General features: G+C 65.7%; 41 protein-coding genes, 1 tRNA gene and 1 pseudogene (1 of these 43 running past the window's edge). 19 read left to right on the top strand and 24 right to left on the bottom strand.

Annotation, left to right across the window (positions count from 1 at the left end; all coding sequences use genetic code 11):
* From A5766_RS17080 to A5766_RS17060, 5 genes are all read right to left on the bottom strand, one after another.
* Positions 1 to 1,207 carry the 5' portion of a tyrosine-type recombinase/integrase gene (locus A5766_RS17080; RefSeq protein WP_082965555.1) on the bottom strand. 65 nt of this gene lie to the left of the window's left edge, so the window shows 1,207 of its 1,272 coding nt (coding positions 1–1,207); it begins with the start codon at positions 1,205 to 1,207; its stop codon lies off the left edge, out of view.
* Between the two features lie 92 nt (positions 1,208 to 1,299).
* A tRNA-Ser gene (locus A5766_RS17075) sits at positions 1,300 to 1,384 on the bottom strand.
* Positions 1,385 to 1,474: 90 nt separating this feature from the next.
* The gene (locus tag A5766_RS17070; RefSeq protein WP_005208160.1) at positions 1,475 to 2,449 is read right to left on the bottom strand and encodes an NAD(P)H-quinone oxidoreductase; all 975 of its coding nucleotides are present in this window, start codon (positions 2,447 to 2,449) and stop codon (positions 1,475 to 1,477) included.
* Positions 2,450 to 2,492: 43 nt separating this feature from the next.
* Entirely contained in the window at positions 2,493 to 2,963 is a 471-nt protein-coding gene (locus tag A5766_RS17065) for a MarR family winged helix-turn-helix transcriptional regulator (RefSeq protein ID WP_005208162.1), read from the bottom strand.
* A gap of 83 nt (positions 2,964 to 3,046) precedes the next feature.
* A complete protein-coding gene (locus A5766_RS17060; RefSeq protein WP_005208164.1) occupies positions 3,047 to 4,243 on the bottom strand; it encodes a cysteine desulfurase-like protein in 1,197 nt (398 codons plus the stop codon).
* 170 nt (positions 4,244 to 4,413) lie between these two features.
* Here A5766_RS17060 and A5766_RS17055 point away from each other — a divergent pair, with 170 nt between their 5' ends.
* The 5 genes from A5766_RS17055 to A5766_RS17035 all read left to right on the top strand — a co-directional run bounded on the left by A5766_RS17055 (position 4,414) and on the right by A5766_RS17035 (position 8,759).
* Positions 4,414 to 4,980, top strand: a complete 567-nt coding sequence (locus A5766_RS17055) for a bacterial proteasome activator family protein (protein WP_039856711.1) — start codon at positions 4,414 to 4,416, stop codon at positions 4,978 to 4,980.
* Between the two features lie 76 nt (positions 4,981 to 5,056).
* On the top strand, positions 5,057 to 5,926 hold the full coding sequence (gene wzm / locus A5766_RS17050; RefSeq protein ID WP_039856694.1) for a galactan export ABC transporter permease subunit Wzm/RfbD: 870 nt from the start codon (positions 5,057 to 5,059) through the stop codon (positions 5,924 to 5,926).
* Between the two features lie 3 nt (positions 5,927 to 5,929).
* Complete coding sequence (gene wzt / locus A5766_RS17045; RefSeq protein WP_005208170.1) at positions 5,930 to 6,769, top strand: galactan export ABC transporter ATP-binding subunit Wzt/RfbE; 840 nt, start codon at positions 5,930 to 5,932, stop codon at positions 6,767 to 6,769.
* On the top strand, positions 6,766 to 7,728 hold the full coding sequence (glfT1, locus tag A5766_RS17040; protein ID WP_005208173.1) for a galactofuranosyltransferase GlfT1: 963 nt from the start codon (positions 6,766 to 6,768) through the stop codon (positions 7,726 to 7,728). The genes wzt and glfT1 overlap by 4 nt, the downstream gene beginning before the upstream one ends.
* Before the next feature lie 152 nt (positions 7,729 to 7,880).
* Positions 7,881 to 8,759: a TIGR03619 family F420-dependent LLM class oxidoreductase gene (locus A5766_RS17035; protein WP_005208174.1), complete on the top strand. Its 879-nt coding sequence runs from the start codon at positions 7,881 to 7,883 to the stop codon at positions 8,757 to 8,759.
* 76 nt (positions 8,760 to 8,835) lie between these two features.
* Here A5766_RS17035 and A5766_RS17030 read toward each other — a convergent pair whose 3' ends face one another.
* From A5766_RS17030 to A5766_RS17010, 5 genes are all read right to left on the bottom strand, one after another.
* Entirely contained in the window at positions 8,836 to 10,389 is a 1,554-nt protein-coding gene (locus A5766_RS17030; RefSeq protein WP_197501520.1) for a glycosyltransferase family 39 protein, read from the bottom strand.
* Positions 10,376 to 12,280: a glycosyltransferase gene (locus tag A5766_RS17025; protein WP_005208176.1), complete on the bottom strand. Its 1,905-nt coding sequence runs from the start codon at positions 12,278 to 12,280 to the stop codon at positions 10,376 to 10,378. Before A5766_RS17025 ends, A5766_RS17030 begins: the two co-directional genes overlap by 14 nt.
* A gap of 248 nt (positions 12,281 to 12,528) precedes the next feature.
* On the bottom strand, positions 12,529 to 13,956 hold the full coding sequence (locus A5766_RS17020) for a phytoene desaturase family protein (protein WP_005208177.1): 1,428 nt from the start codon (positions 13,954 to 13,956) through the stop codon (positions 12,529 to 12,531).
* A 2-nt stretch (positions 13,957 to 13,958) separates the two neighbouring features.
* The gene (locus A5766_RS17015; protein WP_005208178.1) at positions 13,959 to 14,465 is read right to left on the bottom strand and encodes a GtrA family protein; all 507 of its coding nucleotides are present in this window, start codon (positions 14,463 to 14,465) and stop codon (positions 13,959 to 13,961) included.
* 35 nt (positions 14,466 to 14,500) lie between these two features.
* The gene (locus A5766_RS17010; protein WP_005208179.1) at positions 14,501 to 15,331 is read right to left on the bottom strand and encodes an aldo/keto reductase; all 831 of its coding nucleotides are present in this window, start codon (positions 15,329 to 15,331) and stop codon (positions 14,501 to 14,503) included.
* 167 nt (positions 15,332 to 15,498) lie between these two features.
* On the opposite strand from A5766_RS17010, the gene A5766_RS17005 reads away from it, so the two are divergent.
* The 3 genes from A5766_RS17005 (at position 15,499) to A5766_RS16995 (ending at position 19,572) form a co-directional block, all read left to right on the top strand.
* Positions 15,499 to 17,220: a phytoene desaturase family protein gene (locus A5766_RS17005; protein WP_064905640.1), complete on the top strand. Its 1,722-nt coding sequence runs from the start codon at positions 15,499 to 15,501 to the stop codon at positions 17,218 to 17,220.
* A 45-nt stretch (positions 17,221 to 17,265) separates the two neighbouring features.
* Positions 17,266 to 18,711 (top strand): FAD-binding oxidoreductase, encoded by a 1,446-nt coding sequence (locus A5766_RS17000; RefSeq protein ID WP_005208183.1) that lies wholly within the window; start codon positions 17,266 to 17,268, stop codon positions 18,709 to 18,711.
* Between the two features lie 99 nt (positions 18,712 to 18,810).
* Positions 18,811 to 19,572 (top strand): decaprenylphospho-beta-D-erythro-pentofuranosid-2-ulose 2-reductase, encoded by a 762-nt coding sequence (locus A5766_RS16995; RefSeq protein ID WP_005208185.1) that lies wholly within the window; start codon positions 18,811 to 18,813, stop codon positions 19,570 to 19,572.
* Positions 19,573 to 19,599: 27 nt separating this feature from the next.
* On the opposite strand, the gene A5766_RS16990 is transcribed toward A5766_RS16995, so the two are convergent.
* The 4 genes and pseudogenes from A5766_RS16990 to A5766_RS16975 all read right to left on the bottom strand — a co-directional run bounded on the left by A5766_RS16990 (position 19,600) and on the right by A5766_RS16975 (position 22,733).
* A complete protein-coding gene (locus tag A5766_RS16990) occupies positions 19,600 to 20,016 on the bottom strand; it encodes a VOC family protein (protein WP_005208187.1) in 417 nt (138 codons plus the stop codon).
* Positions 20,017 to 20,046: 30 nt separating this feature from the next.
* Positions 20,047 to 20,502, bottom strand: coding sequence for a helix-turn-helix domain-containing protein (locus A5766_RS16985; protein WP_231894692.1), 456 nt, complete (start codon positions 20,500 to 20,502; stop codon positions 20,047 to 20,049).
* Positions 20,499 to 21,735, bottom strand: a pseudogene (locus A5766_RS16980) (glutaminase). The gene A5766_RS16985 and the pseudogene A5766_RS16980 overlap by 4 nt, the downstream one beginning before the upstream one ends.
* A 302-nt stretch (positions 21,736 to 22,037) precedes the next feature.
* On the bottom strand, positions 22,038 to 22,733 hold the full coding sequence (locus A5766_RS16975; protein WP_064862513.1) for a lysophospholipid acyltransferase family protein: 696 nt from the start codon (positions 22,731 to 22,733) through the stop codon (positions 22,038 to 22,040).
* Positions 22,734 to 22,769: 36 nt separating this feature from the next.
* Between A5766_RS16975 and A5766_RS16970 the strand changes: the two genes are divergently transcribed.
* Positions 22,770 to 23,318 carry a TetR/AcrR family transcriptional regulator gene (locus tag A5766_RS16970; RefSeq protein ID WP_064862514.1) on the top strand — a complete coding sequence of 183 codons (549 nt, stop codon included), beginning with the start codon at positions 22,770 to 22,772 and terminating at the stop codon, positions 23,316 to 23,318.
* Between the two features lie 51 nt (positions 23,319 to 23,369).
* Here A5766_RS16970 and A5766_RS16965 read toward each other — a convergent pair whose 3' ends face one another.
* On the bottom strand, positions 23,370 to 23,846 hold the full coding sequence (locus tag A5766_RS16965; RefSeq protein ID WP_064905638.1) for a GNAT family N-acetyltransferase: 477 nt from the start codon (positions 23,844 to 23,846) through the stop codon (positions 23,370 to 23,372).
* Positions 23,847 to 23,965: 119 nt separating this feature from the next.
* Between A5766_RS16965 and A5766_RS16960 the strand changes: the two genes are divergently transcribed.
* From A5766_RS16960 to A5766_RS16950, 3 genes are all read left to right on the top strand, one after another.
* Positions 23,966 to 25,585 carry an HNH endonuclease signature motif containing protein gene (locus tag A5766_RS16960; RefSeq protein ID WP_231894691.1) on the top strand — a complete coding sequence of 540 codons (1,620 nt, stop codon included), beginning with the start codon at positions 23,966 to 23,968 and terminating at the stop codon, positions 25,583 to 25,585.
* Between the two features lie 108 nt (positions 25,586 to 25,693).
* Positions 25,694 to 27,691: a galactan 5-O-arabinofuranosyltransferase gene (locus A5766_RS16955; protein WP_064905634.1), complete on the top strand. Its 1,998-nt coding sequence runs from the start codon at positions 25,694 to 25,696 to the stop codon at positions 27,689 to 27,691.
* Positions 27,688 to 28,440: an MBL fold metallo-hydrolase gene (locus A5766_RS16950; protein ID WP_064905632.1), complete on the top strand. Its 753-nt coding sequence runs from the start codon at positions 27,688 to 27,690 to the stop codon at positions 28,438 to 28,440. The genes A5766_RS16955 and A5766_RS16950 overlap by 4 nt, the downstream gene beginning before the upstream one ends.
* A gap of 51 nt (positions 28,441 to 28,491) precedes the next feature.
* Here the strand turns inward: A5766_RS16950 and A5766_RS16945 are convergent, their stop codons facing one another.
* Positions 28,492 to 29,364, bottom strand: a complete 873-nt coding sequence (locus A5766_RS16945; RefSeq protein ID WP_064905630.1) for an SAM-dependent methyltransferase — start codon at positions 29,362 to 29,364, stop codon at positions 28,492 to 28,494.
* Positions 29,364 to 29,825, bottom strand: a complete 462-nt coding sequence (gene aroQ / locus A5766_RS16940; RefSeq protein WP_064905628.1) for a type II 3-dehydroquinate dehydratase — start codon at positions 29,823 to 29,825, stop codon at positions 29,364 to 29,366. The genes A5766_RS16945 and aroQ overlap by 1 nt, the downstream gene beginning before the upstream one ends.
* Positions 29,826 to 29,970: 145 nt before the next feature.
* On the opposite strand from aroQ, the gene A5766_RS16935 reads away from it, so the two are divergent.
* The 6 genes from A5766_RS16935 (at position 29,971) to A5766_RS16910 (ending at position 43,321) form a co-directional block, all read left to right on the top strand.
* Positions 29,971 to 33,366: an arabinosyltransferase domain-containing protein gene (locus A5766_RS16935; protein WP_064905653.1), complete on the top strand. Its 3,396-nt coding sequence runs from the start codon at positions 29,971 to 29,973 to the stop codon at positions 33,364 to 33,366.
* 63 nt (positions 33,367 to 33,429) lie between these two features.
* Positions 33,430 to 36,795 (top strand): arabinosyltransferase domain-containing protein, encoded by a 3,366-nt coding sequence (locus A5766_RS16930; RefSeq protein ID WP_082965556.1) that lies wholly within the window; start codon positions 33,430 to 33,432, stop codon positions 36,793 to 36,795.
* Positions 36,785 to 40,153: an arabinosyltransferase domain-containing protein gene (locus tag A5766_RS16925; RefSeq protein ID WP_082965554.1), complete on the top strand. Its 3,369-nt coding sequence runs from the start codon at positions 36,785 to 36,787 to the stop codon at positions 40,151 to 40,153. The genes A5766_RS16930 and A5766_RS16925 overlap by 11 nt, the downstream gene beginning before the upstream one ends.
* Positions 40,154 to 40,347: 194 nt before the next feature.
* Positions 40,348 to 41,220, top strand: coding sequence for a VIT1/CCC1 transporter family protein (locus A5766_RS16920; protein ID WP_005208208.1), 873 nt, complete (start codon positions 40,348 to 40,350; stop codon positions 41,218 to 41,220).
* Between the two features lie 314 nt (positions 41,221 to 41,534).
* A complete protein-coding gene (locus A5766_RS16915; protein ID WP_005208209.1) occupies positions 41,535 to 42,035 on the top strand; it encodes a hypothetical protein in 501 nt (166 codons plus the stop codon).
* 62 nt (positions 42,036 to 42,097) lie between these two features.
* A complete protein-coding gene (locus A5766_RS16910; RefSeq protein ID WP_082965553.1) occupies positions 42,098 to 43,321 on the top strand; it encodes an EAL domain-containing protein in 1,224 nt (407 codons plus the stop codon).
* Between the two features lie 25 nt (positions 43,322 to 43,346).
* Here A5766_RS16910 and A5766_RS16905 read toward each other — a convergent pair whose 3' ends face one another.
* Positions 43,347 to 44,897, bottom strand: a complete 1,551-nt coding sequence (locus A5766_RS16905) for an acyl-CoA carboxylase subunit beta (protein WP_005208211.1) — start codon at positions 44,895 to 44,897, stop codon at positions 43,347 to 43,349.
* Positions 44,898 to 44,981: 84 nt separating this feature from the next.
* Positions 44,982 to 50,378 carry a polyketide synthase Pks13 gene (gene pks13, locus A5766_RS16900; protein ID WP_064905626.1) on the bottom strand — a complete coding sequence of 1,799 codons (5,397 nt, stop codon included), beginning with the start codon at positions 50,376 to 50,378 and terminating at the stop codon, positions 44,982 to 44,984.
* 157 nt (positions 50,379 to 50,535) lie between these two features.
* Between pks13 and A5766_RS24475 the strand changes: the two genes are divergently transcribed.
* The gene (locus A5766_RS24475; protein ID WP_156527500.1) at positions 50,536 to 50,685 is read left to right on the top strand and encodes a hypothetical protein; all 150 of its coding nucleotides are present in this window, start codon (positions 50,536 to 50,538) and stop codon (positions 50,683 to 50,685) included.
* Between the two features lie 24 nt (positions 50,686 to 50,709).
* Here the strand turns inward: A5766_RS24475 and fadD32 are convergent, their stop codons facing one another.
* The 5 genes from fadD32 to A5766_RS16875 all read right to left on the bottom strand — a co-directional run bounded on the left by fadD32 (position 50,710) and on the right by A5766_RS16875 (position 57,221).
* Positions 50,710 to 52,629, bottom strand: coding sequence for a long-chain-fatty-acid--AMP ligase FadD32 (gene fadD32, locus A5766_RS16895; protein WP_005208220.1), 1,920 nt, complete (start codon positions 52,627 to 52,629; stop codon positions 50,710 to 50,712).
* A gap of 272 nt (positions 52,630 to 52,901) precedes the next feature.
* The gene (locus A5766_RS16890) at positions 52,902 to 53,888 is read right to left on the bottom strand and encodes an LLM class F420-dependent oxidoreductase (RefSeq protein ID WP_005208221.1); all 987 of its coding nucleotides are present in this window, start codon (positions 53,886 to 53,888) and stop codon (positions 52,902 to 52,904) included.
* Positions 53,889 to 54,108: 220 nt separating this feature from the next.
* The gene (locus A5766_RS16885) at positions 54,109 to 55,122 is read right to left on the bottom strand and encodes a cutinase family protein (protein WP_064905624.1); all 1,014 of its coding nucleotides are present in this window, start codon (positions 55,120 to 55,122) and stop codon (positions 54,109 to 54,111) included.
* 2 nt (positions 55,123 to 55,124) lie between these two features.
* Positions 55,125 to 55,673 carry a DUF732 domain-containing protein gene (locus tag A5766_RS16880; protein ID WP_156527503.1) on the bottom strand — a complete coding sequence of 183 codons (549 nt, stop codon included), beginning with the start codon at positions 55,671 to 55,673 and terminating at the stop codon, positions 55,125 to 55,127.
* A 201-nt stretch (positions 55,674 to 55,874) separates the two neighbouring features.
* Entirely contained in the window at positions 55,875 to 57,221 is a 1,347-nt protein-coding gene (locus A5766_RS16875) for an alpha/beta hydrolase-fold protein (protein ID WP_064905648.1), read from the bottom strand.
* Positions 57,222 to 57,671: the final 450 nt, after the last annotated feature.

Here is a 57,671-nt window from a genome sequence, read left to right as displayed (position 1 = left end):
CGACGTGTGTGTAGGTGCGCAGAGCCAACACCCCACCATCAGAGTGCCCCAGCCATTCCGCGACCTGCGCCGCCGACAGGCCCGCGGCGAACAGTCGACTAGCCGCAGTATGTCGTGAAGCATGCAGCCGCCGGTGGGTCACACCCGCATACGACAAGGCTTCTACCCACCAGTCGTCCAGCGTCCGCGGTGCCACCGGCCTGCCGTCCACGGCGTGCACCAGCACGTGACCATCCCGGCCACTACCCCACGGCTTGCCCTCGTGCGTCGCATCCCGACGCCACCGTCGCTGACGCTCCTTCGTTGCCCGCAGCACCGCTAGCGTTGACGCCGGCAGGGGCAGCACCCTCGTCGACGACCGACTCTTGCCACGTTTCCGGTCGATGATCGGCGCGCTCACACCATCGACCTGACGCCCACTCACCACCACTCGTGTCCGCTCGGCCACGCGGATCGTCCCCGCGTCCAGATCGACGCTGCTCCACCGCAACCCGGCGATCTCACCGCGACGCAGACCCAACAGAGCAAGCTCGACAAACGGTGCCCGAGCCACCGCCATCACTGCGTCTGACCGGGGTCCACCCACAGCCGCGGCCAGTTCGAGCTCCTTAGTCAGCGTGTGCGCGTCGAGCAGCTTCGTCACCTCGGGATCGGACAGCCGATCGCTGACATCCATCGCGCCCTCGACCACTTCTTCGTCGTCACGCTTGCGCAGCGGTTCGATCCACTGGATGACGTCGTGCTCGATCACACCCCTGCGTTCTAAGTCGTGCCACACAGCCTTGAGCTTGCTGAGCATGGGATTGATCGACGTCCTCGCCCACTTCCGGCCGCCTGGCCCCTTCGCCTGCTGCAGATCACCGATCAGCTTCTCGATGTCAGCCGCTTCCAACGTCTGCACTCGCGTCTCCCCGAACCGCGCAACCACCGGCGCCAGGGCGGCCCCGTAAGCAGCTTTCGTGGTCTCGTTGATCCGGCGGCTGGCCAACCAACTCTCGACAGCGTCCTTCACCGTCATCGAACTCCTCGGTGTCCGCTTCGCCTTCAGCCGCGCCAGCTCACCCTGCCGCCACTCGTTGGCCTCGGCCGCGGTGGGAAACCTCTGCTTCAGGTAGTCGCGTTTGCCGCCGACCATCACCGCGACCCGCGCCTCGAACGACACACCCTTTCTCAGCTCAACTTTTCGTACTCCGGGGTACTTGGCCATGGGCTTAGCCTACTTTTGTGTGCCATTTGTGTGCCACCTGTACCAGAAAGGGGCGGCTCCCGGATTACCCGGAAACCGCCCCTTACCTGCTGCGGAAGCGGAGGGATTTGAACCCCCGGTGGTTTTACCCACGCTCGCTTTCAAGGCGAGTGCATTCGGCCGCTCTGCCACGCTTCCCTGCCGAAAAGGGTACGTGACCCGCAGCGTGAGACCAGCATCAGCCCACGGACCCGCCCGGCCGGTGGACTTCGTCAGCCTGTTCCCTCATCAGCCCACGCGCAGCAGCACCTTGCCGATCGCGTCGCCGCTGTTGAGTCGTTCGTGGGCGGCCTGGGCGTCGGCGAGCTCGAACACGGAGTCGGTCACCGGCACCACCGAGCCCGCCTCGATCAACGGCCAGGTACGCGCGTGGGTCTTCTCGACGATCGCCGCTTTGCCGTCTGCTCCGGTCACCGGCCTCGAGCGCAACGCGGTGCCGTAGACCGAGAGTCGTTTGGAAATCATTGCGCCGATGGGCAATTCACCCTTGACGCCACCCTGCATACCGATGATGACCAGGCGTCCCCCGGTCGCGAGAGCTTTCACGTTGCGCGGCAGGTAAGCCGCGCCGATGATGTCGAGGATCACGTCGGCGCCACCGTGCCCGGAGATCACCTCGACGAAGTCCTCCGACGAGTAGTCGATGAGGATCTCGGCCCCGTACTCCGCCGAGCGCGCCAGCTTCTCCCTCGTTCGCGCCGTCACCGCGACCCTGGCCCCCAACGCGCGACACAACTGCGTCGCATGGGTGCCTATTCCGCTCGAGCCACCGTGAATGAGGACCAGCTCGTCCAGCTGTAGATGCGCCGTGAGCAGCAGGTTCGAGACCACCGTGCACGCAACCTCGGGTAGCCCCGCAGCCTCGATCAGGTCCACATTCGACGGCTTCGGCAGCAGCTGCACGGCCGGAACCGCCACCAACTCGGCGTACCCGCCGCCCGCAAGCAGGGCGCATACCTCGTCGCCGACGGACCACCCCGTGACCTCAGAACCCAATTCGACGATCCTGCCCGACACCTCGAGACCGAGAATGTCCGACGCCCCCGGCGGCGGTGGATACAGGCCCTGCTTCTGGAGCAGGTCGGCGCGGTTCACGCCCGCTGCCGCGACCTCGATGAGCACCTCGCCGGGTCCCGGCGTCGGATCGGGTACTTCGGCGACAGACAGTGTGGCTGTTTCGGAGTCGACGGTGATTGCACGCATGCCATCGATGCTGCCCGAAAGTGGCGTCGAAGGGGTGTAACCGTCACGACCAGGAGCCGCGGACCTTCCGCATGGCGAGGCAGATGGTGGTGAAGTCGTCCTCACCCAGGACGTCGACGACGTACTCGCGCACCACTCCGTCGCGCACCCGTGAGATGCGGGCCAGCGTGCCGCGACCGGTGTCGGTGATGCGGACGAGTCGGTGTCTGCCGTCGAGGTCAGAGCGCACCCGGACAACATCGCCGGTGTCGATCAGCCTGCCGACCTGACGAGATACGGTGCTGACGCCCATGTGCACGGTCGCGGCGAGTTCGCTGATGCCGAACTGCTCACGCGTCGCGAGGACCTCGAGGATGCGCAGATCGGTTGTAGTCCAACCGTTCGCGCCGAACGTACTGTTCACCTGGGCCATCAGGGCCCATCCGCCGTCTACGAACGACTGCCAGAGCTCGACCTGGTCGGTGGTCAGCTCCGGCGTACCGGGCGTGTGTGGGCGCGGTTCGGGGTCGTTCACATTAGTCAACTTAGTATGCGTTGTCGCTAAACGCGAAACCGTGTGGATCGGTCGACCCACACGCCATACGCTGCGACGTTGGTCTAACCGAATGACCCGAGAGTTCTGACCAAATGGTCAACTTCGTACGGCGTCGAATACGGCCCGAGACCGACGCTCACGGCGCCGCCGAAGTCGCTCGCGCCCATACGCGTCAGTGCCCGGCATGGAAGGTCGGCGAGCGCGCAGATCCCGTTGTCGGAGAGTCGTCGGACGACCTTGTCGGCCGAGACCTGATCGACGGTGAAACTGAGCGTCGGGACGCGGTTGCCTGGAGTCCCGACAACCGAGACCTGGCTGAGCTGTTCGAGCGTCGTCGTGAGGTAGACCATCAGGCGTTCGAGGTACTCGCTCACCGCGTCGAGGGAGGCGACGAGTCGTCGACGCCTCTTGCCGATCGCGTCGGCGTCGAGCGAGGCGAGGTGTTCGATCGATGCGACGAGCCCGGTCAGTAGTCCACCCTGCAGCGGTTCGAGTTCGAGACGCGCGGGCCCGACCGCGCGCGGGTCGACCGACATCGGAACGAGCCGTTCGATGACCTTGGGATCCCGGAACACCATCGCCGCGACTCGCGGGCCGCCCCACCGTTCTGCGGACACCACGAGCACGTCGGCACCGAGTTCGTCGATGTCGAGCGGCATGTAGGGCGCAGCATTCGTCGCATCGACAACCAGCATCGCGCCGCGTGCGTGGGCGAAGCGGGCGATGGCGGGGATGTCGGTGATCGCACCGAGCGTCGACGACGCCAAGGTCACGGCCACGACGGCCGTCCGCGCGCCGATGAGGTTCTTGTACTGCCACGCGGGCAGCTCGCCGGTCTCGATGTCGAGCTCTGCCCACCGCACAGAACCGCCATAACGTCCGACGACCCGCAGCCACGGCACGATGTTCGGTTCGTCGTCGGCATGACTCACGACGACGTCGCCGCCGAGCCAGGTGTTGGGGGCGATCGACTCCGCGAGCGACCACACGAGCGCCGATCGGGAGGGCCCGAGAACAACACCCGCGGCCTGTGCGCCGACGAGATCGGCGACCGCTCGGCGTGCGCCGTCGATGGCTTCGGTGGTGCGGACCGCGCCCGGATAGACCCCGCCCGGCGCTGCGCCGAGCTGCCGGAACCCGGACGAGACCGCACTGGCAACGGAGTCGGGGATCAGCATTCCGGCCTGGGCGTCGAGGTGAATCCAGCCGTCGCCGAGCGAGGGGAACAGTCCTCGCACCGCGGCGACGTCGAGACTCATGCCAGTCACGATAGACGGCCCGCACACGGGCTTCGGACGGGTTGCCGCCGAACGCGGCGCGACGGCGGCGTTGCGGCGTCCTCGTGGCGTCGACAGCAATACCGACTGGCCTCGGGGGCAATGCCGACGACTGGTGACGAGTGTCGGTGGCTTTCGGCACAATGGGTCACATGGCTAGCGAAGGAACGTCGTCCGGAGCATTTGATCCCCGTGGTTTCGGTTCGCCGGCAACCGGTGACGAGAGCATCGTGGTTGTCGGACCTGACGACCACACGAGCGGGAAAGAAGCCGAATCCAAAGACAGTGTTGCCGACATGGTCGAGCAACCCGCCAAGGTCATGCGCATCGGCACGATGATCAAGCAACTGCTCGAAGAAGTGCGGGCAGCTCCGCTCGACGAGGCGTCGCGCAACCGGCTCCGCGAGATCCACCAGACGTCGATCAGCGAACTCGAAGACGGCCTTGCCCCCGAGCTACGTGAAGAGCTCGAACGACTTGCACTCCCCTTCTCCGACGACTCGACCCCGTCCGACGCCGAGCTGCGTATCGCGCAGGCACAGCTCGTCGGGTGGCTCGAGGGACTGTTCCACGGAATCCAGACGGCGTTGTTCGCCCAGCAGATGGCCGCACGTGCGCAACTCGAGCAGATGCGACAGGGCGCTCTGCCTCCCGGAATCGTGGGTCCAGGTGGGCCGGGAGGCCCCGGCGGCGGGCCGAGCACCGGTCAGTACCTCTGAGTATCGAGTCGCGCACTCCTCGCTCGACACCGCCCGTTCCGGATCGTCGAACCGCGCGCTTGTATGCTGAATCCCCGTGTCAGCGGTAGTCAACGAGCGGGAAGTTCCGCCACCACCCACGACGTCGGATTCGAGGTCGTTGCGGCGTGCGTTCAAGGACCTCTCGGACGGACTTCGCGCGCGCGAGCTCTGGGCGCTTCTCGGATGGCAGGACATCAAACAGCGCTATCGCCGTTCGGTGCTCGGTCCGCTGTGGATCACTATCGCGACCGGCATTACGGCCGTCGCGATGGGTCTGCTGTATTCGCAGCTGTTCGACGAGGACATCACCACGTTCCTGCCGTACGTGACCCTCGGCTTCATCTTCTGGGGCTTCATCGAGGGATCGATCCTCGACGGCTCAGAGGTATTCGCCAAGAACGAGGGGCTGATCAAGCAGATCCCGTCGCCGCTGTCGGTGCACGTCTACCGACTCGCGTGGCGACAGCTCATCATCTTTGCGCACAACATCGTCATCTACCTGGTGCTGCTCGCGATCTTCTGGAAGCACATCCACCTGAGCTGGACCGTCGTGCTGATCATCCCGGCGATGATCCTGTTCGTCATCAACAGCGTCTGGGTCGCGATGGTCTTCGGCATCCTGACGACCCGATTCCGCGACATCGGTCAGCTACTCAGCACCGCGGTGCGCCTGGTGTTCTTCATGACGCCGATCATCTGGAGCGCGTCGTCGCTGCACAAGGTGACCGGCGAGGGATCATCACGGGCACGGATTGTCGAGATCAACCCGATGTACCACTACCTCGAGATCACGCGCGGTCCGCTGCTCGGCGAATCGGTGGCCTTCTACCACTGGGCCATCGTCATCGGCTGCACCGTCGCGGGATGCCTTCTCGCCCTGTTCATCATGCGCAATTACCGCGCCCGAGTTCCGTATTGGGTGTGAGTCGTGACCAGCTCCAAACAGACTGAGACCAAGAACGACGCCGTCCGCGTCGACACCTGGGACGCCTGCGTCGACTTCCCCATCTTCGACGCCAAGACGCGCTCGCTGAAGAAGTCGGTGCTCGGAGCCGCGGGCGGCGTGATCGGTGCCAATGCGTCGAACGTCGTGGTTGTCGAGGCACTCAAGAACATCAACCTGCACCTCGAGCACGGCGACCGTGTGGGGCTCGTCGGTCACAACGGTGCCGGTAAGTCGACGCTGCTGCGGCTGCTGTCGGGCATCTACGAACCGACGCGCGGCTCGTGTCGGGTCAAGGGTCGGGTCGCTCCGGTCTTCGACCTCGGCGTCGGCATGGACCCGGAGATCTCCGGCTACGAGAACATCCTGATCCGCGGCATGTTCCTGGGCGTGAGCCGCAAGGAGATGCTGAGCAAGACCGACGAGATCGCGGAGTTCTCCGAGCTCGGCGACTACCTCAACATGCCGCTGCGCACCTACTCGACCGGTATGCGCGTGCGCCTCGCGCTGGGTGTGGTGACCAGCATCGATCCCGAGATCCTGATCCTCGACGAGGGCATCGGCGCGGTCGACGCGGAGTTCATGAAGAAGGCGCGCACACGGCTGCAGTCGCTGGTCGAGCGCTCGGGCATTCTGGTCTTCGCCAGCCACTCCAACGAGTTCTTGGCGCAGCTGTGCGACCGCGCCCTCTGGATCGACCACGGCGAGATCCGGATGGACGGCGGGATCGAGGAAGTGGTCGGTGCCTACGAGGGCCCGACCGCTGCCGCGCACGTGCGCGAGGTGCTCGACGAGATGCATCGGACCGACGGCAAGTCCGCATGAGCGACACCACGGGCTCGACATCGCATGTCAGCGCCTCGCGTGTGACTGCCTCGCGTGTCATTGCAGTGGTGGTGACGCATCGGCGGGCGGAGTTGCTCGCCGAATCGCTTGCCGTGGTCTCGGCACAGTCGCGACCTGTCGACCACCTCGTCGTCGTCGACAACGGGAACGAGCATCAGGTAGCTGAACTCGTTGCCGCGCAACCCATTCCGACAACCTACGTGGGTTCACAGCGCAACCTCGGGGGTGCGGGCGGGTTTGCACTCGGCATGTTGACCGCGCTGTCGCTCGGCGCCGATTGGGTGTGGTGCGCCGACGATGACGGACGCCCGGAAGGCAGTGAGGTGTTGTCGACGCTACTCGACTGCGCCGCGCGTCATCGGCTCGACGAGGTCTCGCCCGTCGTCGTCAACATCGACGACCCCGACACACTCGCCTTCCCGCTACGCCGCGGAGTGGCGTGGCGGCGCAAGCGGTCAGAGCTGTTCGAGGGCGACGGCGAGCCTGCAGGCGACGACGACCTGCTGCCCGACATCGCCTCGCTGTTCAACGGTGCGCTGTTCTCAGCGCATGCGCTCGACGTGGTCGGCGTCCCCGACCTCCGGCTGTTCTTCCGCGGCGACGAGGTCGAGGTGCACCGACGCCTGGCGCGCTCCGGGTTGCGCTTCGGCACGTGCCTGACCACGGCATATCTGCACCCGTACGGCTCCGACGAGTTCCGCCCGATCCTCGGCGGCCGCATGCACACGCAGTATCCCGACAACTCGGTGAAGCGCTTCTTCACCTACCGCAACCGCGGCTTCCTGATGAACCAGCCCGGCATGCGCAAACTGCTGCCGCAGGAGTACGCGCGATTCGGCTGGTACTTCCTGGTGCAGCAGCGCGACGTCGCGGGCTTCCGCGAGTGGTTCCGGTTGCAGCAGCTCGGCCGACGCGAGCGGTTCGTGCGGCCAGACTGACGTCGACTGGGCGCTTCAGCGTGTCGAGTGGGCGCTTCAGCGTGCCGACTGGGCGCTCCGTCGCGTCGACTGGGCGCAATTCGCCGACCGCCCTCGCCGGAACTAGAACGTGTTCTACTGTGTGATCAGACACCGATCCACAGGGGAGACACATGCGGTTCACCTTCGCCGAGGCGATGACAGATCCGAGCTTCTACGCACCACTCGCCCAGGCGGCCGAGAAGGCGGGGTACGCGGGGTTCACCATTCCCGACTCGCTCGCGTATCCGGAGGAGTCCGACGCCACCTATCCGTACACCCCGGACGGCAATCGCGAGTTCCTCGACGGCAAGGCGTTCATCGAGACGTTCATCGAGGCCGCTGCCCTCGGCGCAGTTACCTCGACGATCCGCTTCACGCCGTTCGTTCTCAAACTGCCAGTGCGGCCGCCCGCGCTGGTGGCCAAGCAGGCGAGTTCCGTTGCGTACCTGACCAACAACCGCCTCGCGCTCGGCGTCGGCACCAGTCCGTGGCCGGAGGACTACGAATTCATGGGCGTCGACTTCGCCCGCCGCGGCAAGCGCATGGACGAATGCATGGACATCTTCCGCGGTCTGACGTCGGGTGAGTACTTCGAATTCCACGGCGAGTTCTACGACATCCCACGCATCAAGATGACTCCCGCACCCACCGAGCCGATTCCACTCCTCGTCGGAGGTCACGCCGACGCCGCGCTGCGTCGAGCCGTCATCAGAGGCGACGGATGGATGCACGGAGGCGGCCCCGCGGAGGAGCTCGACGCCCTGCTCGACAAGATCACCGACATCCGTAAAGCGGAGGGAAAACTCAACGACCCCTTCGAGATCCACGTCATCTCACTCGACGCCTATACGGTCGACGGATGTAAGAGGTTGGAGGACAAGGGAATCACCGACGTGATCGTCGGCTTCCGCCTGCCGTACGTGATGGGTGACGACACCGAGCCACTTGCGACCAAGATCGATCATCTGAACGCCTACGCCGAGAACGTCATCGCCAAGGTGAACGGCTGACGCACACTCGACGCGACGCGACGCCCAGTCGACGCCCTCGAGCACACAGTTGGCACTCCAGAGCGTGCGCTCGACGTCAGCGTCGCATCTCGACGACCTGCGAGTTGTTGAACGGCACCTGGCGCACGACGTGCAGTCCGGCGGCCGAAAGTTGTTGGTAGAGCAACGTCGATGTGAAGTGGTTAGGTGAGAACAGCCAGTAGGCGGTGGCGCCGGGGTAGACGACGTAGCCGTGGTCACGGTCCTTGTCGGTGATCACCCACATCACCTGGCACTGTTCGGCAAACCGTCGATAGGCGGTGACGGGTTTGTCGCCGTCCCACAGCGAGTCGGCCCGGACCGCATCTATCGAGGGGCCGACGTCGCGGAGTCCTGCGAAGTCGGCGGGCTTGGCGCGCAAGACGACTCGCTGCGAGACCGGACTCCACGTCGGCGCGGTGGAGAAGGCGACGCAGTCGCCGGGGTGTGCGTTGGCGCCGATGAAGTCTGCGGCCTCGGAGAAGTCGGTGCCGCCGAGTCGGCCGTACGCGCTGCGGTCGGCGAGGTACGACGGCGTCGCGGCCGCGGCCAGAACCACGACGAGAAGCGCTGCCACCCACACACGGTCGCGTGCGATCTGGCGCACCGCCCACGCCAGGATCAGCGCGAGTCCACCTGCTGTAAAGATCAGATAGCGGGGTGTGTAGACAGCGTCGACCAACCACGAGAAGACGAACACGAGTGCCGCGGGCACGAAGACCCACAGCATTCCGATGACCGGGATCGACCACCGGCCGCCGGCACCGAGTACCGCAGCGGCGAGTCCTACCGCGACTACGAGAGCGCCAACAATGAGGAAAATGGTTGCGCCGTCGAAGAACTCGAATCGGGCATAGTTGCCGAGCGTCCGTGGCGACATTTGCTCTACCCACGAGATCTGCCCACGTTGCGAGATGACGATGCGCGCAAATGGTGCAACGACCGCGCACACGACGATCGCGGAGATGACGAAAGCGACTGTCGTCCGGCGTATCTGGAGCCTATCTCGCCCCCGACTCCGCACGAGCACGATCAGCAGGTGCGCGGAGAGCAGCGAGATGGTGAAAAAGAACCAGACCACGCCGACAACGCAGACCGCGGCGTAGGCCACCCACCACCCCCAGCGTCGACGCCGAGTGGCACCGTCGTCGACGTCGAGCGCAATCAGCAAGACAAGCGTCATGGCGATCGCCAGGGCGATTGTGCCAGCATAGGATCGGGCCTCAGAGCCCGCCCAGGTCGTGCGCGGCAGACAGAGGAGCACGAGGCCCGCGATGACGCCGAAACGCGTATCCCACAGTCGCGCAGCGAGAACGACGAGCAGACCCGCGGCGATGCCGATCGCCAATGCAGACGGGAACCTCAGCGAGAACTCCGACAGCCCAAACACCTTGGTCCACACATGCATGCACAGGTAGTACAGCGCGTGCACGGCGTCGGTCAGAGCGAGTAGGTCCCACATCGCCGACAGTGGACGGTGCACCGCCGACACCGTTGCGGCCTCGTCATACCAGAGCGATGGGCGCCAGGAACCGAAGGCGCACAACACCACTCCAAAGATCCCGACCACCAGTGCGGGTCGGGCGGACCGGAGTCGTTCAGTCGCCGTCAAACAATCTCGTCCAGTTCTCGCGACTCGTCAGTTCGGGCATGGCTCCTCGCCACTCCTCGGCGACGTCGAGTCCGTCACGACGCAGTTCGAGGCACAACTGTGCGAGTTCACGTCCGAGCCGAGCCGCGACCTGCTTGTCGCGCCGTCTGACTCGGACACCAGTCTGCGACGAGTCGGTGACGATGGCCGACGAGAAGAGCCCGACGTGCCACCAGCGTCCGTCGTCGGCTGAGATGGACACGGGCGCCGGCGACACCCTGCCGAGCCATTGCTGCACAGCGCGTTTGACCAGCACGCGGGTCTCTTTGTCCTCGTCGGGCAGCGGTCCGCGGCGTGAGATCCTCGTGTTGGGATCGGCGTCGACGAGTACGTCGGCACTGTCACGGATGACCGTGTCCGGATACTGCGCGCGCAGCTCCTTCAGTTCCGCCAGCTTCGACATTCCGCCGTCGTCGAGGATCGACGGTCCGCGCAGGAAATCACGAACGGCGAGAAGGAAAGTCGCGGCAAGGCCATAGCGCATGGATACGATGTGCGCGCCGATCTCCTTGGCGATGACGGCCACCAGGTGCTTCGGGTCGAACGGTCCGTGGATCGCTGCGACGATGAGGGCGTTACGCCAACTGAAGTAGCGCGACCAGTCGTCGTAGTCCTTGAGGTGGAAGTCGGCGTGCCAGACGCCCGCGTTGGGCAGCGTGACCGTCGGAAAACCGTTGCGGCGCGCGCGGATACCGAATTCGATGTCGTCCCACTGGAAGAACAGCGGCAGCGAGAGTCCCGCCGCATAGACGGCCTCGACCGGGAGCAGACACGACCACCACCCGTTCCATCCGGCGTCGGTGCGCGCGTCCTGTTGTTTCTCGAGCGCGTTGAGTCCCTGCTTGCCATACGCGCCCGGACGTCCGGCCTTGAGCTCGTCGAGCGCTTCCCACTCGCCGGTCATGTGCACCCGGTAGGTCTCCGACGCCAGCAACATCTGCGAGCCGACGAGCATCGGCCGCGCCGTGCTGTTGGCGAACGAGGTCAACCGGAGAACGGACTCAGGCTCGCACGTGATGTCGTCGTCCATCACGACGATGTCGGTGTCGTGGTTGCCGTCCTTGGTGACCTCGTGGATGCCGCGGTTGAATCCTCCCGCGCCGCCGAGGTTGGGCTGGGTGATGTAGTGCAGGCGGTCGCCGAGTACAGCGGTGACCTCGCTGAACCGTGCCTGGTCTGCGACGCGGTCGGTGCCCTGGTCGACGACGTACACCGCGGCGACACGCTCGAGCACGACGGGATCGGATGCGAGCGCCAGCACGGTCGCCACGGCGTCGACCGGGCGGTTGTGCGTGCACATGACGACCGACACGGGCCGGTCCCGGACCCGCGAGTCCACACTCCACTCGACGTCGGAGATGCTGGCCGGACCGTCGATGGCGGTCAACTCGAACCAGAGTGCGCCGCCGTCGAGGAAGCGCTTGACGTCGAGGTCGAAGCTCACGTGTCCCTGTCCGGAGACCTCCGCGGTCTGCACCGGGCGTTCGCGACCGCTGATGTCGGACGCGCGGATGTCGATCCGCAGCGTCGTACCGGGGGCGCAATCGTGGTCGAACTCTAGGCGAACTGAGCGCACGCGGGTGTAGCTCTGCCAGAAGGCGGCGGGGAAACGTCCGAAGTAGGTGTTCGCCGACAGTCGTGCCCCCGGTCCGAGATGAGCTCGGCGGCGATCGAGCCTCACCCGGGAGAGGTCGGTGTCGGCGTACATTCCCGGCTCGATCCGGGTTTCCGGACCGGTGAACAGCGTGCGTTGGACGAGTAGACGGTCCGACGACGAATTGGTCATCTCGCGCAAATCAGACGGGTCCGTGTGCGGAGTATCGGTCGTGGTCGGCTGTGCTGCTGTCGACATTGCATCCCATTCATCTCTTCGGGGGCTCTCGCGCCACACGTGTCGGCCCCGACGGCCACAGTAGCCCACACCCTGTGAACACCCTGTCACTGACACCCGAGCGCCACTGCTCCACAAGTGGGTGCTGCCGCAACGCATTCGGTCGAATCGGGCTGACGATCCCGACTGAACTCGTGTATCAATTCTGTCGGGCGCCCAGACACACGCGTTACATGTCGTTCGCGCGACCGACGGCTACCGTGACGTTCTCAGCGGAGCGCGGCCAGCGAGGCCTCAGCGGCACCGAAGCCGCACATCCCGTGCACACCTCCCCCGGGAGGTGTCGCGGCCGAGCACAGGTACACGCCGTCGACTCCCGTCGAGTACGGCGATGCGGTGAGTCGCGGCCGTACGACGAGATGAACCAGGTCGTTGCGTCCACCGCCGATGTCGCCGCCGGGATAGTTGGGATTCGCCCGTTCCAGCTCTGCGGGCGAAGTCGCACGAACCGCGACGATCCTGCTCCGAAATCCCGGCGCGAAGCGCTCGATCTGTGCGGTCACATACTCTGTCGCGTCAACCGAATACCCTTGCGGCACATGGGCATAAGCCCACAGCGGCTTGAGACTTCCCGACGCTCGACTCTCGTCGGCGACCCACTGCTGCCCGACGAGAGTAAAGGGTCGACGAGGCATCCGTCCCGCGGCGACGTCGGCTTCGGCCTTCGCGATCTCCGACGCCTCGCCGCCGAGGTGCACCGTGCCCGCACGAGCGCAGTCGCGCGCCGTCCACCCGACCTCGTCGTCGATCACATAGTCGACCTTGAACGCCGCCGGGCCGCGTCGCCAGCGCCGATATGACCGAGCGATGCGGCTGGGTTGGCGCGCACCGAGGATGTCGGCGGCCGCGCGCGGCGTGACGTCGAGAATCACGATGTCGGCGGGGATCTGCGCGAGGTCGGAGACGGTGTGTCCGGTCTCGATCGTGCCGCCCAGCGAGCGCAGGAGTCCGGCGAGCGCGGTCGTGATCGTCGACGACCCGCCGACAGCCACCGGCCAGCCGCCGTGATGGCCCGCCGCGGTCAGCATGAGTCCGGCAGCCGAGCTTCCGGGGACGTCGAGTCGGGTGAAACCGTGCGCGGACATGCCGGTGAACAGAGCGCCCGCGTGCGGACCGAGGAAGCTGGCAAGGGCCGTCGCAGGCATCAGCGCGGGCAACCCGAAACGCGCCAGCAGCAGCGGGTGATGCGGCAGCGCCAGCATCGGCGAGAGCACGTCGTCGGCGACCTCGGGGAAGTGCGTCGACACCTTGCCGAGGAGCGCGAGCCACCGGTCGCCCGCCCCGGGGAAACCCGCGTCGGCGAATCCGGCCGCGGTGCGCTCGATGTCGCGGAAGAGAAGCGCCGCAGTGCCGTCGTCGCGCGGGTGCGCGCAGTCGATGTCGGGCCACGACCAGCGCAATCCGTGCTCGTCGAGAGGCAGGGTGCGCAGATAGGGCGACGACGTCCCCAGCGGATGGAACGCGGAGCAATGGTCGACGATGACCTCGGGAAACTCGTCGTCGAATGGGCCCGACCGCGTGCCGCCGCCGATCGTGTCGGCACCCTCGAGGACTGTGACGTCAAGACCCGCCTGCGCGAGTCGGACCGCTGCCGACAACCCGTTCGGGCCTGCGCCGACGACAACCGCGGTCGGCACGACTACGTGACTCGGAAGATGACGGTGCGCTGCACCACGAAGTTGATGACCGTCGCAGTGCCCTGTGCGATCACATACGCGATGAGGCTGTTGAGGAACGTGTGCTCCCACACGTGGGCCAGCCAGGTGTAGATGCCGACGTTGACGAAGAACGTGCAGCAGTAGAGCAGTGCGACGGCGATGAAGCGAGCCGTACTCGGCGACGCACGGAACGTCCAGCGCCGGTTGATGATGTACGCGCAGGTGGTGCCGCAGATGAAGCCGACGGCCTTCGACACCACGGGCGGCAACCCGAAACCGAACTGCAGGATCGTGGTCAGTCCGAAGTCGAGGATGCCGGAGATCACGCCGCTGATGACGAACCGCAGGATCTGTGTCGTCAGCGGAACGTCGGTCGAGGCCTCCGCATCGTCGACCGGCACTTCGATCGGAGTCGGGGCGTGGCGCGTCTTGAAGTCTTCGTGCCGCGACTTGTGGTCGTGCCCGTCGTCGGAGGTTGCGTCTTGCACCCTGCCACCCTAGACGGTGCCGGGCGGGCGCTGTTTCAGAACTCCTCTTCGACGTCGGAGTCGCGGGCCGCCTTCTCACCACGGTCGAGTGTTGCGAGTTCTGCGAGGTCGGCGTCGTCGAACGAGAAGTCGAAGAGGTCGGCGTTCTCGAGTTGCCGCCCGTGATGCGACGACTTGGGGACCACCGAGATGCCCTGCTGCACCGACCAGCGCAACGCGATCTGCGTCGGCGACTTGCCGTACTTGCGCGCGAGCCTGATGATCACGGCGTCGCCGAGCATGCCTTCCTTGCGGCCGGTCGGATGCCACGCCTGCGCGACGATCCCACGCTCGGACATGAACTCGCGCAACTCATCTCGCGCGAGTGCAGGCGAGCACTGGATCTGGTTGACCTGTGGCCAGACGCCGGTTTCGTCGTAGAGCATCTGCAGTTGGTGTGCCTTGAAGTTCGAGACCCCCGGCACGGTGATGAAGCCCTCGTCGGCGAGGGTCAGCAGCGCCTTCCAGGAGTCGACGGTTCGACCGAGGCTCGGACACGGCCAATGAATCAGATAGATGTCGATGTGTGCGACGCCGAGCCGTCGAGCGCTTTCCTTGGCCGCGTTGATCGGCTCGTCGAATCCCTGGTCGCCACCGCCGAGCTTGGTCTGCACGGCGACCTCGTCGCGAGCGATGCCGGATTCGCGTAATCCCATCCCGACGCTGAGTTCGTTGGAGTACCTCGACGCGGTGTCGAGCAGGCGATATCCGGACCTGAGCGCGTCCGACACGGCGTCGACGCAGGGCATGCCGAGCATGTCGTAGGTTCCGAGGCCGACGAGAGGTAACCGGAATCCTGACGAGAGTTCGACCGAAGGGATGTCCACGCTCACAAGGATATGGTCGCGACGACCGATCGTGCCCGGTGAACAACCCCCGTCGTTGGCGCATCGTGACCATGACGTATCCGAAGTGCCCGACCCGACACCGCGTAGCGACCGGTCGGGTACCTCGACCCTCGACAACACGTCACGACGGTGGTCATGCTCGATGCATGGAACGCTTCGACGACATCATCATCGGTGCGGGTCACAACGGACTGACGGCTGCCGCGTACCTCGCGCGTGCGGGACGTCGAGTGCTGGTGCTCGAGCGTGCAGACCACGTCGGCGGTGCCACCGTCTCCGCGACGCCGTTTCCCGGTGTGCCCGCACATCTTTCGCGTTACTCGTACCTGGTGTCGCTGCTGCCGCGCGAGATCATCACCGACCTGGACCTGGACATTTCGCTGATTCGACGCCGCTACTCGTCGTACACGCCGCTGCCCACCGACCCCACTCGCGGCCTGCTCGTCGACAATGCGGACGAGTCTGCGACCGCCGAATCGTTTCGACGCATCACCGGCGATGACACGGAGTTCGCGTCGTGGCAATGGTTTTACGGCCGGATGGGTGAAATCGCACGTCGCGTCTTCCCGACGCTGATCGAGCCGCTGCGCAGCCGCGACGAACTGCGCGATCTGGTGATCGGTGCGTCGAGCTCCGCCGGCCTCGACACGTCGCTCGCCGAGATCTGGGAGCTGCTCACCGAACGTCCACTCGGCGAGCTCATCGAGCGCTATTTTGCCGACGACCTGGTGCGCGGCGTCGTCGCCACCGACGCGCTGATCGGCACCTTTGCCGACCTCCACGACGCCCGACTGCGCCAGAACATCTGCTTCCTCTATCACCTGATCGGTGGTGGCACCGGCGACTGGGACGTCCCGGTCGGCGGCATGGGTGCGGTATCGGGCGCACTCTACGAAGCCGCCGTCGCCGCAGGCGCCCGGATCGTGACCGGCGCGCGGATAACCGGCATCGACCCGGCCGACGGCACGGTCGAGTACGTCAGCTCCGCGCATGTTGAGCGCGGCCCATCCCCGCTGGTCGAGCGGTCCACGGCTGGCCCCTCCTCGCTGGTCCAGCCTGCGGGCAGCCCCCACCCGCTGGTCCAGCCTGCGGGCAGCCCCCACCCGCTGGTCGAGCCGGCCGCGAGCGCAGCGAGCAGCCGAGTCGAGACCACCCTCCGCGCCTCGATGCTCTACGTCGCGTGTGCGCCGCAGTCGATCAACGACTGCCTCGACGTTCCGCTCGACGTCGAATCCGACACTGCCGGAGCACAATTGAAGATCAACATGCTGCTCGATCGGCTGCCGGCGCTTCGTGATGGATCGGTCCTTCCCGACGCTGCGTTCTCCGGGACGTTCCACATCAACGAGTCGTACGGGCAGCTGCACGCGGCGTGGCAGCAGGCGAGTATCGATAAGGTCCCGAGCGTCCCGCCGTGTGAAATCTACTGTCACACACTGTCCGACAGGTCAATCCTCGGACCAGAGCTCGCCGGATGCAACACGCTGACACTGTTCGGACTCCAGATGCCTCCGGCGGTCTTCGACGCACCGTCGGCAACCGGCAGGGCCGTCGAAGCCACTCTGAACTCTCTGAATTCTGTTCTCGCAGAACCTATTCAGTCCGTCATCTGCACCGACGCCCACGGCAATCCGTGTATCGAGGCCAAGACGCCGCAGGATCTCGAGGCCGCACTCGGGCTGCCCGGCGGCAACATCTTCCACCGGAGCCTGCAGTGGCCGTGGGCGCAGGACCGGCACACCGTCGGGCAGTGGGGTGTCGAGACGCGGCACCCCCGCGTACTGCTCGCCGGTGCGGCGGCGCGTCGAGGCGGTGGTGTCAGTGGCATACCCGGACACAACGCGGCGGCGTTGGTGCTCGAAGGCTGACAAGCTGCGTCGGGCGTATCTGCCGTCGCGGTAAGATCCCTAACGATGTCTACTGAAGAGCTCCTGCCGATCACCACGCGCACGCTGGCCGGATGGTCACGTACCACCCCGATCACCGGGCATGTCCTGTCGACGCCATACCCCGAGGTCATCGCCGATGCGGTGGCTCGGGTTGCCGACGACAACGCCGACAAACCCGATTACCTCAAGCGTGGGGTCATCGCCCGCGGACTCGGCCGCTCGTACAACGAGTCGGCGCAGAATTCCGGTGGCCTGACCATCGACATGACGCCGCTGACCAGGATCTATTCTCTTGACGAAGAGGCCGGCATCGTCGACGTCGACGCGGGCCTCTCGATCGATCACCTGATGAAGGTGGTCGTGCCCCGCGGCTTCTGGGTGCCGGTGATGCCCGGCACGAGGCAGGTGACCGTCGGTGGCGCCATCGCGCACGACATCCACGGCAAGAACCACCACGCGACGGGCGCGTTCGGCGATCACGTCACCGAGATGCAACTCCTTGTTGCCGACGGCCGGATTCTCACCCTGACTCCCGACGGCTCGCCCGACGATCCCGACGGCTCGCTGTTCTGGTGCACGGTGGCAGGCATCGGCCTGACGGGCATCGTGCTGCGCGTGAAGATCAAGCTCAAGCGCACCGAGACGGCCTACTTCAAGGCCGACACCTTCACCACCAACAACCTCGACGAGACCATCGCGCTGCACCTCGAGGACAACTACGAGGACGGCTACGAGTACGCGTCCGGCTGGTTCGACACGATGAGCGCCGCCCCGAAGCTCGGTCGCGGTTCGTTCAGCCGCGGCAATCTGGCAACGTTCGACGAACTGCCTGACAAGCTCAAGAAGGATCCGCTCAAGTTCAACCCGAAGCCGCTGATCACGCTGCCGAATATCTTCCCGCGTGGACTCGACAACAAATTCGACTTCGGACTCATCGGCGAGCTCTACTACCGGGCCGGATCGAACAAGCGCGACGTCATCGAGAGTCTGCCGCAGTTCTATCACCCGCTCGATCTGATCGGGAACTGGAACAACGCCTACGGACGCCCCGTCGCGTACGGCAAGGGTGGTGGATTCACGCAGTACCAGTTCATCGTGCCCAAGGGCAACGAGGACGAGTTCAAGAAGATCATCACCGACATCCAGGCGTCGGGTCACATCAGCTTCCTCAACGTGATCAAGCTGTTCGGTAAGGGCAATCCCAAAGCGCCGCTGTCGTTCCCGTTCGAGGGCTGGAACGTCTGCCTCGACTTCCCGCTGCGTGCAGGGCTCGCGGAGTTCCTCAACGACATGGACCGTCGGGTCATGGAGATCGGCGGAAGGCTGTACACCGCAAAGGATTCGCGGACGTCTGCCGAGCACTTCCACAAGATGTACCCGGAGATCGACAAGTGGATCGCCAAGCGTCGCGAGATCGACCCGACCGGCGTGTTCCTGTCCGACATGGGCCGTCGACTCGAACTCAACTGACGTGAACTCGGCTCGCTTGTACTGAATTGCGTTGCGGCCGAATCCGGTTGCCCGTTCAGACCACCAACTACTTCCCAACACCCGAGGAGACACCAACCAATGTTCAACGCCGTCGATTCGCCGCAGTCGATCCTGATCCTCGGTGGCAGTTCCGAGATCGGACTCGCCATTGCCAGCGAGTTCCTCGTTCGTGGACCCGCCCGCGTGATCCTCGCCGTCGTGCCCGGTGATCCGACCGCCGACGCCGCAGCCGACACCATGCGCAAGGCGGGTGCGACGTCGGTCGAGCTCATCGACTACGACGCGACGAAGCCCGAGACGCACCCCGAGACCATCGAGAAGGCTTTTGCCGGAGGCGATGTCGACCTCGCTATCGTCGCTGCCGGTGTGCAGTTCGACGACGAAGAGGTCTGGCAGGACCAGCGCAAGGCCGTGACCGAGGTGACCATCAACTACACCGCCGCGGTGAGTGTTGGGGTGCTGCTCGGCGACAAGATGAAGCACCAGGGACGCGCCCAGATCGTCGCGATGAGTTCGGTTGCGGGCGAGCGTGTTCGACGCAGCAACTTTGTGTACGGATCGTCGAAGGCAGGTCTCGACGGCTTCTACCTCGGCCTCGGCGAGGCGCTGGCCGACGACGGCGTGCACGTTCTCGTCGTGCGTCCCGGCCAGGTGCGGACCCGACTGTCGGCGAACGTCAAGGAAGCTCCGCTCACCGTCAACAAGGACGTCGTCGCGAAGGCCGTCATCAAGGCTGTCGACGACAACAAGGAAATCGTCTGGGTGCCAGGCACTTTCCGGTTCATTATGACCGTGCTGCGCCACATACCGCGCAAGGTCTTCCGCAAGCTGCCGGTCTAGGCGTACCGGAAGCCACGCTCGCGAGACTCAGGGGCGAGACTTCATCTGTCCGATGCGGATTCGATTGCCGAACGGGTCGCGGATACCGAAATCGATGCCGTAGTCACGATCGGTCGGTTCATCGGTGAAGTCGACGCCTCCGGCCCGAAGTGTGTCTGCGGTCGCATAGGCATCATCGGTTGACATCGAAAACCAGCCACCGCCAGCACCTTTCGTCAATAGGTCGCGAACCTGGGCTGCGGTCTCCGGGCTCAACGACGGTGGCCCGGGGATCTCCAACATGAGTTGGCGGTCGGGGTCGGACGGCAGATTGATGGTGAGCCATCGCATGAAACCCATGTCGACGTCGGAGTGGACCTCAAAGCCGAGGTTGCCGACGTAGAAGTCAAGGGCTTCGTCGTGGTCGAGTACGTATATCTGGGACAGAATGATCGTGTTGGGCATGGCGGGAACGCTACCGGCGCTGCCTCGGTCTCACTTGTCCAAAACTGCTCTCTTGGCGACAGGAGCTCCTGCCGGCCGGCGTAGCGCCTTGACCGCGCAGATTGGCGCACCGTGGTCCCCGGCGTGACGGCGATGCGCGGTGGGTGTCTCGCTCATGATCTGCCCGAAGGTCCTGGTGAAGGTCGCGAAACTGCTGAACCCGACTGCGGTGCTGATGTCACTGATCGACAGCTGCGTCTCGCGCAGCATTGACGACGCTCGCTCGATCCGTCGTCGTTGGAGGTAGCGGTGCGGCGTCTCGCCGAAGGTCGCCTTGAACACGCGGCTGAAGTGCGACTCCGACACGTGCGCAATCGCCGCCAGCGCACCGAGGTCCAGGGGTTCAGCGAACCGGCAATCCATCGCATCACGCGCGCGCAGCATTCGCCGATTCGTGTCCTCGGTGTGATTCATCCGCGCGCGTGCTTGCCGCGCATCACCAGTCATGATCTGTCCGGATAGCTTCCGTCGCCCAGATCGGGATCGGGCAGAGTGTCGTCGGGATCAATCAATACGACGCGGCGCCCGTCCTCGCGGACACGACGCATACCCTCCAGGATCATCCGACGCCCGACGTCAGCGAAGTGGCTGACCTGACTGACGTCGAAAACCACAGTGGGGGTGCCTGTTTCGTCGGCGGCCAAACTGTCGAGGACGTACTCTGCGCCACTGAACTGGATGACTCCCTGCAGTTCGAAGGTCGTCGAATCGTCGGAGGTTCGGATCGCGCAGCACGGTGGTTCCGTAGGGCTCGGCGTCGACCATGTGCATGTTCATGTCGGTTGACAGCCGACGGAACGCCAACACACCGCGCGTGCTGTTGCCGTGTTCGTCGAGCCGCGGCGAGAAGACCGCGATGCCGCACTGGCCGGGCAGCGTCCCGAGAAGTCCGCCCGCCACACCGCTTTTCGCCGGAATGCCGACGGTGGTCAGCCACTCGCCCGCGCCGTCGTACATGCCGCAGCCTGCCATCACCGACATCACTTGACGCGCGATGCGTCGACTCATCACCCGCTCGCCGGAGACGGGGTGCACGCCGCCGTTGGCAAAACACGCTCCGATCACAGCAAGATCGCTGGCGGTCACCATGATTGAGCACTGTTGGATGTATCCGTCGACGATGTCGTGCGGCGCGTCGGCGACGATCCCGTAGTTGCGCAGCATGTGCGCGATCGCGAGATTGCGGTCGGCTGAGTCCATTTCGGACTTGTGGAGAGCCTGATCGACTGCGAGCTCACGTCCGGCGAGTGTGGAGAAGAAGCTGCGCGCCCGCTCGACGCGGGACTCGACGTCAGCATCGTCGTCGACGAGCAGCCCATGGGTGGTGATCGCACCCGCGTTGATCATCGGGTTGCGCGGCCGGCAGGTACCGCTCTCCAGGGAGAGCTCGTTGAAGGCTTCACCGGACGGCTCGACGCCCACCTTCTCCAGCACCGCATCGAATCCGCGGTCGGCAAGGGCTGCCGCGTAGGCGAGAGGCTTGGAGATCGACTGGATGGAGAACTCGACGTCCTCGTCGCCGACGGAGTACGTGCGGCCGTCGACGGTTGTGATCGCGATGGCGAACAAATCGGGGTTGGCCTCGGCCAGGTCAGGAATGTAGTCGGCGACGGCTCCACCGCGCTCGGCGTCGAGCGAATCGAGGACCTCGGTCAGATAGTCGCGGACGGGTGACTGCATACGGGTAGACGCCTCCTTGCGCTTTGCTGTCCACGGTACCGATGCCTGCGTGCGCGTCCGCCTGGCGCGGACCCCGGCCGGCGACCCGATGACAGTCCGGGCGGATTCCAAGGGTAAACGTCAAACAGATCGCTGGCCGTCGAGAAGACCCCGACCTGGCGCAGCGCTACAGATCCATATGACAGCCTGAGCGGATTTCGGCGGTGAACGTCATACGGATCGCTGGGCGGTTGAGCATCACCCCGGCCTGGCGCAGTTCTACACAGGGCGGCCCCGAGCCGACGGCCCGACGCTGGCAACCATCACGCCGCGTCGGACTCTTTGGCATGCGACTTCCACTCTCGCGCATACGTATTGACGCATGACTGCCCCGTTTGCGTCGAGATCCTGCGCATCAACTCATCAGTCGCCGCCCTGATGCCGGCCGCTCCTTCGACGCGATACGGATCGAGTTCTAGTGGCTCGAGAATGTGAATACAGACCCGCTGCTGCCACCAGCGCACCGCAGATCCCGGTCTCGTTCCCGTGATCGCGACTGGTATCAGTGGTGCGCCCGTGTCCATTGCGACTCGAACAGCGCCGGTTCGGCCTCGATAGAGCCGACCGTCAGGCGAGCGTGTGCCCTCGGGATGAATGCCCCACGCCCCTCCGTGCGTGAGGATCGTCGTCGCGGCTCGCAGCGACGACGACGACGCGCTACCCCCACGCCGGTCGACGCTGATTTGCCCCATTGCCGCAAAGAACCGCCGTTGCGTCCGGCCGAAGAGCCCTGGCTTGTCGAAGTATTCGCGCTTAGCCAGAAACGTCACATGTCGCCTCGCAGCGAGTGTCAGATAGAACGAGTCCAGCACGGCGAGGTGGTTGGCCGCCAAGATCACCGGCCCGCATCGTGGGATGTGCTCGCGGCCCGTGACCTTCGGCCGCCCAAACACGTACAGCGTCGGCCCGATGACAAGGTATCGACACACGCGATAAACCACTGCTGTCCACAAGCGCATAGACAGTGTCTACACGAGATAGGAGACACTGTCTACGTGACCGTCGAAGACACCGGATCCGCACTTGTACGCGCGGGCGTCGAACTATTGGAGGAGACAGGCTCTGCCGACGTCGGATTGCGGGCGATCGCGAGGCGCGCCGGCGTGTCTCACGGAGCGCCCCGACGCTGGTTTCCGACGCACCGGAGCCTGCTTGCAGGGATCGCCGAAGTGGGCCTGCACGATCTAGCTGAAGCACTCAAAACTGCAGACCTGGCATCCGACCACGACCTCGTGGAGATCGGGATCGCCTACGTCGACTTCGCGCGACGCAGACCTGCGATGTTCACGCTCATCTTCCGTCACGACCTACTCGAGGGGTCGGGCGCCGAGCTTCGAAACGCGTCGCGCCCGCTGTACGAGTGGCTGGTGTCCGTCATTCAGAAGAGCGGTCGTACAACAGATCCCGACAGAGTCGCAGCCTCACTGTGGGTCGCGCTACACGGGATAGCGGTCCTGTCGTCAACGGGCGCACTCGAACTGACCATCCCCGGCATCGATGTTGTCGACACGATCCGCCACGCCGTCCGCATCGCCAGCCACTAGCTGCATGACCAAGCTCGAACGTTCGTGGGAAGGTTGGAGATCGACGCTGCTCTAGTCCTGATCGAGTCGCTTGCGCATCTGGATCGCGGTGGGCTCGTAGCCGATCGACTGGTACAGGTTGCGCGCCGCGACGTTGAACCCGAAGACATTGAGGCCGAGGGTGTGAGCGCCCTGCTGTCGGGCGTAGTCCCCGGCGAGGATCATGGCAGTTCGGCCGAAACCCCGCCCACGCTTGTCGTCGTCGATCTCGATGTCCCAGACCCACCAAGCCCCGGCGTCGTCGCTGGTATCCGGCCCGATCCAGAGGTAGCCGACGGGTTCATGGTCGTCACCGACCACGTCGAAGATCGCGTGCCCCGGGGCCGGTGCACCGGAGGGCAACAAGCGAGTCATGCTTTCCTCAGCGCGGCGCGGAGCGTCGTCGCGGGCATAACCCGACCTGATCAGGTCCTTGGTATACCCGGCTTTACTTCTCTCAAGCCAGGCGGGCAGTAGCCGGGCTTCCATGTAGCGCAGCGTCACAGACATCAGACCAGCCTCTCACGCCGCCACGCCGCCACGCCGCCACGCCGAGCGAATCAGACCCGATCTACCTGCAACTATCGCGGGCGGACAGAATTGTCAGACCTCGAATGTATGTTCTAGATATGGCTCACGATGACCCCGACCCGGATGACGCCCTCAGCCGCGCCGATGACGTGGAGACCTCGGGCGTCGAATCCTTGCTGACCCAGCTCGCCGACGACGAACGCCTCTACTCACGCGAACTCGTCGAGGTGCTTTTCCACACCAACGCGATCAAGGCGTGCGCCGACTATCGCATGCTGCAAGCCGCAATCCTGCTGTACGAAGAACGCGAGGCCGAATACCTCCAGCGCATCGACGCTGAAATCGGAACCGGCGAGCACGCCGTCCCCGACGGCTGTACCGACCCCGAACAGCTCGCCGCACTCCTGACTCAGAACAACCAGAACCCGCTGGCCCGCTTCGGCCCTGACGGCCTGACCACAGCCATCGCCGAACTTGGCGCCACCCTCTGTCTCACGCCCGCCCACGCCAAGAAGATGATCGAAACCGGTGCCGCCCTGCGCTACCGACTCCCCAAAACCGCGCGGTTTCTCGCCACTGGCCGCATCGACCTACCCCGCTTCCACGACGTCGTCGCCCGCACCGACAACGTCGACGACGCCCACCTCGACGCCGTCGACACCGCACTCGCTGCAGCGATCGGAGCGCGGGAACCCATGTCGCTCACCCGATTCCGCACCATGATCGATGCCACCATCGAATGCGTCGACCCCGACGGCGCCGCCCGCCGCCGCGAGACTGCCACCAGCCGCCGCTACCTCGGAATCCGCCCCCACCGCGACGAACCCGGCCAATCGAAGATCGACGGCCAACTCCCCGCCAGCGCGGCAGCCATCCTCGATACACGCCTCGAAGACATGATCGTCAACATCCACCCCGACGACCCCCGCACCCACGCCCAACAGCGCGCCGACGCGCTCACCGCCCTCGCACAGGGATTGCCCACCCTGCCCTGCGACTGCCCGGAGTGCCACACCGTACGCACTCGCGCCGAGAACGGCACCCAGAACCAGCCCCCAACTCCTGCTGACTCTGCTGCACTCGCGCCGCGGCCGATGTTCCACATCGTGGTCAATCTCTCGACCCTCCTCGGCCACGACAACAACCCCGCCTTCCTCGACGGCCACGGCCTCATCGACGCCGACACCGCCCGCGCACTACTCACCGAGGCCAAACGCAACTACATCCACCCCGACCACGAAGCATCCGCCCGCGCCGTCCACCGATACCCGATACCCAAGAAGCTCGCCGCTCTGGTCAAGGCCGGTGAACTCTGCTGCACCTTCCCCGGCTGCACCAACAAAGTCGCCAGCGCCGACGTCGACCATGCCAAGCCGTTCAACCACGGCAATCCGAAAGCCGGTGGACTCACCGAGCGCGCCAACCTGCGCCCGCTGTGCCGCTTCCACCACCGCCACAAAACCTTCGCAGTCGGCTGGCGCGACCATCAGACCCCCATGGGCCGCGCCATCTTCCGGTCCCCGGGCGGCTACCACTTCGTCGGCAACGCGTACAACGGTCGCGACCTCTTCCCCGACCTCGACGAGCCCGATCACCCAGACCGACGCATCCCCGGACGGCTCGCCGCCGCTCATAGCGCGCGCATCGGACAACACCGCGCCGACACCCGCGCCTGGCGGCTCGCCAACGACCCCGACACCGGCGACCCGCCCTTCTGACCCCACTCCCGCACGAGCGACAGCCCCCAGACACCGTCTCGGGGGCCACACGCCGTCGCGCTGCGGCGTCCGGCGTGGGCCAGTACGGCCCCTGCTAGAAATAGACGCGTGACGTCAACGCAGAGCCCGACCACCGACGACTCCAGTCCACAGGCTTCTGCGACCCTTCAGTGTCGAGCCGATCGCCATGTTCGCACCCTGATCGACCTGGTCATCGCGGTGGTCGTGGGGGCGGTCGTGGCCTTCGTCGGTCTCAAAGCCATCGACACGGTGCAGTGGCCGGCGTTCAACTCGTCGAACGTCACCCGCTCGCTGACCACGGCGGGCCAGGTGGTGGCCGTGGCGATCCTGGTGATCGCGGCACTGCTGTATCGCTATGGCAAAGCGCGGTGGCTGGTCACCCTACTGTCGACCGCGGGCATCTCCGGGCTGGTCACCGTCACGCTCGGCATGCCACTCGGGGCGACGCGCCTCTACCTCTTCGGACTCTCCGCCGACCAGCAGTTCCGCACCGAATACCTGACCCGCCTCACCAGTAGTCCACACCTGGCGGACATGACCTATCTGCACCTGGCTCCCTACTATCCGGCGGGATGGTTCTGGGGCGGAGGCCGCTATGCGTCGTTGATGGGTCTGCCCGGCTGGGAGGCGTTCAAACCGTGGGCAATCCTCTCGATGGCGGTCGCCTCGGCGATCGGAGTGGTGCTCTGGGCACGCATGGTGCGCGCCGACCGCGGCATCGCGACAGCGCTGGCCGTCACCGTCGTGACGTTGATGTACGCGGGTCCCGAGCCGTACGCGGCGGTGCTGATCATGATCGGCGTGCCGATGCTGATCCCCATGCTCTACGGTCTGCGCGGTCGTTCGCGTCACGTCGACGGTCCGACAGCCTCACTGCGTTCCGGCACAAGTTGGGCAGCGGTGGTGGCAACCGGCCTCTTCCTCGGTCTGAGCGCAACCTTCTACACGCTCTACACGGGGCTGTTCGCGGGCGTCGCGATCCTGATGGCATTGGCGCTCATCGTTCAGGGCTGGGTCAACGCCTCCAACAAGGCGCTGGCCCGCGAAGAAGTGTCGAAAACCCGACGCGGCGTCGTCCTGGCTGTGCTCGGGCGGCTGGTGGTGATGGGTGTCATCGCCGGGCTCATCGCATTGACCGTGTGGGCTCCCTACCTCCTGGCCCGAGCGCGCAGTGAGCCCGCGAGCGGCGGCACCGCCGAACACTATCTGCCAGAACGCGGTTCGTTCTTGCCGTGGCCGATGTTCCACCTCAGCCTGGTCGGCGCGATCACCCTCATCGGCCTCGTCTGGATTCTGCTCCGATTCCGCCAACGCACCATCGCCGCGGCACTGGGCATCACGGTCGTCGGCATCTACCTGATGAGTCTGCTCTCGATGCTGGCAACTGCTGCCGGTACGACGCTGCTCGGCTTCCGACTCGAACCGATCCTCGTCGCGGTGCTCGCGGCGGCGGGAGTGTTCGGCGTCGTCGAGGTCGCCCACTGGGCCGTCGGCAGATTCGGTGACGTGCGCGTCGTGGTCGGTGTACTCGCGGCTCTCGCGGCAATTGCTGTGGCACAGAGCATTCCAGCCTATCTCTCCAACGAGATCACGACCGCCTACACCGACACCGACGGCTACGGAGACCGTGCCGACAAGCGTCCGCCCGGGGCCGAGTCGTACTACCCGCAGATCGACAAGCTCATCGGCGAGAAGACCGGACGCCAGGCGACCGACAACGTCGTGCTCACAGCCGACTACGGGTTCCTCTCGGTCTACCCGTACTGGGGCTTCCAAGGACTCACCTCGCACTACGCAAACCCGTTGGCGGAGTTCGACAAACGAGCCGCAACCATCGAAACCTGGTCCAAGGCATCGTCGGCCGACGACCTCGTCCGCCAACTCGACGCCGCGCCCTGGACACCGCCGAATGTCTTCCTGTTCCGCTACTCCGCGGACGGCTACGCACTGCGCCTCGCCGCAGACGTCTACCCGAACGATCCAAACGTCAAGCGCTACACGGTGACATTCGACCCGAACCTCTTCAACGACCCTCGTTTCGAGGTCACCGACGTAGGACCGTTCGTTCTGGTGGTGCGCAAGTGAGCGCCTTCGAGATCACCTCGGTCGACGCCGCGTCGTCGACCACGTACCTGGTACACACCGCCGGGGTGAATTGGGTTCTACTGCGCGACGATTCGGGCATCACTCTGATCGACGGCGGATATCCGGGCAACGCCGACGACGTGGTGGCCTCGATCGAGTCGATCGGCGCACGCCCCACCGACATCAAAGCCGCACTGCTCACCCACGCTCACGTCGACCACATCGGAGGACTCGCGAAACTGGTGGACCGCTTCGGCTTCCCGGTATTCGTCGACCCCGCCGAAGTGGCACACGCACACCGCGATGTCCTGCAGCAGGCGGGTCCACTCGACATCGCCGCGATCGCGTGGCAGCCACGCGCGTGGCGATGGCTGGCGATGGTCACACCTCTCGGCGTACTCAGCCGGGCCGGAATCGCCACCGCACAACCCTTTTCGACCGACGGCGCCCTCAACCTCCCCGGGCAACCACAGCCGGTGATTGCTCACGGCCACACCGATGGACACAGCGCCTTCCTCGTCGCCGACGGCGCGGTACTCGTCTCGGGCGACGCCCTGATCAGCGGCCACCCACTCTCCGGACACCAAGGGCCGCAACTACTTCCACGCTTCTTCAATCACGACGACGCCGCGACCCGACGCAGCGTCGAATCGTTCGCCGACCTCGACGCGACAGTGCTCTTCCCGGGACACGGACCTCGCCTCGACGGCCCCGTCGCCGAGATGGCCCGAGAAGCCCTGACTCGGTAACCCCGGCCCGATAACCCCGGCCACGATAAACCCGGCGCGCTGAGCGATCCGTCAGGAGCGGTCGATCGTCCCGTGGCCGCGTTGGCGTCGTACACCCGACAGCAGCGTCGCCGACTCTTGCGCGTCGGCGGTCTCGGACAGCGAACGTCCATGAGCGGCAAGCACGTCGCGTGTCTTTGACAGCTCGCAGTTCCACCCGGCGGCGTCGAGATGCTGCGCAACGTCGACGTCGCTGCGCCACAACTTCCGCACATCAGCAAACGGGTCAGCAGCCGAAGGAGCAGAGGAATCGTCGACAACCGACGACGCCGCGCGGCGCACGGTCACCCCGATCCGTGAGCCGGATTCGGATGCCGCGGTGATGCCCTCGATGACACGTAGACCGAGCTCGTCGGGTAGGTACACGAACAACCCCTCGGCGAGCCACGCCGACGGTAGGTCTGCCCGAAAACCCTTGCCCTGCAGGGCACGCAGCCAGTCGTCGGCCAGATCGGAAGCGACCACGCGACGTTCGACGGTCGGCGCAAGACCCGACTGTGCGACGAGATCCTCCTTGACCTCGACCACGGACGGCCTCTCGACCTCGAAAAGCGTTGCTCCCGAACCGAAATCGAGCCGACATCCCCGACCGTCCAGCCCCGAACCGAGGATCACGAACTGCGTGATGCCGTCGCCGACGGCATCGGCGAACACCTCGTCGAGGAACACCGTGCGCGCGACGATCCAGTCGTACATCGCTCGGATCTTGTCCGAACCGCTTCCGTCGGTGCCCTCGCGTACACCGAATTCGTAGCCGCGGGGCCGGATACGTGCGATCGCCTCGGCCAGCGGGTCGTCGAACAGTGCGTCGTCCCTCGACGACTCGACAGCTCGCGCCCACGCGACACCCAGCGCCGTCCGTCCGAGATCGTCGAGATCGGCCATCAGCCCAGGACCTCCACGAGGCGTCGAATCGCGAACTCATAGCCGCGGATGCCGTAGCCGATGATCACCCCCGAGGCGAGCGGCGACACGTACGAGTGGTGTCGGAACTCCTCGCGTTTGTGCACATTGCTGATGTGCACCTCCATGATCGGAACGTCGGGGATCACGAGCGCGTCGGCAAGCGCGACCGACGTATGCGTCCACGCCGCCGGGTTGATGACGATCCCGCTGATGTTGCCGCGCGCCTCGTGCAGCCAGTCGATCATCTCGCCCTCGTGGTTGGTCTGCGCCGCCCGCAGGCCGTAACCGAGTTCACCGGCGGTGCGTTCGGCGAGTTCGACGACGTCGGCGAGCGTCGCAGAACCGTACACCTGCGGCTGTCGAATCCCGAGTGTGTTCAGGTTGGGCCCGTTCAACAGCAGGATCGGCAGCGGTTCGGTACCCGTGGCGTCGGTCGACATGCTTGCAAGCCTATCCACCGGGACCGGTCACACGTCCATACTCTCCACCGCCGACACCCACGAGACCGCCACACCCACGAGCGCGTCAGACGCACGAGTGACCGAGAGTTCGCGACGTCGCACACGGCCGTTAGGATCACTGCTTGTGCAATCGCAGACCGTGAGACGAGCGAAACTCATCGCGATCGTCACCGGCCTGCTCGGAGTATTCCTCGCGCTCGCCACGCCGCTGATGCCGGTCAAGCAGACCACGGCGGAGATCAACTGGCCCTCCACCGGCAGCGTCGAATCCAGCGAGATCGGATCGGTCTCGGCACCACTCATCTCGTACGTCCCGATCGACCTCGACGTCTCGGTTCCGTGTTCGGCAGCCGAACGGCTCGGCGCCGACGATTCGGTCTTGCTGTCGACGACCCCCAAGCAGGCGGCGAAGTCTGCTGAGCGCGGTCTGTTCATCCGCCGCACCGGCAACCCCGCCGACTCGCCGGACAAGCAGAGCATCGAAGTCGTCGTGCGCAACGTGCCGCTGGTGTCGGCCACGCTCGCCGACATGCGTTCGCAGGGATGCCGTGACATCGTCGTCCACGCCGACTCCGACGCCGTGACCGCCGAGTTCGTCGGAATGACGGCACCAGCAGGCCAGTCCGCCTCCGGCAGTACCGCGCTGATGGGGACCACCAAGGGCCGCGAATCGCAGAGCTATAGCTCCGACCAGCGCCCACAGGTCACCGGACTCTTCACCGACCTGTCCGGAGCGGCGTCGGAACTCCCCGGGCTGCGCGCACACGTGACCATCGACTCGCGCTATTCGACGGCCCCGACGATCCTCAAATGGCTCGTACTGATCGTCGGTATCGTGTGCACCCTGTTGTCGTTGTCGGCGCTTGCCGTTCTCGATTCGACGGACGGCCGCAAGCATCGTCGAATCTTCCCTGCGAAGTGGTGGCGACTCAATGCCCGCGACTACGTGGTGATCGGCGCCCTGATCATCTGGCACTTCATCGGACCCAACACGTCCGACGACGGCTACCTGCTGACGATGTCGCGGGTCGCGCAGAACAGTGAGTACACGGCCAACTACTTCCGCTGGTTCGGTGCACCGGAGGCGCCATTCGGCTGGTATTACGAGGTCTTCGGCCTGATGAGCCATATCTCGCTCGCCAGCCCGTGGGTGCGCATACCGGCCCTGCTGTGCGGAATCGCGTCGTTGTTGATCGTCAGCCACGAGGTGCTGCCACGACTCGGCCGCGCCGCGATCAGCCGACCCGTCGTCGGCTGGACCGCCGCGTTCGTCTTCCTCGCATCGTGGTTCCCGTTCGACAACGGTCTGCGACCGGAACCGATCATCGCGCTCGGCGCGCTACTGACCTGGTGTTCGGTCGAGCGCGCAATCGCGACCGGACGCATCCTCCCCGCCGCGATCGCGTGTCTGATCGGCGCGTTCAGCCTCGCCGCGGGTCCGACAGGCCTGCTCGCGGTTGCCGCGCTCATCGCGGGAGCGAGACCGATCATCTTGGCCCTGATCAAACGTGCGCGCGCGATCGGCGGCGGATTCTGGTCGTACGCAGCGCTGCTCGCACCGGTTCTCGCCTCCGGGACGTTCGTCATCTTCGTGGTCTTCTCCAACCTGACGCTGCGTGCGTTCTCCGACTCGTCGAAGATGAAGACCGCATTGGGGCCGTCGGCACACTGGTACAACGAGATCGACCGGTACTCGTCGCTGTTCGCGTTCTCGGCCGATGGTTCGATCGCCCGACGCTTCGCCGTCCTCGCGATGATCCTCGGCATGGTGGTCTCGGCAGCGGTGCTCATCCGCAAGTCGCGCATCCCCGGAACGGCCGTCGGCCCTGCTCGACGCATCGTCGGCATCACATTCGCGTCGCTGGTGTTCCTGATGTTTACGCCGACCAAATGGACGCACCACTTCGGCGTGTTCGCCGGACTTGCCGCGGCTTTGGCTGCCATCGCCGCCATCGCCGCGAGCAACAAGGCCATGCATTCCCGGCGCAACCGCACCCTGTTCGCAGCACTCGTGCTGTTCATCGCGGGCTTGGCGTTCACGGCACCCAACTCGTACTACTACGCGTCGGCGTGGGGTATGCCGTGGGGCGTCGGCCAGGTCAGCTTGGGATTCTCGGTGAGCAATGCACTGCTCTACCTCTCGCTGCTGCTGTTGCTGCTCGCACTGTGGTTCCACTTCCGCGAGCCGTTCACCGGAACCGACCCCCGAGATACGACGCCCCAAGACGCCACGCCCCAGGACACCACGCCCGGTGAGACCGACACCGGACGACGCTGGTACCGCAGGGCGATCGATTCCGTCGCGGGCGCACCGCTGGCTTACGTGGCAGCCGCCGTGGTGATCTTCGAACTCGTCACGGCAGGATTCGCAGCGGTCAACCAGTCGTCGTCGTTCTCGGTTCCACGCTCGAACATCGAGGCCCTCGCGGGCAAACAGTGCGGCATGGCCGACAAGGTGTGGGTGGAACGCAACCCCAACGACCACATGCTCTCGCCCGTCGACCCGACCCTGACCGACCCCCTCGCGGGCCCATCGACCGTCCAACCCGACGCATCCCGGCCTGCGACAACAGGATTCACGTCGAACAGCGTTCCCGAGGACCTCACCACTCAGGCGAGCGCCGGCTCGCTGGGCGTGCTCGCAGGCAACGCGACGTCGACCAACGACGTCCTCACCGCCAACAGTGGCGGAACCGGCGGTGGAGAGCTCTCGACGGCCGGGGTCAACGGCAGCCACGCACGTCTGCCGTTCATGCTCGACCCGGCACGCACACCCGTCGAGGGCAGTTATTCGACGACCGATCAGGTTCCCGCCCGCCTCACCTCGGGCTGGTACGCACTGCCCGCCGACTACAAGAAGCAGCCGCTGCTGACCTTCTCGGTCGCCGGACGCTACGACAACCCGAACCTCCTGCTGGAGTACACAACCGACCCCGTCGGGTCGTCGACCCGCGACGCCGACCTCAAGCCCACCGGCGAGACCGAGATGATCGACCCGGGACCGCAACCGTCGTGGCGCAACGTCCGCATCACCACGTCGTCGCTTCCCGACAACCTCTCCGCGGTGCGGATCGTCGCCAACGACGACAATCTCTCGGCCGATCGGTTCATCGTGGTGACCCCACCGCGACTGCCTCACATGGAGACACTGCAAGAGGTTGTCGGCAGTGAGGACCCGGTGCACGTCGACTGGACGTCGGGGCTGGTCTTCCCGTGCCAGCGGCCGTTCACCCACCACTACGGCGTCGCTGAGATCCCGAAGTGGCGTATCAGGCCCGGCGCCGACCTCGCCGCGGCCGTCTCGGCGTGGCAGGACTCCTACGGTGGCGGTCCGCTGGGGTGGCTCGAGGTGTCGCAGCAGCCCGAGACCCTCGCGACCTATCTGCAGGGTGACATCGGCCGCGACTGGGGCGCCCTCGAGCGCTACCAGCCCTACGGAGACGTGACGACCCGCGCACCCATCACCACGGGCACCGCAACGCGCAGCGGATTGTGGAGCCCCGCCCCGATCAGGCACTGACCCACAACCCCTGATCGCGGCACCGGGCGGGCGGTGGGACGTGATCGCCTAACATCAGTGACCGTGCCTGCGACAGCCCCGCCAGCCGAGTCCGATGCTTCGCCACCGGCAGAGAAGTCGACGATCGGCTCGCGTCGCACCGTCGGGCTGGTCGCCACGGTCTCCGGCCTACTGGGCGCTGTGCTGTGTCTGCTGATCGGGTTCCTGCCCGTACACAGCACCGACGCATCGTTCTCCTGGCCGCAGGGTCAACAACTCGCGTCGACGACGTCGTCGGTCACCGCGCCGCTGATCGCGCAGACCTCGCAATCGCTGGACGTCCGCATCCCGTGCCGCGTGCTCGCCGACGCACCCGCGGGCAAGTCGACGCTCATCATGTCGACGATGGCAGTCTCCGCGCAGGACTCCAAGGCCTCTGCCCTCTACGTGACCGCGGGCGACACCGTGACCGCGACCTTCCGCAACTCCGTCGCGGCGTCGGCGCCGAGAGCCGATCTGGGGCGCTGTAGCGAACTGCACGTCTGGTCGTCGCCGGACGGTCCCGGCGCACAGTTCGTCGGCCTCGGTGCCGCCACAACCCTCGAGCCCGACAAGCGCCCTCAGATCGACGGCGTGTTCAGCGACCTGACGCCCGACCAGGCACGGGCGGCCGCTGATGCGGGGATGCGGGTCGACATCCGCATCGACAATCGCTACGAGAGTTCGCCGACGACGCTCAAGCTCGTTCTGATGGTGCTGGCGGTGCTCGCGGTGATCGTCTCGCTCGTCGCACTCTTCCTGCTCGACCGGATGAGCGACGACGTCCGGCACCGACCTCGACGCCGCACCGGATGGCTGCGCCTCCTGCGTCCCCGCGCCACCGACCTGACGGTCACCGCGGTGCTGGTGATCTGGTTGTTCCTCGGCGCGGGCAGCCCCGACGACGGGTACATCCTGAATATGGGGCGCACGGCGTCGTCGTTCGGTTATCTCGCCAACTACTACCGCTGGTACGGCATCCCCGAGGCTCCATTCGACTGGTACTACTCGTTCCTGGCGCACTGGTCGTCGATCTCGCCGTCGATCCTGTGGATGCACATCCCCGCACTGATCGCGGGACTCGCCTCGTGGTTTGTGCTGAGTCGAATCCTGTTGCCACGCCTGGGTTCTGCTGTTCGACGAAGCGGCTGGGCGCAATGGTCGGCAGCACTGGTCTTCACCGCTTTCTGGCTGCCGTTCTGCTCCGGTCTGCGTCCCGAGGGAATCATCGTGCTGGGCTCGCTGCTCACGTGGTGGGCGGCAGAACACGCACTCGCGACCCGCAAACTGTTTCCCGGAGCCATCGCGGCGGGCCTCGCGGCATTCACGCTTGCCCTTGCGCCACAGGGCATCATCGGCGTCGCGATCCTGATTGCCTCGTCCCGCGCACTGCTGCACGTACTGCTCGTGCGCAGGCGCTCCGACGGGCTGCTCCCCCTACTCGCACCCACCATCGCCGCCGGACTTCTCGTGTTGGTCGTCGTGTTCCGCGACCAGACGATCGCCACGGTGGTCGAGGCGATCCGCGTCCGCTACGTCGTCGGACCCGTCATCGGTTGGTATCAGGAGTATCTGCGCTACTACTTCATCTCCGTCGTCACCGACGACGGAGCGCTCACCCGCCGTGTCCCCGTACTGCTGCTGTTGGCGGGACTGGTCGTCACAGTCGCAGTGATGTTGCGGCGCGGGCGAATTGCCGGTGTCCACGCCGGTCCCACGTGGCGACTGATCGGCGCCATCGGCGTCACCCTTGTGCTGTTCGCCTTCATCCCGACGAAGTGGACGATCCAGTTCGGCGTCTTCGCGGGACTCGCCGCCGCGATCGCAGCGATCGCGACTCTGGCTGTCGCGCAATCTGCCGCACGCTCGGCACGGAATCTGACGGTCTTCGTCTCGGGACTGTTCTTCGCCCTCGCCGCCGCGATGGCCGGCTACAACGCCTGGCCATTCGCCTACGAATACGGCATCTCGTGGTTCGACCGCGCCCCGATCATCGCGGGCAGACCGGTGTCGACGCTGTTCCTGATCCTGGCCGTGATCGCCGCCGGAATCGCGGTGTGGCAGCACCTTCGACTCGATTATGTTGAGAACAAGGGACTTTCGCATACGACCGACGGACCCGGCGAGTCGCGGGCCGATCGTCGACGACTCTTCCTCGCCTCGTCGCCCATCGCTCTGATCGCCGGCCTCATGGTGATCGCGGAGTTGCTGGTGTTCGCCAAAGCGGTCGCATCGCGCTATCCCGCGACCACGGTGTTCGCCGAGAACGTGAACACGCTGCGCGGCAACAACTGTGGCATGGCCGACGACGTGCTCGTCGAATCCGATCCCAACACCGGAATGCTTCGACCCGCCGACGGACGGACTGCGACACAGGCACTCTCGGGAGCCACAAGCGGACCGGATGCTGCCGTCGGATTCTCCCCCAACGGCATCCCCGACGATCTCTCGCCGGAGCCGGGCAGTCAGCGCCCCGGCCAGATGAACGTGGCGGCAAGCCCCGCACGACCGTTCTCGATCACGGGCGGATTGGGCGCAGGCACCACGGGTGGCCGCGGACCCGAAACCGTCAACGGGTCGACAGTCGCACTCCCCTACGGACTCGATCCCGCGACGACGCCGGTCCTCGGTAGCTACGGCTACGCGGGCGAGGCCCGACTCACCACCGACTGGTACGACCTGCCCGCCGATCGTGCCGCGACCCCGCTGCTCGTCGTCTCGGCCGCGGGTGCGATTTCGACGGTGGATACCTTCGGGGTCACGAACTTCGGGCAGAAACTCGTTGTCCAGTTCGGCACCAGGGGACCCGACGGGTCGTTCACCCAGATCGGACCCGACATCCTCCCGATCGATCCCGGGCCGGTCATCTCCAACCGGCCGTGGCGCAACCTGCGCGTACCCATGAGTGCTGCGCCACCGAGAACGTCGGCGATGCGAATGTCGCTGTTGGACAACAACCTCGGGCAGTACCAGTTCATCGGGATCACACCGCCGCGAGCACCACGCCTACAGACCCTTCAGCAGGTCGTCGGGTCCCAGACCCCCACGCTGATCGACTTCATGGTCGCCGCGCACTTCCCGTGCCAGCAACCGATGCGGGTGACCAACGGGGTGGCGGAGATCCCACGCTGGCGCATCCTGCCCGACTACCCCTTCGCCAACTCGCAATCGAAGACCTGGCAGGCGGGAGTCGACGGCGGACTTCTCGGCATCTCGGAGACCACGACGGCCGCACAGGCCGTCCCGACGTATCTCAAGGACGATTGGACGCGGGAATGGGGTGCGCTGGAACGACTTTCACCGCTCACCCCGGACGCACCGTCAGCACAGCTACAGACGTCACAGATCACCCGCTGGGGTTGGTCACACGATGGTTCGATCAGGGTGGAGCCGCAGTCCGATGACAACTGATCCGACACCACAGACTCCGACCGAGACCCCGGACCGCGACGAATCCACCACGCGGACGCCGCGCAATTACCGCCGGGCACAGATCATCGCGGCCGTGGCAGGAATGCTCGGTGTCCTTCTCGCAGTTGCCACTCCGCTGCTGCCGGTCACCCAGTCGACGGCGGCCCTGTCGTGGCCGCAGGGCGAGGGCGTCGGCAACGTCGCCGCACCACTCGTCTCGTTCGTTCCCGTCGACATGGATCTGCGGGTTCCGTGCTCACTGGCCCGTGACCTGCCCGCGTCGGGCGGCGTCCTGATGTCGACGACGCCCGCGGGCGGACAGGACGCCAGTGCGCGCGGACTATTCGTCCGCGCCGACGCGTCGACGCTCACCGTGACCGATCGCGACGTCGTGATCCTCTCGACCGAACGCGCAGCCGCGCAGGATAATTCGTCGTGCACCGTGTTGTTCCACGCCGACGAGCACGGGGTGAACGCGAAGATCGACGGGACGTCGGCTGGTGCGGGAAGCCTGTTGACGTACTCGACTCCCGACCACGAGATGCGCCCGCAGATCGTCGGGGTCTACACCGATCTTCCCGCCTCGGCATCGCGCGACGGCCTGTCGATGCACGCCACGATCGACACCAGATACGTGAGTTCACCGACGCCACTGAAACTGGCCGCGATCATCATCGGCATCATCATGACGCTGCTGTCGCTTGTCGCGCTCGGCGTGCTCGACTCGCGAGATGGCAGGGGCCACAGGCGATTCCTACCCGCAGGCTGGTTCACCATCCGCGGCCCCGATCTCGCGGTGCTCGCCATACTCGCGTTCTGGTGGTTGGCGGGGGCCAACACCTCCGACGACGGCTACAACTTCATCGTCGGACGCATCACCGGCGATGCGGGCTACGCCGACAACTACTTCCGCTATTTCGGTGTGCCACAGGACCCGTTCGGCTGGCACTTCCAGGTGATCGCCGCGATGACGCACGTCAGTCTCGCCACGCCGTGGATGCGCCTGCCCGCCTTCCTGCTCGGACTTCTCGGATGGTGGCTGATCTCCCGCGAGGTGATCCCGCGCCTGGGCCGAGCGGTGCGCACCAGCACTCCGGCTGTGTGGTCGGCAGCATTCGTCTATCTCGCACTCTGGTTGCCCTACAACAACGGTCTGCGGCCCGAACCTGCGGAAGCGGTCGGCGCACTCCTCACGTGGTGCTGCGTCGAACGTGCCATCGCCACACGCAGATTGCTGCCGTATGCGGTCGCCGTCGCCGTTGCGGCGTTCACCCTTGCGCTGGCTCCCGGTGGTCTCATGGCCGTGGCCGCGCTGCTCGCGGGTGTCCGTCCCATCGTGCGCACCATCGTGTCGCGACGTCGGCGCGACGGACTGCTCCCGATGCTCGCGCCGATCTTCGCGGCCGGAACCCTTGTGCTGTACGAGATCTTCGCCGACCAGCCACTGGCCCCGCTGATCGCGGGCAACAAGGTGGCCACAGATGTCGGCCCGACACTTGAGTGGTGGCAGGAGCCGATTCGCTACTACTACCTCATCCTGCCCACCGCCGACGGTACGCTCGCGCGTCGCTACGGCGTGCTGATCATGATCCTGTGCCTTGTCGTCGTGCTCCTGCGACTGCTGCGCAAACAGCATCCCAACGGCGTTGCGCGAGCACCGATCTGGCGACTGATCGCGGTCACGCTCGGCACGATGTTCTTCATCGCGTTCACTCCGACCAAGTGGACTCATCACTTCGGCGTCTACGCCGGAATCGCAGGCGGACTCGCGGCCGCCGCGGGCGCGATGATGGCGCCGACCATTCTGCGATCGCGCCGCAACCGTGCGTTCTTCGCGGCGGCGGTTCTCGCGGTCACCGGAATCTCGTTCGCGGGCACCAACGGTTGGTGGTTCGTCGGCAGCTACGGCATCCCGTGGTGGGACAGACAGCCGTCGGTCGGCGGCGTGAGCCTGTGGTGGATCTTCCTGATCGCCGCGGTGCTCACTGCGGCGGCGGGTCTGTGGTTCCACCTGCGCGACGACTACACCGACGAACAGACGCGAACCGGACACTCCGAGCACTGGTACAGCAGGCTGAAGTTCTCTCCGCTGCCGGTCATTTCGGTCTGCATGGTGCTGTTCATGGTGGCATCGTTCGCGAAAGCCGCCTACGTGCAACGGGATTCATGGTCGTGGCTGAACTCCAACGCACGCGCCCTCACCGGCAACGAGTGCGGCCTTGCCAACGACGTCCTCGTCGAGGCCGACGTCAACGCAGGCATGCTCGCTCCTGCCGCCGTCGACGGCCGACCCGCGCCGAGCATCTCCGACGCCCTCGCAGGCGCGGGGCAGGGCTCTCCGGCTGCCGGGTTCACCCCGAACGGTGTGGCGAACAAGCTGTCGGTCGACGCCACGGAGGACACGGACTCATCGGGGTCGTCGGGCGCGGTGAGTTCTGCGCCGACGAACTCTTCACCGACGGGCGCGGGTTCCGACGATCGCGACCAGACAACCGACGCCTCGCAGGGCGGCACGGAGGGTGGGCAGGGCGCGCGCGGCGTCAACGGTTCCACCGTGCGGCTGCCCTTCGGACTCAATCCGGCGAGCACTCCGGTACTCGGCTCCTACGGCGCGCCGTCGGGAACGGGATCGGTGACAACCGGCTGGTACCAGGTGCCGCAACGAAGCGCCGACAAGCCGCTGCTCACGGTCGCCGTCGCGGGCTCGGTCGACGCCGTCGACGGCGATGGACTGCGCACCGACGGTCAGGACGTGACCGTCGAGTTCGGACGCGTCGGGGCCGGCGGCACGGTGCAGCGCCTGGGAACGATGTCGCCACTCGACGTCGGAACGGCTCCGACGTGGCGCAACCTCCGATTCCCACTCGCCGACGCACCGGCACAGGCGACACTCGCGCGGATCGTCGTGCGTGACACGTCCGGGGCACCGTCGGAATGGGTTGCGGTCACCCCACCGCGGGTTCCGGTCCTGCGGACGCTCAACGACGTCGTCGGAACGACCGATCCCGTCTTCATCGACTGGGTGTCGGGACTCGTCTTCCCGTGCCAGCAGCCGATGAAGGTGCGCAACGGAGTGATGCAGGTGCCGCGCTGGCGCATCATGCCCGACGCCGAGGCCACCCAGAAGAACAGCCAGACCTGGATGTCGGGGACCGCTGGCGGGCCGCTCGGTATCACCGAGGCCACGCTCATCCCCACCCTGATCCCCACGTACCTGCGCAACAACTGGGGCCGCGACTGGGGCGGACTGCAACGCTTCACCGAGGTCGACCCCGCACCCCCGGCACAGCTCGAACTCGGCACCGCGCGCCGATCCGGACTCTGGGACCCCGGCCCCATTCGGTCGAGCGGGTACTGACCGCACGCTCGGCCGCGGCGTCGGCGGGGCGCGGGCCGGCGCGGCGTCGCAAATACACGTGTTTCTGACAGATGCGCGCAAAGCTTCGCGTGCAGGTGTCAGAAACACGTGTATTTGCGGCTCGGGTCGGGCCGTTCAGCGTGGTGAGGGCATGTTCACCTTGCTTGCGCTCACGCTGTGAGCGCGCATCATTGGTGCTCATGAGCATCGACGATTCTTCGCACGCAGAGCAACCAGCACACCCGGGGAACGCGGAGCAGCCGGAGAACGCAACGCACGCAACGCACGCGGAACCCGCAACGCACGCGACGCACGCGGAACCCGCAGCGCGGTCAGCAGGCGCCGCGCGGCCGGAGCACGACCACGCCCACGGTGACGAGCCACACGCGGGGTCGCTCGCGAATCGGCTGAACTGGTTGCGGGCGGGCGTGCTCGGGGCAAACGACGGCATCGTCTCGACGGCGGGCATCGTCGTCGGCGTTGCCGCTGCGACCACCGACCGAGCTCCGATCTTCACCGCGGGCATCGCGGGGCTGGCAGCGGGAGCGGTGTCGATGGCGCTGGGCGAATACGTCTCGGTCAGCACCCAGCGCGACACCGAACGCGCACTGCTCGACAAAGAGGCGCGCGAACTGGCCGAACAACCCGAAGCCGAGTTCGAGGAGTTGGTCGGGCTTTACGAGGCCAAGGGACTCACACATTCGACGGCGTGCCAGGTCGCGCGTGAGTTGACCGAGCACGACGCATTCGCCGCACACGTCGAGGCCGAACTGGGACTCGACCCACACGAGCTCACCAACCCCTGGCAGGCAGCAATCTCGTCGGCCGTGTCGTTCACGAGCGGCGCAGCGCTACCGTTGATCGCGATTCTCGCGCCGCCCGCATCGATTCGGATTCCGGTGACGTTCGTCGTTGTCCTGATCGCGCTGGCGATTACCGGAGCCCTCGGGGCGATACTCGGCGGCTCGAAACCCTGGCGACCGATGATTCGCGTCGTGATTGGTGGCGCAATAGCAATGGCCGTGACTTACGGAATCGGCCACCTCGTTGGCCATACCGTTACTTGACGGTCACCCGCAACTACCCGCACAACGCTTGTCGATGCTCTGAATATGGGCGCGTACCAGCAAGTTCAGCCTTACCTTGCCTCGAAACCTCCCAGCCGAGACACGCGCGCAATCCCATTCCGAAATGGTCACATTTCCACTAACAGCGATTGTTTTGCAACCCGTAACAAATCCTGTGGCCTACCGTTGAGTACGGAAAGAAAACGCGAGAAACTGCAACAGAAAAGGCTTGTTTCGTCCAGCGAACCGAATTCTGCCAACCGCTTCCGTAGTGGACCACCGCATTGCGTCCACGCTGTCTGATTGGGGCGACGATGAGCATCCTGGATAACACGGCACACGACATTCCCCCGCGCGAGCACGACGACTTCGAGATCAACGAGCTGGAAACCGGGAGCTTCGAGAACCGAGATTTCGCAAGCACCAAACCTGATCCCACTCTGGATCCGTTCGTGCGCACCGACGAGCGAGCAGACACCGGCGATTTCCCCGCACTCCAACCTGATATCGACGGCCCCAACACCGACCGCCTGGACACCGACCGCCCCAACACCGACGCCCCGCGCACCTTCACCTCCGATGAAGACCCCCAAGCCGGTCGCGCGTCCACCCTGGGGACCGTGCCGGCCCCGGACAATCACGAGGAACACAGCACCCTCCTCATCGCTGCGCTACTCTCCATCGGCTGTCTGTGGATCGGCATCACGGTCGACAGCCTCTTCGATTCCCTCGCACTCACCGCTACCAGCGTCGCAGTGTTTGCTACTCTCACGCTCGGAGTGCTCGTCGCATCAGCACTTCACGACAGCGAATAGCGCGGTCCGACCGCGCCGTAAACGTCGGGGTGACATTGGCGCTCCGTCAGAGAGCGTGAGGGATGAGCCAGGGTCTGACCAGTACCAGGGGCGGGGACGCGGCGTCGATCTTCCACGGTATGGAGTTGAGGCCCCAGTTCAGCCCTGTCTTCGAACTGTCAGGCGGCAACCTCGTCGGCGCGAGTCTCGAGCTCAGCGGCCCCAAGGGCACCAATTTCGACTCACCTCGCGCTCTTCGTCGAACCGCAACGCTCATGGAGCAGCGCACGGCTCTCGATTCCCGGAAATTCGCATTTGCCGACGCCGCTCCGGCCCGGCGCGTCTCGGCGGCTATTCCACTCTTCCTCGCGGTCGACATCGACCTCTACGATCCGCAGCGCACATACTCGGCCGGCGAGACCTTGGCGTTGCTGATCGAACCGCGCAGCGTGCTGCGGCGTCCGCAGTCGCGGCTCGCTCAGGTCGCACAGGCCCGGCGAGATGGACGACTGATCGCGATCGAGGGCATCACCGCGGATCGTCGAACGGCAACGTTGCTCACGCTCATCGAACCCGACGTCGTGTTGTTGCACCCCGACATCCTCGCGCCGGTTCCGACACCCGAGACCGCCCACCTGGCACACACGCTCGCCGCACACATCGAGCGCACGGGCGCGATCGTCATCGCGACGGGAGTCGACACCGAGGCGGATCGGCGGATCGCAGAGACCCTCGGCGCCCGATACGGGCTGGGCGCGCTGCACCCGCCCGTCTCTGATGCCGACGACAGGGTGCTCGGCGCGATTTCTCAACTCCCGCCCCTGCCCGCCCGCACGACGCCTCCCACCGACGAGAAAACCCCGTACGCCATCGCATCGAAGTCGGGTGCGCCGCGTCCGGCCGACCAGCGACTGCTACTCGAGATGAGTAAAGACCTCGAACGGACCGCGACAGAGGCAAGCGTCGCGGTCGTCCTCGGCACCTTCCAGGATCGACACCACTTCGCATCGTCGACGTCGCAACGCTGGCGCGCGATGTCGGAGAAGGTGGGGCTCGTCGGCGTGTACGGCGAGGGAATCCGGCCCATGAGTGAGGGCAACATCCATTACGCGCCGCTGAGTTCCGACGACGCACTCGTCAACGAATGGAACGTCGCCGTGCTCGGAATGCACTTCGCCGCACTGCTTTCCGCGCGTGAGATACACGGACCACGCCCCAGCGGCCATCGCGAGTTCATGTTTGTGCAGAGCTACGATCGGACGATCGTGACCCAGGCGATTCGAGTGATCTTGTCCCGCTTCACCTGACGCACTACTTCTTGAGCGTGCGAACTCAGATCGGCATCAGCAGATGCTTACGCGGCGTGCGCATCGTCTGCTTGTCGCGCAACTGCGCCAACGCTTTACGGAGCTGCAGTCGTGTCTGGGCAGGCTCGATGACGGCATCGATGTAGCCGCGCTCCGCAGCGAGGTAGGGCGTGGCCATCATCGTGTTGTAGAAGTCGATGAAGTCGCGTCGCACCTTGTCGGCGTCGTGCGCCGACATCCCCTCGGTCTGCCGACGAGTCAGGACCGCTGCCGCCGACTCCGCGCCCATCACAGCGATTTTCGCCGTCGGCCACGCGAAGTTGAGGTCGGCGCCGAGCTGCTTGGAACCCATCACCGCGTACGCTCCGCCGTACGCTTTGCGCAGCACGACGGTGACCTTCGGGACATCCGCTTCGACGTAGGCGAACAGGAACTTGCCGGAGCGTCGAATGGTGCCCTTCTGCTCTTCCACGAGTCCCGGCAGGATTCCCGGGGTGTCGACGAGGAACACGAGCGGAATGCGGAAAGCGTTGCAGATACGCACAAACCGCGTCGCCTTCTCCGACGAGTCGGTGTCGAGCGTTCCGGCCATCACGCTCGGCTGGTTGGCGACGACGCCGACGCTGTGACCGTCGACGCGCGCATAACCGGTGAGGATGTTGGGTGCGAACAACTCACCGACCTCGTGGAACGCGCCGTCGTCGAACAGTTTCACGATGATGTCGCGCATGTCGTACGCGGCGTTGTCGCTGTCGGGCATGAAATCGTTGAGAGCCAAGTCGGATTCGGTGATCTCCGGCTCGAGCCCCGGATTGACGACCGGCGGCTCTTCGAAGCTGGTCGACGGCATGTACTGCAGGTACTCACGCACCCACTCGAATGCCTGCTTCTCGTCCGGCGCGATGTGGTGGATGTTGCCCCACCGCGCCTGGTTGTGCGCGCTACCGAGGTCTTCTGCCGAAATCTCTTCGCCGGTGGTCTGTTTGATGACGTCGGGACCGGTGACGAACATGTATGACTTGTCCTCGACCGCGACGAGGATGTCGGTGTTCGCAGGCGTGTACACCGCGCCGCCCGCACACTTTCCGAGGATCACCGAGACCTGCGGCGAGAGACCGGAGAGCAGATCGTTTCGACGACCCATCTCGGCGTACCAGGCGAGCGAGGTCACGGCGTCCTGGATGCGTGCACCGGCCGAATCGTTGATGCCGACCATCGGGCAACCGATCTTGCCTGCCCACTCCATGAGCGCAGACACCTTGCGGCCGAACATCTCTCCGACGGTGCCGCCGAAAACGGTCTGGTCGTGGCTGAAGGCCGCGACGGGACGGCCGTGCACCAGTCCGTGACCGGTCACGACGCCGTCGCCGTAACCCGTGTGTGCTGCTCCGGGCATCTTGGCGAGCGCACCGATCTCGACGAAGGTCCCCGGATCGAACAGCATGTCGAGACGCTCACGCGGAGAACAGATCCCCTTGCGCTCGCGCTTCTCGATCGCCTTCTCGCCACCGGGTTCGCGTGCCTGCTCCAACCGGACGCGGAGATCGGCGAGTTTGGCTGCGGTGGTGTCGGTCACGTGATCTTCTTCCTCGATGTCGGTACTAGCGGATGTCGGTGCCAGCGCACCGATTTCGCTTCTCGCTTGGCCTCGATGGCCGTCCTAGTTGGTGGCCTTCGCCTCCACGGCTGCAAGACGCTTCGTCAGATCGGCGCCGATCTTGGCGATGTAGGGCTCGTCGACGATCGACAGGTGATCGCCGCCGATGTGGATGATCTCCAGGTCGTCGACGACCTCGCCCCATCGGCCATCCTCGTCGATCTCCGCCCACTGCGGCTCGAGTTCGATTGCGCCGTCGTGCATCTTGTCGGCGCGGTAGAGGATCACCTTGCTGCTGTAGGGCTGCGGCGCGATGTTGGTCAGCGCGCGGTTGTCGACGAAGGACGTGCGCTGGTGCTCGATGATGCCGCCGGGGATCTTGGTGCCCGACATCGAGACCATCTCCATGATGATCGCGAACTGGCCCTCGTCGTCGGCGTCGACGAGTCGGTCCATCGGGATCGGGACGTCGGGGTCGAGGTCGTAGTTGCGAATCGCGAAGTCTTTCCAGCGTTCGAGTCGTGCCCGCTTGTTCTCCGGGGTGTCGGGAACGTCGTGGCGCGGTCGGACCACGTCGATCAGTCCGACGAACGCGACGTCCTCGCCCTCGTCGCGCAGGACCTTGGCGCAGCCGTACGCGAGTGCGCCGCCGAGCGACCACCCGATCAGTACGTACGGGCCGTGCGGTTGGACCTCACGCAATCGCGGCAGATACTGCGCGACGCGCTCCTCGATGGTGCCCTCGACTCGGTCGAAACCGATGACCGGCTGATCTTCGGGGAGCCGCTTGAGGAGCGCCTCGTACGCCGAGGTGTTGCCACCCGCGGGGTGGAACAGCAAGGCGGGCACCGGATCTCCCGCGCTCGGGTCGTACGACTTCTTGCCTTCCGGCACCAGCCGCAGGTAGCGGATGAAGCCATCGGTGTCGGCCGCGGCGTCGAGGAACTTGCGGACATAGTCCGACATCTCCTCGATCGTCTCCGAATCGAGGATGTCCTCGACGTCGATGTCGCCACCGGTGCGCTCGTTGAGCTTGTCGGTGAGCTTCTGCGCGACGTCCTCTTCGAGCACGGGCAGCTTGTTGAAGATGCCACCCGCCGACTTGCCAGTGATGACCGCATACACGCCGAACGTCAAGCGCTCTGCGGCATCTCGCGGCGGAACATCGGAGCCCGCAGCCTCTGCGACGGCCTGCTGGCTCGTCAGATCCGGCGCTGCCGCAGGGGTCGTAGCCCGCTGGTCGGCCTCATCCCGCTGATCGAGCCTCGACTGCTGATCGAGCTTGTCGAGATCATCCCGCTGATCGGCCTTTTCCTGCTGATCGAGCGCCCCCTGCTGATCGAGCTTGTCGAGATCACCCCGCTGATCGGCCTTTTCCTGCTGATCGACCCCCGACCGCTGATCGAGCTTGTCGAGATCATCCTTCGCGAGCTGCTCGTCGATGTAGGAGTTGAGCGCAGCGGTGTCGAGTTCGCCTTCGCCTGCGGCCTTGCCTGCGAGGTCGTCGAGTTGGTCGCGGTGAGTCACCGCGAACGCAACGAACTTCTCGACGTCGGACAGATTCGCCTGACGCATCGCCTGCAGTTGCAGTTGCGGAATGTCGAATTCGTACTCGACGCGGTTCTTGATGCGCACCGCCATGAGTGAGTCGAGTCCCAGTTCGATCAGCGGAATCTCGCGCGGTAGATCCTCGGGATCGTAGCCCATCGACTCACCGACGATGATCGCGAGTCGATCACCAACGGACTCACCGGATTCCGGGTCCCACTTGTTACCGATTTCGTCGACGACCTCGTCGTCGACCGTCAGCGAGGTATCGGTGTAGCCGACCTTCGCCGGGTCGATGGCGCCCTCGGCTGTGCCAGCGGTGGACGTCGCAGCGCCGTCGGCCGGTTCCGCGATGCCACCGGCAGCATCTGACGTGCCCGTGACGACCGCTTCGAACAGGAGGTGGAAGTTCTTGTCCCGCTTGGTGTGCACCGTCACCGACGCACCGCCGGGGTGCGGACTCAGCGTGGTGGTCAACGTGCCCGTCTTCGGTAACTCACCGTGCGTAGCCGCGGCGCCGACGCGGGCGTCGTCGAATACCTCTGCGGCCGCGGCACGAACCAATTCGCGCGGATCGGTCACCGCAGCGGCGTTGACCTCCCAGGCGTGGCGGCCATCCGGAAGCGCGACGTGCGAACCGGGAATCCGCCCTGCCGTACCACCACTGGAGATCTGCGCAGTGAGCCAGAACGGCTTGCGGTCGAACCGGGTTCGCGGGATGTCGGCGTAATCGCCTGTGCCGAAAAGTGATCCGACGTCGACGGGATGTCCGTGGACGTAGAGCTTCATCAGGGCGTTGACGACGCCGAAGCTCTCGTCCTCCTTGCGACGCAGCGTCTCGATCAGCTCGGCGTCGTGCAGACCAGCCGAGAACGTCACTGCCGCAACGGAAATCAGCACCGCAGGGTTCGGCGAGAGCTCGAGGAAGGTCCGATGGCCATTCTCGACCGACTTAGAGATCGCCTGGCTGAACCACACGCTGTGGCGCAGCCCCTTGAGGAAGTAGTCGATGGTGTGCACGGGCTCGTGTCCCGCACGGTAGAAGGCCTCGCGATCGACCGAGCTGTAGAAGCCGGTCTCGAGACGCTTCGGCTCGATTCCGGTGAGTTCGTAGGACAATTCGCCCAGCAGCGGATCCATCTGCGACGTGTGGCTCGCGCCCTTGGTCTGCAGTTTGCGACCCAGCTTGCCCTCGGCCTCGGCTCGCGCGACGATCGCGTCGACCTGGGGCTCGGGACCACCGATGACGGTGTGCGTGGGTGCCGCGTAGACGCAGATCTCGAGGTCGGGGAAGTCGACGAGGACGTCATTGATGTCGTCTGCGCTGTATTCGACGAGTGCCATCAGGCGGATGTCGTCGCCGGTGAGCGTCGCCTCGCCCTCGCCCATGAGTCGCGAGCGCTGGCAGATGACGCGCGTGGCGTCTTCGAGTGAGAGTCCCCCGCTGATGTACGCGGCCGAGGCCTCGCCCATCGAATGCGGTACCAGCACACCGGGTTCGGCGCCGTGGTGACGCAGGAGGTCGGCAAGCGCGACCTGGATCGTGTAGATACCGACCTGCGCGGTCTCGATGCCGTAGGTCTGCTCGTCGTCGACGAACATCTCGGCGATGGAGTATCCGAGTTCGTTCTGCACGTACTCGTCGACGCGGTCGACGTACTTCTTGAAGACCGGGTTCTCGAGGTAGAGCTGCTTGGCCATCTTGCGATGCTGCGACCCGAAGCCCGAGAGCAGCCAGACCGCCGTTGCGGCGTCGGGCGAATCAGCCGAGTACACAAGCGGATTCGCTTTACCCTCCGCGACGGCGCGCACACCCTTGACCGCGTCTTCGTGGGTGCGTGCCATGACGACCGACCGCGAGCGGCCGTGGTTACGGTGCGCGAGCGCGCGTCCGATGTCGGCGAGGGGCGTCGCCGCACCCTCGTCGGATTCGAGCCACTCGAGCAGGTCCGCGGCAGCCTTACGACGCCGCGACGGCAGGAATCCCGAAAGCACCAGCGGCACAACCGATCCCTCGACCGCGCACGGGGCGAAGCCGTCGGCGGGATCGACCTCGACGACCTCGGCGGGCGCGTCGTCCTTCTTCGCCTGCGCGGCCAGGACGGCCCGCTCGGCGTCGGTGAGGAAGTCCTCGTCGTCGTCGGTTTCGACAGGCTCAACCAGCGAGGACGACTCAACCAGCGGGGACGATCCGCTGGTCGAGCTTGTCGAGACCACGCCCGACAGGTCGCTCGGCAGCACCTCGCGGACGACGACGTGCGCGTTGGTGCCGCCGAAGCCGAAGCCCGACACACCCGCGACGGCGTGACCCGAGTAGCGCGGCCAATCCGTCGGCTCCTCGACAACCTTCAGGTGGCCGGCGTCGAACTGGATGTAGGGGTTGGGGCCGGAGTAGTTGAGCGACGCAGGCAGCTTGTTGTGCTGCATCGCGAGAACCACCTTGGCGAGCGCGCCTGCGCCCGCGGCGGACTCCATGTGCCCGAAGTTCGTCTTGGCAGAACCGAGGAGCGCCGGAGCATCGGCCTGTCGACCGCGCCCGACGACGCGCCCGAGGGCGTCGGCTTCGATGGGATCGCCGAGCACCGTGCCGGTTCCGTGCGCTTCGATGTAGTCGACGCCGCGCGGATCGACAGCGGCGTCGGTGTACGCCGAGCGCAGCACCTCGACCTGGGCCTCGGGATTCGGAGCAGGCAGACCGTTGGAGCGTCCGTCGGAGTTGACCGCCGAACCCGCGACCACCGCGAGCACGGTGTCGCCGTCGCGTCGGGCGTCGGCAATGCGCTTGAGGACGAAGAGTCCGCCGCCCTCGGCGCGGATCATGCCGTCGGCGTCGGCCGAGAACGCCTTGATGTGGCCGTCCTTGGCCTGCGCGCCGATGCTGTCGAAGCCGAGTGTCGCGGCGGGCGTGATGATCATGTTGACGCCACCGGCGAGCGCGACGTCGGATTCACCCGAACGCAGGCTGCGCACGGCCTGATGCACGGCGACCAGCGACGACGAACACGCCGTGTCCATCGCGACCGACGGACCGTGGAAGTCGAAGAAGTAGGAGACGCGGTTGGCGACGATCGACGTCGACGTTCCGGTGAGCGCGTACGCGGCGGTGTCGTGAGCGCCGTCGTCGAGGCCCATGGCCGCGAGGAGTTGGTAGTCGTTGGTCGACGTGCCGATGAAGACGCCGACCGGCGCGCCCTTGAGGTCGCTGGCCGGGATGTGGGCGTCTTCGAGTGCCTCCCATGCCAGTTCGAGTGCGAGTCGCTGTTGCGGGTCGACCATCTCGACCTCGCGCGGACTCATCTGGAAGAAGTCGGCGTCGAAGCTCTTGACGTCGTCGAGGTAGCCACCCTTGACGTTGGACTCATCGATGACCTTCGCGAGGCGCGGATCGGATTTGAACTCGGCCCAGCGGTCGTCGGGAAGGTCGGAGATGCCGTCGCGGCCGGAGATCAGGGCTTCCCAGGTGGAGTCGGGGGTCTGCCCGGCCTTGGGGAAGCGTGTCGAGAGGCCGACGATCGCGATGTCGTCGTCGGCGTTGCGCTCGCGGATCCAGAAGGTCTCGGCGTCGAGGTCGAGGCCCTCGTCGGGGTCGCCCTCGATGATGCGCTTGGCGAGCATCGCGATGGTGGGGTGGTTGTAGGCGACCGTCGCGGTCAGTACGACGCCGGTCTTGTCCTCGATGTCGGCGGCGAGCGCCACCGCATCGCGGGACGACAGGCCGAACTCCTCCATCGGGCGGTCGTCGGAGATCTGCTCCGCGGAGATTCCGGTCGACGTCGCGACCCACTCCCGCAGCCAGTCGCGCAGTTCCGAGACCGTCAGTCCGCCGGCGGTCTCGCCGTCGGTGCTCTCGCTGTTGGGGGTCTCGGGGTCGGCCGCAGGCTCGATGTTCGGCTCGTTGTTCAGTTCAGACATCGGTCACCAGACTACTTGGCGGCGCAGCCAGGGCTGCGCGGGTTGTGGGCAGAAGTGGTCTCGACAAGCTCGACCAGCGGTGGGCACTCGACCGGCGGGTGGTCTCGACAAGCTCGACCAGCGGTGGGCGAGGTGGTCTCGACAAGCTCGACCAGCGGTGGACGCTCGACCAGCGGTGGACGCCGCAGGCGAGGAGCGGAGCGACGAAGCCGAGGACCGGCGCAGGGCGCCTGCGCGCGCCGCGATGCAGGAGGAGGCGGCATCGGAGCGAAGCGACGACGCCGCCGACGACGAAGAGCGGCGCTGAAAGCGCAGGCGCCGTGCGCCCAAATCACACCGAGTCTGGGAACGCATCCTGCTTGTATCCGCCGCGGAGTCGGCCGTCGACATATGCGGTCTTGGTGGCGCGGCGGGCGATCTTGCCGCTGCTGGTGCGCGGGATCGAACCCGCGGGCACGAGCAGTACGTCGCGGGCCATGACGCCGTGGCGCTGGGCCACTGCGGCGCGGACGGTGTCGGCGATCTCCTGCGGATCGGTCTTCTTGCCCGGTCCGCGCTCGGCCACGATCACCAACTGCTCCGACGCGTCGTCGGCGTCGAATTTCAGTCCGCTGGCGGCGTTCTCGAAGACGACGCTCGGCAGCTGATTGGCGGGGACGGCGAAGGCGGCCACGAAGCCTGGGCGCAGCGCGGTGCTGGCTTCCTGTGCGCTGAACTCGAGGTCCTGCGGGTAGTGGTTACGGCCGTCGACGATCACGAGGTCCTTGACGCGGCCGGTGATGTAGAGCTCGCCGTCGAGCCAGACGCCGTAGTCGCCGGTGCGCATCCACTGGGCGTCTGCGGGTGCGCCGTCGGTGTGGCTGCCCTGTTCGAGCGGTGTGTCGATGGTGTTGTGGAACGTTGCGTCGCTCTCCTCGGCCTTGTTCCAGTAGCCGGCGCCGATGTTGAGTCCGTGCAGCCAAATCTCGCCGACCTCGCCGTCGGCTTTCTCGACGGCCTTTCCGGTTTCGTCGTATTCGGCGGCGTCGACGATGGTGGCCCACTGGCTCAACGCGACCTGTCCACACGACACCTGTGCAACGGCGTTGGGTGCATGCTGGTCGACGACCTTCATGTGTCCGGCGTTGAGTTCGTCGCGGTCGACGTAGACGACCTTGGCCTCGTTGTTGCGCTGTGTCGCAGAGACGAACAGCGTGGCCTCGGCCATGCCGTAGCAGGGCTTGATCGCGGTCTTGGGCAGTCCGTACGGACCGAATGCGTCGTTGAACTTCTTCATCGAGCTGACGGTGACGGGCTCGGAGCCGTTGATCAGTCCGATCACGTTCGACAGGTCGAGGTGCTCGCCGTCCTTGGGCAGACCGCGTGCTGCGGCGTGCTCGTAGGCGAAGTTCGGGGCTGCCGCGTATGTCTCGGCGCCGTCGCTGGCCGCTGCGAGTTCTTTGATCCAACGTCCCGGCCTGCGGACGAATGCCTGCGGGCTCATGATCGTGATGTAGCGGCCGCCGAGTGCGGGGAGGATCACCGTGAGCAGGCCCATGTCGTGGAACATCGGCAGCCACGTGACGCCGCGCGCGTTGCGGTCGATCTCGATGCAGTCGTAGATCTGCAGGCAGTTGGCCGCGACGGCCTCGTAGGTGATCTCGACGCCTGCGGGCACGCGGGTGGAGCCGGAGGTGTACTGGAGGTATGCGACGGTGTCGCGGTTGTGGTCCTTGCCCGCGACCGGGGCCACCCAGCTCGATCCGACCGAGTCGGGGACGGCGTCGACGGCGATCACGCGGGGACGTTCCTTCGCGGGGACTCCCGCGAAGAAGTCGCGCACGGCCTCGGCCGACTTGGTGGAGGTGAGGATTGCCGTCGGCTTGCAGTCGGCGAGCACTGCGGTCAGACGGTCGGTGTGGCCGGGCTCGTCGGGGCTGAAGAGCGGCACGGCGATGTTGCTCGCGTAGAGCGCGGAGAAGAAGCCGATCACGTACTCCAGCGATTGCGGAGCAAGAATCGCGACACGGTCACCGGGCTTGGTGACCTGCTGCAGCCGGGCGGCGACCGCGCGCAGCCGCTTGCCGAACTGCGCCCAGGTCAGGTCTTGCGCCTCCCCGTCGCGTTCGCGGCTGTAGTCGATGAAGCGGTACGCCAGCGTGTCAGCCTGATCGCGCACGTTCCGCTCGACGTAGTCGACCAGCGTCGCGTCCTCGTTGAAATGCAGGTTGCCGCTCTCATCGAGGAACTGCTCAAATTCTGTGTTCAGCATCCATTACTCCTGTGGCCCCCTCGCGGGACGCCACGTCCGTGCGCCTCGTCGGCGCGGTGTCGTGGCACTCCCCGCAGGTACCACGTCTTTCGGGCGTCGTGTCCGCATAGATAACGCGTGACACGGTAGCGCACACTCGGCTACTCACCCGAATTCTTGGTGTGTGGTGGATTGCACCTTCATGACGCCGAAATTCCGACATATCCCGGGTTATTCGCAGGTGAATTCACTTCAGCCCATTTCGACGAAGCCGAAATGGGCCGTCGACAATCCTACTCCCCCTTCAATTGTGCAAGTACAGGTGCAAACGCGTCCATCTGAGTGGGGAAGACGCCCACGTACGACATCGTCGTGCGTCGACGCACCTCGCGGATCTGGTCGGCGATCTCCTCGAACGAGCCGATCGCGATATAGGGCGACGTCAGCACATCGTCGACGGTGAACTCGGTGTCGTGAGCGATGTTCGGCGGGTAACCCTGCGCCAGCGCCTTGAGTGCCATTTCGGCGGTGGCCTCGCGGTCGTCGGTGATGACGATGACGGCGATTGTCCAGTTGAGCTCGATGTCGGCGAAGCGGTCGCCCGCGACCTCGCGGATGCGGTCGACGCGTGCCGCCGTCTTCTCGATCGTCATGTCCGACAGCTTCATCTTGCCGTCGGGGGTCGTGCCCGGTGCGACGGAGATGATGTCGGCGTGCTTGGCCGCAAGCGCGAGCATCTTCGGTCCGCCACCGCCGACCGCGATCGGCGGTCGGGGTCCCTGCCGCGGGCGTGGACTGCCCTCGAGGCCGCGGATCTGATAGAACTCGCCGTCGAAATCGACGGTCTCGCCGCGCATCAGCTTGTCCAGGATGGTCAGCGATTCGTCGAGCTTCCTGATACGCACGCCGGGCGTCTCGAACTCGATGCCCGCCTTGTCGAACTCTTCCTTCATCCACCCTGCGCCGATGCCGAGCTCGAGTCGCCCCTTGCTCAGCACGTCGATCGTGTTGGCCTCCTTGGCCAGGATCGCGGGATGACGGAACCCGTTGGCGAGCACTGAAGTACCGAGACGGATGGTGCTCGTCGCCTGGCTGAGCGCTCCGAGGGCTGCGAGCGGGCCGACCTGGTTGCCCAGGTGGTCGGGTACCGCGAACGTGTCGTAGCCGTACTCTTCCGCGGTCTGCGCCAGCTTCACGAACTTGCGGGCGCCGCCCTCGTCCTTGTTGCCCTCGCCGCCGGCTCCGAACCGAAACTTGCGCAGTTCACCGGGGTCACTCATCGTCGCCTGTTTCTCCTCACGCATCACTGCGGTTACCGGTTGGTCTGGTGGGCGGGTGTGCCCGACCGCCCAACGGTAATGCAGGTCGACGGCCCTACCCAAACACGGCCCGACGGGACATATGACCTAGTGGGGCGCGGGCAGGACAGGTGAACGCGACGATCCGACGCCGCGTACCGGTCCGTGTTGTCGTCGGATCGGACGCGACGTCGGATCTGCGTCAGTTGTGCGCGGGATGCGGGGCGTCGGCGATGACCTTGTTCGACCAGCCGTACATCCACTGAGTGGCGCTGATGCCGTCGAGCTGCCAGTAGCGTTTGGTCGCGTACATGGCGTGAACGGGATTGTTGATGGCGCCCGCGAGTTGACCGACGGCGCCGACCGGATTGGCGACGGTTGGCGAATCGCAGATGAGATCGCCTGGCGCACAGATTGATTGGACTCGGTCACGCAGATCACCGAAGCCACCGCTACGCGGTCCCGTCATCGTGATCCCCGGCACGAGCTTGCCCATTCCGCTGAGCGCGACCTCCGCACCGACACCGTCGGGGTCGGGACCGATGTCGTTCTGCTGGCCCTTCTCGCGTCGACCGTCGGCGATGAGTCCGACGCCGAGCACCAGATCTTGATCCGACGCATCGATCGGGCCGCGCCCGTTGCCGATATTGCTCGCGAGGTCGCCGCCGATGACCGCGCCCTGCGAGAATCCCATGATCACGTAGCGCGTCAGCGGACACTTCTTGTTGGTGTCACGCAGCTTTGCCGCAGCACGGTTGTAGCCCTGCTGCCGTGACACGTTGTAGTCGGCCTGACGGTCGTTGAGATTGGTCGGGTTACGGAACTGCGCGATGTAGGGAACGGTGTAGACCTCGGTGCGCGAGGTCGGGTAGTACTCGTTCTGCAACGCCGTGGACACCCGGCGCATCAGCGACGCCTTGTTGGCCGTCGGATTCATCGGGTCGTCGTCTGCCGACGATTCCCAGGTGCCCGGGATGACAAGCGTCAGCACGTCCGGGCAGTCCGCGGATTGCGCTTCCGGACGCCCCGGCGACGGCGGAGCGCTGGTCGACGGCCCCTGGCCGCCGGGAATGCTCGGCGGTCCGGGCTTGAGCAGAGTGATCACCAAGATCACGATCAACACGACCGCGATGATGACGAGAAGGGCTAGGAACAGGGCGATTCGACCCAGTCGACGACCCTTACGTCGACCGGTTGCACCTCGCTTGGCCGCCACCCCTAGCAGTAGTTGTCACGTGCGGCTTTGATGACCTTGTCCGCCTTCGAATTCGCGTCGGCAGCGTTCTTCGAACTCGGACCGATCATCGCGGTGACGAAAGCCTTCACGGTCGTCGGATCGGCTCCCTTGGCCTGCTGCGAACAGACGTATTCCGCACTGTTGAGCGCGACGGAGTTGTCGGAGTCGCCCGCGAAGCTGACGTTTTCGTCCTTGAGCACCTGCAGGTACTTCTTGCCCTTGTCGCTCACGGGCTCACCGCCGGGGCCGGGGAAGTTCTCGGGCACCTTGGTGCCACTGTTCGGTGCCGTCGCGGGCAGCGTCGTCGAACCCGACACCTTGGTGCCGCCCGGCGCGGCGGCTTCCGACGACGCGCGCTCCGATTCCGACGACTTCGCGGCCGACGACGACGGAGACGAGTACATCGACGTCGTCGTGACGGGGTCACTCGTGATCGGGGCACTTGCTGTCGAATCGTCCGAGCATGCGGTCAGACCGCCCGCCAGGGCCAGTCCGGCCACCATCACACCCAACCCGAAGAACTTCCTCATCATCACTTCCTCATCACAACCCGACCGGCGTTGTCGGCACCGTGCCAGGCTACTCCGACCGCAAGCCGCCGCCGACCATCAAATCGGCGTCACCTGCGAAAATGCTGTGATTCCTCAGCGAGATCTCAGCGCACCCACACCCGGCGCCGAGCCTGCGCCGATCATCCGAACACACTCGGCACCGGGTGAGACGACTTGCGGTCATTTGCCGATGACCGTCCCGCCATTGGCGGTCCAGGAAATCTTGCCGCGCTCGAACGTGTTGAAACGTCCCTTGCCATCCCTGGTGGGCAGTTCGTCGCTGGTCGGCAGACCCAGTTTGCCGCCGGGACCACCGATCGAGGCGTACGCCCCACCGATCGCGCCCGCGACCTCCTTGGGCCCCTTGGGACCTGTGATCACGCGACCCTTGTAGAAGTCCTGCGCGCGTCCACCCGGTACCGCGTACTCGGGGGTGAGGCAGCCGCCCAGCTTGGTGGCGTCGGCGACCTTCTTGAACGCCGCCGACGGACGGCACGCGACCTTGTCGCCACCGAGTCCGAGCGCCGCCGCGGCCTGAGGCCACGCCTGTGCCATCTCGAACTCCCAGTAGGCCCAGGTGTGGGTTCCGGACGGTCGGTAGACGGCCTGCCCCGGAATGCCCAGCTCGTTCAGCTTGATCGCGAACTGCTGCGACGTGACGCGGCTGAGCAGTTCCAGACCGACGCCCGAGTAGTTCGTTGCCAGCAGCGGGATGTCCGACGGCTTGTCATGCGGTCCGACGAGTCCGTTGCCCGACGAGACGTAAAGGCTTGTGCCACGCAGCTTGTCGGCGATCAGGAAGGGGTCGTGCTCCTTCCAGGCCGGGTCGCTCGGCGGCCCGAACATGTTCATCGAGTTGTAGCCACCGCCGTCGCGCTGCGCGAACTGGATTGCCTGCGGCATACCCGTCGACGTCAACTGCAGAATGCCCGAGAACGACGCCACGAACTTGTAGAAGCCCGGGTTGCGCGCCGCGAGCATCATCGCGCCGGTGCCGCCCATGGAGAGTCCCTCGATGCCGCGGACATCCGTCGAACGCCAATCGCCTTCGATGATCGGCGGCAACTCGTGGATGAGGAACGTCTCCCACTTGTAGGTCTTGCCGCGGTCCGGCTGCTTCCAGTCGGTGTAGAAGCTCGACTCGCCACCGATCGGCAGCACGACGTTGACGTTCTTGTCCTTGTAGAAGTCGACGATGTTGGTGTTCAGCACCCACCCGCTCTGGTCGTCCTGCGCACGCAGGCCGTCGAGCATGGTCAGTTGTGGGAACTTGGCGTTCGGGCGCGCCCACCAGTCGCGCGCCAGCAGGATCTGCACCTGGATGTCGGTGTTCATCGCAGGCGAGTGCACCCACAGTGCGACGCGCCGGTCGGTGTACCAGAACACCTTCGTGACGCGTGCGGGCTGAGCAGGTGCCGCTGCAGGCTGCGCGGGCGCTGCCTGCTCGGCAGGCGCCGCCGGTTGAGCCGGGGCCGGAGGTGCGGCAGGCGGATCGGCAGGCGCGGATGCCTGGCCCGCCATCGTCATCCCGACGGCCACGGCGATCGTCGCCGACACCGTCGCCGCGACACGCGTGATCCGACGTCCCTGTCGCCATCCGTGCTCGTTCGTCACCCGATCCCCCTTCGCGCGATCAGCGCGTACCGCTCGACGCATTCGATTCCCACTCCTTCGCACCGGTGGGGCGGAACTCCGCTGTGCACGCGGTCTGCGCGCACCTCAGAAATCACATTCATCCCACTAGCCACATTTTGCCTCAGGTGTTTCTTACCCTGTCCGGACGATGAATCCGTGCGCGACGCGCTGAGGCGTGTGAGATTTCTGTGACTTGTGATGCGTATGGGGCAACCCGACGTTGCGTTTCGAGGTCGGTCACCAAACAAAGCGACCCCGACCGGAAGGGCGGGTTCACATGATCGTCGCAACACTCTCAGGTGAGAGGTTGCGGCGATCATGTCGTTTCAGGAGGACTGTGTT

It is taken from the genome of Gordonia sp. 852002-51296_SCH5728562-b (genome assembly GCF_001665475.1).
GTDB classification, from domain to species: domain Bacteria; phylum Actinomycetota; class Actinomycetes; order Mycobacteriales; family Mycobacteriaceae; genus Gordonia; species Gordonia sputi.
This window is presented reverse-complemented; position numbering and strand designations above follow the sequence as displayed.

Coding starts and splice junctions, on each gene's coding strand:
- A5766_RS17055 (WP_039856711.1), top strand. CDS start 4,414: ATGGCTAGCGAAGGAACGTCGTCCGGAGCATTTGATCCCCGTGGTTTC.
- A5766_RS16975 (WP_064862513.1), bottom strand. CDS start 22,733: ATGCGCTTGTGGACAGCAGTGGTTTATCGCGTGTGTCGATACCTTGTC.
- A5766_RS16915 (WP_005208209.1), top strand. CDS start 41,535: ATGAGCATCCTGGATAACACGGCACACGACATTCCCCCGCGCGAGCAC.
- A5766_RS16985 (WP_231894692.1), bottom strand. CDS start 20,502: ATGACTGGTGATGCGCGGCAAGCACGCGCGCGGATGAATCACACCGAG.
- A5766_RS16965 (WP_064905638.1), bottom strand. CDS start 23,846: ATGTCTGTGACGCTGCGCTACATGGAAGCCCGGCTACTGCCCGCCTGG.
- A5766_RS16995 (WP_005208185.1), top strand. CDS start 18,811: ATGTTCAACGCCGTCGATTCGCCGCAGTCGATCCTGATCCTCGGTGGC.
- A5766_RS16945 (WP_064905630.1), bottom strand. CDS start 29,364: ATGGCCGATCTCGACGATCTCGGACGGACGGCGCTGGGTGTCGCGTGG.
- A5766_RS17025 (WP_005208176.1), bottom strand. CDS start 12,280: ATGTCGACAGCAGCACAGCCGACCACGACCGATACTCCGCACACGGAC.
- A5766_RS16925 (WP_082965554.1), top strand. CDS start 36,785: ATGACAACTGATCCGACACCACAGACTCCGACCGAGACCCCGGACCGC.
- A5766_RS17000 (WP_005208183.1), top strand. CDS start 17,266: ATGTCTACTGAAGAGCTCCTGCCGATCACCACGCGCACGCTGGCCGGA.
- A5766_RS17070 (WP_005208160.1), bottom strand. CDS start 2,449: ATGCGTGCAATCACCGTCGACTCCGAAACAGCCACACTGTCTGTCGCC.
- A5766_RS16880 (WP_156527503.1), bottom strand. CDS start 55,673: ATGAGGAAGTTCTTCGGGTTGGGTGTGATGGTGGCCGGACTGGCCCTG.
- fadD32 (WP_005208220.1), bottom strand. CDS start 52,629: ATGCTGAACACAGAATTTGAGCAGTTCCTCGATGAGAGCGGCAACCTG.
- A5766_RS16990 (WP_005208187.1), bottom strand. CDS start 20,016: ATGCCCAACACGATCATTCTGTCCCAGATATACGTACTCGACCACGAC.
- A5766_RS16875 (WP_064905648.1), bottom strand. CDS start 57,221: ATGACGATGGCGGGCCAGGCATCCGCGCCTGCCGATCCGCCTGCCGCA.
- A5766_RS17005 (WP_064905640.1), top strand. CDS start 15,499: ATGGAACGCTTCGACGACATCATCATCGGTGCGGGTCACAACGGACTG.
- aroQ (WP_064905628.1), bottom strand. CDS start 29,825: ATGTCGACCGACGCCACGGGTACCGAACCGCTGCCGATCCTGCTGTTG.
- glfT1 (WP_005208173.1), top strand. CDS start 6,766: ATGAGCGACACCACGGGCTCGACATCGCATGTCAGCGCCTCGCGTGTG.
- A5766_RS17035 (WP_005208174.1), top strand. CDS start 7,881: ATGCGGTTCACCTTCGCCGAGGCGATGACAGATCCGAGCTTCTACGCA.
- A5766_RS17060 (WP_005208164.1), bottom strand. CDS start 4,243: ATGAGTCTCGACGTCGCCGCGGTGCGAGGACTGTTCCCCTCGCTCGGC.
- A5766_RS16960 (WP_231894691.1), top strand. CDS start 23,966: ATGGCTCACGATGACCCCGACCCGGATGACGCCCTCAGCCGCGCCGAT.
- pks13 (WP_064905626.1), bottom strand. CDS start 50,378: ATGTCTGAACTGAACAACGAGCCGAACATCGAGCCTGCGGCCGACCCC.
- A5766_RS16910 (WP_082965553.1), top strand. CDS start 42,098: ATGAGCCAGGGTCTGACCAGTACCAGGGGCGGGGACGCGGCGTCGATC.
- A5766_RS16890 (WP_005208221.1), bottom strand. CDS start 53,888: ATGAGTGACCCCGGTGAACTGCGCAAGTTTCGGTTCGGAGCCGGCGGC.